Annotated in this window: 52 protein-coding genes and 2 pseudogenes (2 of these 54 cut by a window edge); 29 read left to right on the top strand and 25 right to left on the bottom strand. The window is 71.3% G+C overall.

The genetic code is table 11. The annotated features are described in order from the left end of the window. Positions 1–417: the 5' portion of a PucR family transcriptional regulator gene (locus tag ACY34M_RS17085; protein WP_462716903.1), read on the bottom strand. It extends 795 nt beyond the left edge of the window; only the first 417 of its 1,212 coding nucleotides appear in the window; the start codon lies at positions 415–417; the stop codon falls past the left edge of the window. A gap of 111 nt (positions 418–528) precedes the next feature. Here ACY34M_RS17085 and ACY34M_RS17080 point away from each other — a divergent pair, with 111 nt between their 5' ends. Genes ACY34M_RS17080 through ACY34M_RS17065 form a run of 4 tightly spaced genes read left to right on the top strand, consistent with a single transcriptional unit; the run spans position 529 to position 6,501 of the window. Next, on the top strand, positions 529–2,580 hold the full coding sequence (locus tag ACY34M_RS17080; protein ID WP_462716904.1) for an acetate--CoA ligase family protein: 2,052 nt from the start codon (positions 529–531) through the stop codon (positions 2,578–2,580). Beyond that, the gene (locus ACY34M_RS17075) at positions 2,570–3,892 is read left to right on the top strand and encodes an alkyl sulfatase dimerization domain-containing protein (RefSeq protein WP_462716905.1); all 1,323 of its coding nucleotides are present in this window, start codon (positions 2,570–2,572) and stop codon (positions 3,890–3,892) included. The genes ACY34M_RS17080 and ACY34M_RS17075 overlap by 11 nt, the downstream gene beginning before the upstream one ends. A gap of 15 nt (positions 3,893–3,907) precedes the next feature. Then, complete coding sequence (locus tag ACY34M_RS17070) at positions 3,908–5,260, top strand: MFS transporter (protein ID WP_462716906.1); 1,353 nt, start codon at positions 3,908–3,910, stop codon at positions 5,258–5,260. Positions 5,261–5,295: 35 nt separating this feature from the next. Beyond that, positions 5,296–6,501 (top strand): alkyl sulfatase dimerization domain-containing protein, encoded by a 1,206-nt coding sequence (locus ACY34M_RS17065; protein ID WP_462716907.1) that lies wholly within the window; start codon positions 5,296–5,298, stop codon positions 6,499–6,501. A 24-nt stretch (positions 6,502–6,525) separates the two neighbouring features. Here ACY34M_RS17065 and ACY34M_RS17060 read toward each other — a convergent pair whose 3' ends face one another. After that, positions 6,526–7,440 (bottom strand): endonuclease/exonuclease/phosphatase family protein, encoded by a 915-nt coding sequence (locus ACY34M_RS17060; protein ID WP_462716908.1) that lies wholly within the window; start codon positions 7,438–7,440, stop codon positions 6,526–6,528. 326 nt (positions 7,441–7,766) lie between these two features. Between ACY34M_RS17060 and ACY34M_RS17055 the strand changes: the two genes are divergently transcribed. Beyond that, positions 7,767–8,852: a branched-chain amino acid aminotransferase gene (locus ACY34M_RS17055; protein ID WP_462716909.1), complete on the top strand. Its 1,086-nt coding sequence runs from the start codon at positions 7,767–7,769 to the stop codon at positions 8,850–8,852. A gap of 83 nt (positions 8,853–8,935) precedes the next feature. On the opposite strand, the gene ACY34M_RS17050 is transcribed toward ACY34M_RS17055, so the two are convergent. From ACY34M_RS17050 to ACY34M_RS17025, 6 genes are all read right to left on the bottom strand, one after another. Further along, a complete protein-coding gene (locus tag ACY34M_RS17050; RefSeq protein WP_462716910.1) occupies positions 8,936–9,934 on the bottom strand; it encodes a nuclear transport factor 2 family protein in 999 nt (332 codons plus the stop codon). Positions 9,935–10,019: 85 nt separating this feature from the next. Further along, on the bottom strand, positions 10,020–11,390 hold the full coding sequence (locus ACY34M_RS17045; protein WP_462716911.1) for an MFS transporter: 1,371 nt from the start codon (positions 11,388–11,390) through the stop codon (positions 10,020–10,022). A 192-nt stretch (positions 11,391–11,582) separates the two neighbouring features. Then, positions 11,583–12,362, bottom strand: a complete 780-nt coding sequence (locus tag ACY34M_RS17040; RefSeq protein WP_462716912.1) for an HpcH/HpaI aldolase family protein — start codon at positions 12,360–12,362, stop codon at positions 11,583–11,585. Continuing rightward, positions 12,359–13,135: an SDR family NAD(P)-dependent oxidoreductase gene (locus ACY34M_RS17035; protein WP_462716913.1), complete on the bottom strand. Its 777-nt coding sequence runs from the start codon at positions 13,133–13,135 to the stop codon at positions 12,359–12,361. The genes ACY34M_RS17040 and ACY34M_RS17035 overlap by 4 nt, the downstream gene beginning before the upstream one ends. Beyond that, complete coding sequence (locus tag ACY34M_RS17030) at positions 13,132–13,971, bottom strand: alpha/beta fold hydrolase (RefSeq protein ID WP_462716914.1); 840 nt, start codon at positions 13,969–13,971, stop codon at positions 13,132–13,134. The genes ACY34M_RS17035 and ACY34M_RS17030 overlap by 4 nt, the downstream gene beginning before the upstream one ends. Positions 13,972–13,976: 5 nt before the next feature. Further along, positions 13,977–15,116, bottom strand: coding sequence for a cupin domain-containing protein (locus ACY34M_RS17025; protein ID WP_462716915.1), 1,140 nt, complete (start codon positions 15,114–15,116; stop codon positions 13,977–13,979). A gap of 192 nt (positions 15,117–15,308) precedes the next feature. Between ACY34M_RS17025 and ACY34M_RS17020 the strand changes: the two genes are divergently transcribed. Further along, a complete protein-coding gene (locus tag ACY34M_RS17020) occupies positions 15,309–16,307 on the top strand; it encodes a LacI family DNA-binding transcriptional regulator (RefSeq protein ID WP_462716916.1) in 999 nt (332 codons plus the stop codon). A gap of 4 nt (positions 16,308–16,311) precedes the next feature. Here the strand turns inward: ACY34M_RS17020 and ACY34M_RS17015 are convergent, their stop codons facing one another. From ACY34M_RS17015 to ACY34M_RS17005, 3 genes are all read right to left on the bottom strand, one after another. Continuing rightward, complete coding sequence (locus tag ACY34M_RS17015; RefSeq protein ID WP_462716917.1) at positions 16,312–17,721, bottom strand: amino acid permease; 1,410 nt, start codon at positions 17,719–17,721, stop codon at positions 16,312–16,314. 121 nt (positions 17,722–17,842) lie between these two features. Continuing rightward, on the bottom strand, positions 17,843–19,204 hold the full coding sequence (gene hisD / locus ACY34M_RS17010; RefSeq protein WP_462716918.1) for a histidinol dehydrogenase: 1,362 nt from the start codon (positions 19,202–19,204) through the stop codon (positions 17,843–17,845). Between the two features lie 118 nt (positions 19,205–19,322). Next, positions 19,323–20,234 carry a LysR family transcriptional regulator gene (locus ACY34M_RS17005; RefSeq protein ID WP_462716919.1) on the bottom strand — a complete coding sequence of 304 codons (912 nt, stop codon included), beginning with the start codon at positions 20,232–20,234 and terminating at the stop codon, positions 19,323–19,325. Between the two features lie 127 nt (positions 20,235–20,361). Here ACY34M_RS17005 and ACY34M_RS17000 point away from each other — a divergent pair, with 127 nt between their 5' ends. Further along, a complete protein-coding gene (locus ACY34M_RS17000; RefSeq protein WP_462716920.1) occupies positions 20,362–21,249 on the top strand; it encodes a carbon-nitrogen hydrolase family protein in 888 nt (295 codons plus the stop codon). Between the two features lie 140 nt (positions 21,250–21,389). Here ACY34M_RS17000 and ACY34M_RS16995 read toward each other — a convergent pair whose 3' ends face one another. Beyond that, on the bottom strand, positions 21,390–22,094 hold the full coding sequence (locus ACY34M_RS16995; RefSeq protein ID WP_462717202.1) for a FadR/GntR family transcriptional regulator: 705 nt from the start codon (positions 22,092–22,094) through the stop codon (positions 21,390–21,392). 393 nt (positions 22,095–22,487) lie between these two features. On the opposite strand from ACY34M_RS16995, the gene ACY34M_RS16990 reads away from it, so the two are divergent. From ACY34M_RS16990 to tkt, 7 genes are all read left to right on the top strand, one after another. Continuing rightward, complete coding sequence (locus tag ACY34M_RS16990; protein WP_462716921.1) at positions 22,488–23,876, top strand: MFS transporter; 1,389 nt, start codon at positions 22,488–22,490, stop codon at positions 23,874–23,876. Then, positions 23,873–25,585 carry a dihydroxyacetone kinase family protein gene (locus ACY34M_RS16985; protein ID WP_462716922.1) on the top strand — a complete coding sequence of 571 codons (1,713 nt, stop codon included), beginning with the start codon at positions 23,873–23,875 and terminating at the stop codon, positions 25,583–25,585. Before ACY34M_RS16990 ends, ACY34M_RS16985 begins: the two co-directional genes overlap by 4 nt. A gap of 46 nt (positions 25,586–25,631) precedes the next feature. Continuing rightward, positions 25,632–26,135 carry a ribose-5-phosphate isomerase gene (locus ACY34M_RS16980; RefSeq protein WP_462716923.1) on the top strand — a complete coding sequence of 168 codons (504 nt, stop codon included), beginning with the start codon at positions 25,632–25,634 and terminating at the stop codon, positions 26,133–26,135. Continuing rightward, positions 26,135–26,905: a triose-phosphate isomerase family protein gene (locus ACY34M_RS16975; RefSeq protein ID WP_462716924.1), complete on the top strand. Its 771-nt coding sequence runs from the start codon at positions 26,135–26,137 to the stop codon at positions 26,903–26,905. Before ACY34M_RS16980 ends, ACY34M_RS16975 begins: the two co-directional genes overlap by 1 nt. Position 26,906: 1 nt before the next feature. After that, positions 26,907–27,716: a sugar phosphate isomerase/epimerase family protein gene (locus ACY34M_RS16970; protein ID WP_462716925.1), complete on the top strand. Its 810-nt coding sequence runs from the start codon at positions 26,907–26,909 to the stop codon at positions 27,714–27,716. After that, entirely contained in the window at positions 27,713–28,579 is an 867-nt protein-coding gene (locus tag ACY34M_RS16965) for a phosphogluconate dehydrogenase C-terminal domain-containing protein (protein ID WP_462716926.1), read from the top strand. Before ACY34M_RS16970 ends, ACY34M_RS16965 begins: the two co-directional genes overlap by 4 nt. A 109-nt stretch (positions 28,580–28,688) precedes the next feature. Next, positions 28,689–30,767, top strand: a complete 2,079-nt coding sequence (tkt, locus tag ACY34M_RS16960) for a transketolase (RefSeq protein WP_462716927.1) — start codon at positions 28,689–28,691, stop codon at positions 30,765–30,767. Positions 30,768–30,803: 36 nt separating this feature from the next. Here tkt and ACY34M_RS16955 read toward each other — a convergent pair whose 3' ends face one another. Together ACY34M_RS16955 and ACY34M_RS16950 are read right to left on the bottom strand one after the other, a co-directional pair. After that, positions 30,804–31,631, bottom strand: coding sequence for an alpha/beta fold hydrolase (locus ACY34M_RS16955; RefSeq protein ID WP_462716928.1), 828 nt, complete (start codon positions 31,629–31,631; stop codon positions 30,804–30,806). Positions 31,632–31,732: 101 nt separating this feature from the next. Then, positions 31,733–32,635: a helix-turn-helix transcriptional regulator gene (locus tag ACY34M_RS16950; RefSeq protein ID WP_462716929.1), complete on the bottom strand. Its 903-nt coding sequence runs from the start codon at positions 32,633–32,635 to the stop codon at positions 31,733–31,735. A gap of 83 nt (positions 32,636–32,718) precedes the next feature. Between ACY34M_RS16950 and ACY34M_RS16945 the strand changes: the two genes are divergently transcribed. The 6 genes and pseudogenes from ACY34M_RS16945 to ACY34M_RS16920 form a co-directional block, all read left to right on the top strand. Continuing rightward, a complete protein-coding gene (locus tag ACY34M_RS16945; protein WP_462716930.1) occupies positions 32,719–33,363 on the top strand; it encodes a non-oxidative hydroxyarylic acid decarboxylases subunit B in 645 nt (214 codons plus the stop codon). After that, positions 33,353–34,780, top strand: coding sequence for a non-oxidative hydroxyarylic acid decarboxylases subunit C (locus tag ACY34M_RS16940; protein ID WP_462716931.1), 1,428 nt, complete (start codon positions 33,353–33,355; stop codon positions 34,778–34,780). The genes ACY34M_RS16945 and ACY34M_RS16940 overlap by 11 nt, the downstream gene beginning before the upstream one ends. Positions 34,781–34,845: 65 nt before the next feature. Further along, complete coding sequence (locus tag ACY34M_RS16935) at positions 34,846–35,094, top strand: non-oxidative hydroxyarylic acid decarboxylases subunit D (RefSeq protein ID WP_462716932.1); 249 nt, start codon at positions 34,846–34,848, stop codon at positions 35,092–35,094. 52 nt (positions 35,095–35,146) lie between these two features. Next, complete coding sequence (locus ACY34M_RS16930) at positions 35,147–35,827, top strand: HEAT repeat domain-containing protein (RefSeq protein ID WP_462716933.1); 681 nt, start codon at positions 35,147–35,149, stop codon at positions 35,825–35,827. Further along, a pseudogene (locus tag ACY34M_RS16925) lies at positions 35,821–36,624 on the top strand (HEAT repeat domain-containing protein); the annotation flags it as partial. The gene ACY34M_RS16930 and the pseudogene ACY34M_RS16925, both read left to right, overlap by 7 nt. Positions 36,625–37,140: 516 nt before the next feature. After that, positions 37,141–37,347 (top strand): annotated as a pseudogene (locus ACY34M_RS16920) (MerR family transcriptional regulator); the annotation flags it as partial. Between the two features lie 9 nt (positions 37,348–37,356). Here ACY34M_RS16920 and ACY34M_RS16915 read toward each other — a convergent pair. Then, positions 37,357–37,785 carry a DUF3592 domain-containing protein gene (locus ACY34M_RS16915; RefSeq protein WP_462716934.1) on the bottom strand — a complete coding sequence of 143 codons (429 nt, stop codon included), beginning with the start codon at positions 37,783–37,785 and terminating at the stop codon, positions 37,357–37,359. A gap of 194 nt (positions 37,786–37,979) precedes the next feature. On the opposite strand from ACY34M_RS16915, the gene ACY34M_RS16910 reads away from it, so the two are divergent. Next, positions 37,980–38,399 carry a TOBE domain-containing protein gene (locus ACY34M_RS16910; RefSeq protein WP_462716935.1) on the top strand — a complete coding sequence of 140 codons (420 nt, stop codon included), beginning with the start codon at positions 37,980–37,982 and terminating at the stop codon, positions 38,397–38,399. 26 nt (positions 38,400–38,425) lie between these two features. Here the strand turns inward: ACY34M_RS16910 and ACY34M_RS16905 are convergent, their stop codons facing one another. The 3 genes from ACY34M_RS16905 to ACY34M_RS16895 are packed head-to-tail and all read right to left on the bottom strand — an operon-like array spanning position 38,426 to position 41,479. Next, on the bottom strand, positions 38,426–39,349 hold the full coding sequence (locus ACY34M_RS16905) for a glycine betaine ABC transporter substrate-binding protein (RefSeq protein ID WP_462716936.1): 924 nt from the start codon (positions 39,347–39,349) through the stop codon (positions 38,426–38,428). A 17-nt stretch (positions 39,350–39,366) separates the two neighbouring features. Next, positions 39,367–40,290, bottom strand: coding sequence for an ABC transporter permease (locus ACY34M_RS16900; RefSeq protein ID WP_462716937.1), 924 nt, complete (start codon positions 40,288–40,290; stop codon positions 39,367–39,369). Continuing rightward, positions 40,274–41,479 carry a quaternary amine ABC transporter ATP-binding protein gene (locus tag ACY34M_RS16895; protein ID WP_462716938.1) on the bottom strand — a complete coding sequence of 402 codons (1,206 nt, stop codon included), beginning with the start codon at positions 41,477–41,479 and terminating at the stop codon, positions 40,274–40,276. The genes ACY34M_RS16900 and ACY34M_RS16895 overlap by 17 nt, the downstream gene beginning before the upstream one ends. Positions 41,480–41,681: 202 nt before the next feature. Here ACY34M_RS16895 and ACY34M_RS16890 point away from each other — a divergent pair, with 202 nt between their 5' ends. From ACY34M_RS16890 to ACY34M_RS16870, 5 genes are all read left to right on the top strand, one after another. Next, positions 41,682–42,485, top strand: coding sequence for an IclR family transcriptional regulator (locus ACY34M_RS16890; protein ID WP_462716939.1), 804 nt, complete (start codon positions 41,682–41,684; stop codon positions 42,483–42,485). A gap of 67 nt (positions 42,486–42,552) precedes the next feature. After that, a complete protein-coding gene (locus ACY34M_RS16885) occupies positions 42,553–43,335 on the top strand; it encodes an IclR family transcriptional regulator (protein ID WP_462716940.1) in 783 nt (260 codons plus the stop codon). A 160-nt stretch (positions 43,336–43,495) separates the two neighbouring features. After that, positions 43,496–45,556: an oxidoreductase gene (locus ACY34M_RS16880; protein ID WP_462716941.1), complete on the top strand. Its 2,061-nt coding sequence runs from the start codon at positions 43,496–43,498 to the stop codon at positions 45,554–45,556. Between the two features lie 19 nt (positions 45,557–45,575). After that, entirely contained in the window at positions 45,576–46,847 is a 1,272-nt protein-coding gene (locus tag ACY34M_RS16875) for an aromatic ring-hydroxylating oxygenase subunit alpha (protein WP_462716942.1), read from the top strand. Next, positions 46,844–47,884: an FAD-binding oxidoreductase gene (locus tag ACY34M_RS16870; RefSeq protein ID WP_462716943.1), complete on the top strand. Its 1,041-nt coding sequence runs from the start codon at positions 46,844–46,846 to the stop codon at positions 47,882–47,884. The genes ACY34M_RS16875 and ACY34M_RS16870 overlap by 4 nt, the downstream gene beginning before the upstream one ends. Before the next feature lie 24 nt (positions 47,885–47,908). Here the strand turns inward: ACY34M_RS16870 and ACY34M_RS16865 are convergent, their stop codons facing one another. Further along, on the bottom strand, positions 47,909–48,283 hold the full coding sequence (locus ACY34M_RS16865; RefSeq protein ID WP_462716944.1) for a cupin domain-containing protein: 375 nt from the start codon (positions 48,281–48,283) through the stop codon (positions 47,909–47,911). Positions 48,284–48,365: 82 nt separating this feature from the next. Here ACY34M_RS16865 and ACY34M_RS16860 point away from each other — a divergent pair, with 82 nt between their 5' ends. After that, positions 48,366–48,839, top strand: coding sequence for a MarR family winged helix-turn-helix transcriptional regulator (locus tag ACY34M_RS16860; RefSeq protein ID WP_462716945.1), 474 nt, complete (start codon positions 48,366–48,368; stop codon positions 48,837–48,839). Between the two features lie 50 nt (positions 48,840–48,889). On the opposite strand, the gene ACY34M_RS16855 is transcribed toward ACY34M_RS16860, so the two are convergent. Genes ACY34M_RS16855 through ACY34M_RS16840 form a run of 4 tightly spaced genes read right to left on the bottom strand, consistent with a single transcriptional unit; the run spans position 48,890 to position 53,038 of the window. Next, entirely contained in the window at positions 48,890–50,365 is a 1,476-nt protein-coding gene (locus ACY34M_RS16855; protein WP_462716946.1) for a sialate:H+ symport family MFS transporter, read from the bottom strand. Between the two features lie 59 nt (positions 50,366–50,424). Continuing rightward, positions 50,425–51,132, bottom strand: a complete 708-nt coding sequence (locus ACY34M_RS16850; protein WP_462716947.1) for an N-acetylmannosamine-6-phosphate 2-epimerase — start codon at positions 51,130–51,132, stop codon at positions 50,425–50,427. After that, entirely contained in the window at positions 51,132–52,082 is a 951-nt protein-coding gene (locus ACY34M_RS16845) for an ROK family protein (protein ID WP_462716948.1), read from the bottom strand. The genes ACY34M_RS16850 and ACY34M_RS16845 overlap by 1 nt, the downstream gene beginning before the upstream one ends. Further along, a complete protein-coding gene (locus ACY34M_RS16840) occupies positions 52,079–53,038 on the bottom strand; it encodes a dihydrodipicolinate synthase family protein (protein ID WP_462716949.1) in 960 nt (319 codons plus the stop codon). Before ACY34M_RS16840 ends, ACY34M_RS16845 begins: the two co-directional genes overlap by 4 nt. Before the next feature lie 221 nt (positions 53,039–53,259). Here ACY34M_RS16840 and ACY34M_RS16835 point away from each other — a divergent pair, with 221 nt between their 5' ends. Together ACY34M_RS16835 and ACY34M_RS16830 are read left to right on the top strand one after the other, a co-directional pair. After that, entirely contained in the window at positions 53,260–53,943 is a 684-nt protein-coding gene (locus ACY34M_RS16835; protein ID WP_462716950.1) for a FadR/GntR family transcriptional regulator, read from the top strand. Positions 53,944–54,062: 119 nt separating this feature from the next. Continuing rightward, positions 54,063–54,764: a DUF4232 domain-containing protein gene (locus ACY34M_RS16830; RefSeq protein ID WP_462716951.1), complete on the top strand. Its 702-nt coding sequence runs from the start codon at positions 54,063–54,065 to the stop codon at positions 54,762–54,764. Here ACY34M_RS16830 and ACY34M_RS16825 read toward each other — a convergent pair. Together ACY34M_RS16825 and ACY34M_RS16820 are read right to left on the bottom strand one after the other, a co-directional pair. Next, positions 54,757–55,518 (bottom strand): alpha/beta fold hydrolase, encoded by a 762-nt coding sequence (locus tag ACY34M_RS16825; RefSeq protein ID WP_462716952.1) that lies wholly within the window; start codon positions 55,516–55,518, stop codon positions 54,757–54,759. The genes ACY34M_RS16830 and ACY34M_RS16825 overlap by 8 nt on opposite strands. A 54-nt stretch (positions 55,519–55,572) precedes the next feature. Continuing rightward, positions 55,573–55,931, bottom strand: the 3' portion of a protein-coding gene (locus ACY34M_RS16820; protein WP_462716953.1) for a sigma-70 family RNA polymerase sigma factor. 349 nt of this gene lie beyond the right edge of the window; only the last 359 of its 708 coding nucleotides appear in the window; the start codon falls outside the window, past its right edge; the stop codon is at positions 55,573–55,575.

Genomic DNA, 55,931 nt, shown 5'->3' with positions numbered 1-55,931 from the left:
GAACTCCTGCTGGTGCGCGTCAAGGGCCGCACCCGTCACGTGGCGCAGCCAGCGCAGCAGCACCGCACCCGCCTCGGGCGGCACTTCACCCTCGGCGACCCGGGTCACCTCGTGCCACAGCTCCTCGGCGTTCAGGTGGTAGGCCTCCATGAAGTGCGCGGCCGGAAGCCCCTCCGCGCCCCGCGCGTGGGCGCGCTCGCGGAACAGCCGCAGTTCGTCGTCGCGGGGCTCGCGCAGCTCCCGTGCCATGCGCACGTAGAGGCGGGCCCCCTCGCGGCAGGTGTGCGCCATGTGACGGTGCAAATGCTCCGTCACGACACCCTGATAGTGCGGAGAACCGTCCACGTACCTGCGCATGGTGCGGTCGGCCACCATCGGTATGCGCCGCTCCAGCCTGTCCCACAGCCCTTGTGACATGTCACAGCACGCTAGCCGAAATCCTGGTGACCAAGCGCTTACTCCCGGTGGTTCGTCTCGGCACAGTGGGAGCCGTCCACGGTGGTCCGAGCCGCAGGGAGTTGTCCGTTGGTGCCCGAAGTCATGCGTTGCGAGCCGCTGTTCCGGCCGAAGTCCATCGCCGTGGTGGGGGTGTCGGCGACCCAGGAGCTGTCCTGGGGGCGCATCACCGTCCAGCGGCTGCTGTCCGGTGGGTACGAGGGAGACGTCTTCGCCGTCACCCGGGGCGAGCTGACGCTGCCCGGCGTACGCACCGTCGGCTCGCTCGGGGAGATCGGGCACGGCCCTGACCTGGTCGTCCTGGCCACGCCTGCGGCGACCGTGCCCGGACTGCTGCGCGAAGCCCGCGAGGCCGGGGCGGGCGCCGCCGTCGTCTACGCATCCGGATTCGCCGAGGAGGGCGACGACGCGCTCCAGGACGAACTGCGCGTCGCGGCCGGCGACATGCCGGTGCTCGGCCCCAACTGCCTCGGCCTGGTGAGCCGCCCCGCCGGGGTCCAGGTGTCGACCACGGTGTTCCTCGACCGCGAACGCGGCGAGCCGGGCCCGGTCGCCATCGTCACACAGAGCGGCGCGGTCGGATTCGTCCTCGCCGACCTCCTGGAGCGGGCAGGACTCGGCTACTCCTACTACGCCAGCGTCGGCAACGAAGCCTGCCTCTCCGTCGGCGAGCTCGGCGGCCACCTGCTCGCACAACCGGACGTCGAGGTGCTCGTCCTGTACTTGGAAGGGGTCCGCGACGCGGCGGGGCTGCGCGAACTCGGCCGCCTGGCGCGGCAGTCCGGAAAGACCGTCGTCGCGCTGACCGTGGGCCGCAGCGCCGCCGGACGCCGAGCCGCCCTCTCGCACACCGCCGCCGTCGCCGGCGACCACCTGCTGCTCGCCTCGCTGTGCCGACAGGAGGGTATCCGGCTGGTGACCGACGACGACCAGCTCGTGGACGCCGTGCTCTGCGCCCGCCGGGGCATCCGGCTCCCGCCCGCGCCACGGCTCGCGGTCCTCACCATGTCCGGCGGCGCGGGCGGCGTGCTCGCCGACAACCTGACGGCGATGGGCGTCCGCATTCCCCCGCTGTCGGCGGAGACCCGGCGCCGCCTCGCCGCGATCGGCGGTGTGGAGGCGACCGACGCCAACCCCGTCGACCTCGGCGGGAACCTCTTCCGCTGGATGGACCGCGTCGAGGACCTCCTGGGCGTGCTCGACGAGGACCCGGAGCTCGACGGCGTCGTCCTGTACCTGACGTTCGGCGACCTGTTCCCCGACGCCTACCACCGCCTCGCGCGGGCGGCGAAGGCGATGCGCACACCGGCCTGGTTCGTGTGGGCGTGCGCGCCGTCCGGCGAACTCGAACGCCTGGGGATGCCGGAGACCGTCCTCGGCAGCATCGGCTCGTTCCTGCGGCGGCTGCGCGTGCTGGTCCCGGACGCCGCGCCGGTCAGGGCGTTGCCGGACGAGCGGCCCGCCGCGGCGCAGTGGGCCTGGTCCGAGTTGCGGTCCGCGCCGCTGATCGAGGCGGCGGGCATCGCCCACGTCCCGACCGTGTCCGCCGACAGCGCGGACCAGCTCCTCGCCGAGGTGCGGCACGCCGGTTGGCGCGGGCCGTACGTCCTCAAGGCAGACGCCGCCGATGTCCCGCACCGGGCCCGCCACGGGCTCGTACGCGTCGGAGTGGCGAAGGAGGAGCTGGGGGAGCGGGCCGCCGAAATGGTCCGGCTGCTCGACGCGGTGTCCACCGACCCCGACCGCCGCCTCGCCGTGCAGCCCCTCCTGGAACACACCACCGAGCTGGCACTCGGTGCGACCCACGACCCGGTCTACGGCACCGCCCTGCTGCTCGGCGCCGGCGGCGACCGGGCCGAGGACCCCACCGCACCCCGCCGGGGCCTGCTGCTGCCGGCCACCGAGGACCAGATCCGCGAACTCGCGGACTGGGCCGCCTTCGTACTCGACGCACCACCGGAGGCGACGGCCGCGGCCGTCACCTCGCTGTCCCGGCTGCTGGGCGACCACCCCGGCATCCGCGAGGTCGACATCAACCCGCTGTGCGTCGTCGGCGACCGGCTGATCGCCGTCGACGCACTGATCACCCACCACGAGGAAGAGGGACCGCACCATGACCGATGACCTGCTCGAATACGCCGACCGCGTGTGGCGCGGCGAGGCCAGCACGAAGGTCTACCACTCCGGCGAACTGCGCCGCGACGGCCTGCGCGAGATCACCGACGGGGTATGGATGTGGCCCGCCTTCGGCAACGTCTACCTGTTCCCCACCTCCGACGGCCTGTTCTGCTACGACACCGGTGAGAAGCGCACGGCCGCCGATCTGCACGCCGCCGTGCGGGCCCGCACCGACGCGCCGCTGCACACCGCGGTGTACTCCCACGGACACATCGACCACGTCTTCGGCGTGGCCCCCTTCGACGCCGAGGCCGCCGGGCGCGGCGCACCCCGCCCGCTGGTCCTCGCCCACGAGAACACCCCGCCGCGCTTCCGCCGCTACGCCGCGACCGCCGGCTACAACGGCGTGATCAACCAACGCCAGTTCCAGCGGCCCGACTTCCGGTGGCCGACCGACTACCGCCACCCCGACCTCACCTACTCCGACCGCACCGACCTGCGCGTGGGAGACCTCGACGTACGGCTGCGGCACGCGCGCGGCGAGACCGACGACGCCACCATCGCGTGGCTGCCCGAGCGCGCCATCCTGTGCTGCGGCGACTTCTTCATCTGGTCCTCGCCGAACCCCGGCAACCCGCAGAAGGTCCAGCGCTACGCCCTGGAATGGGCGCAGGCCCTGCGCTGGATGGCCGGACTGGGCGCCGAGATCCTGCTGCCGGGCCACGGCGTGCCGATCGTCGGAGCCGAGCGCATCCGCACCGCGCTGACGGACACCGCCGAGTTCCTGCAGACCCTGCACGACCAGACGCTGGCGGCCATGAACGCCGGGGCGACCCTGGACGAGGTCGTCCACGAGGTCACCGCCCCCGCCGAACTGCTGCGCAAGCCGTACCTCAAGCCGTCCTACGACGAGCCGGAGTTCGTCGTCCGCAACCTGTGGCGGCTGTACGGGGGCTGGTACGACGGCGACCCCTCCCACCTCAAGCCCGCCCGCCGCGGCGAACTCTCCCGTGAGCTGGCGCAGTTGTCCGGCGGGGCGGACCGGCTCGCCGAACGGGCCCGCGAACTCCTCGCGCGCGGCGAACACCGGCTGGCAGGACACTTCGCCCAGCTCGCCGCCGACGCCGCCCCGGACGACAAGGAAGCGCACGCCGCCCGCGCGGAGGTCTTCACCGCCCTGGAGAAGGCGGCCACCTCGACGATGGCCAAGGGCGTCTACGCCTGGGCAGCCGCCGAGTCCCGCGCCGTCCTCGCGGGCGACGACCTCGAAAGCCAGCTGCGCGCGCAGACCGCGGGCCGTACCCGGTGGGCCATTTGACGAAGGAGAGCTGACGTGGACGTCCCCTCGGTACGACCCGCTTCCGAACGCCCCGACCTGCCACCCGCAGGGCCTCCGCAGCAGAAGGACGCGGCGCCCCGCAGCACCCGGCGCGCCTGGCTGGTGACCTTCCTGCTGCTGGTCTTCATGCTGATCAACTTCCTGGACAAGGCCGTCCTCGGCCTGGCCGCGAAGCCGATCATGCATGATCTGGGGCTCAGCCCCAGCGAGTACGGGCTGCTCTCCAGCGGCTTCTACTTCCTGTTCAGCCTCTCGGCGATCCTCGTCGGCTTCGCCTCCGACCGCGTTCCCACGAAGTGGCTGCTGATGGCGATGGCCGTGGTGTGGGCGCTGACCATGCTGCCGGTCCTCGCGCCCGTGGGGTTCGGCGTGCTGCTCGCCAGCCGCGTCGTCCTGGGCGCGGCCGAGGGGCCCGCCAACCCGGTCGCCATGCACGCCGTGCACAAGTGGTTCCCCAACGAGAAGCGGAGCCTGCCCACCGCGCTGCTCAACGTCGGCCCCGGCATCGGGGTGGCGCTGGCGTCCCCGCTGCTCGTCGCGGTGATCGCGGCGTTCGGCTGGCGGTGGGCTTTCGTGTCGCTGTTCGCGGTCGTTGTGGTGTGGGCGCTGGCGTGGGCCGTCCTCGGCAAGGAGGGAAACGTCTCCGGCGCCGAGTCCCGGCCCAGGAGCGGGGCACCGGCTGCCGTGGCCGACGAGCCCCGGGTCCCGTACCGGCGCATCCTGCTCAGCGGCACCTGGTTGGGCGGCTTCGTGGGGGCCTTCGCCGCCTACTGGGCGCTGGCCCTGCTGATCGCCTGGGTGCCGCCCTACCTGGAGACCGTCCTCGGCTACAGCGCGGCCACCACCGGCACCCTGGTGGTGCTGCCGTGGATCGCCACCGCCGTCTTCAACCTCGGGCAGGGCGTGCTCACGCAGTGGCTGATGCGACGCGGCGTCTCCAGCCGGACGGCCCGCGGGGTACTCGGCGGGGTCGGCATCCTCGTGGCCGGAATCGCGATGCTGCTGTTCCCGGTCGCCCCCGGCGGAGGGCTGCAACTCGCGCTGCTCACCGTCGCGTTCAGCCTCGGCGGGATCCTCTTCGCCATCGGTGTCACCGTCACCAGCGAGATCACTCCCGCCCGTCAGCGCGGCTCGGTCCTGTCGATCACGGTCGGCATCGTCACCACGGCCGGACTGCTCGCCCCGTACGTGACCGGCCTCGTCATCGAGGCCGCACCGGACCCGGCCGCCGGATACGGCCTGGCGTTCGCGACGGCCGGGGTGCTCATGCTGGTCGGCGGGGTACTCGCCGTGATCTTCGTACGTCCCGAGCGCGACGCCCGCCGCCTCGGCCTCGCCCGCCCTTGAAGACCTGTCCGGTCCGCTACGAAGGAGCGTTGCCCGTGCTCACCACGAAGCCCGACGACAATCCCCTGCTCGGCTCCCGCGAGGTCCACGTCGTCGCACCCGGCGTCTACACCATCGGCCTCCAGGGCAACAGCCTCGCCGTGGAGACCGACCAGGGGCTGCTGATCATCGACTCGGGACCCGCCCCGGCCGTCGTCCCCGAGGCCCTGGACCGGCTGCGCGAGCACACGGACAAACCGGTGCGCTGGATCGTCTACAGCCACGGACACCTCGGCTACAACTACGGAGTGCCGGGCTTCCTCGACGTCGCCGCCGAGCGCGGAGAGCCGCGCCCGACCGTCATCGCCCACGAGAACGTTGTCCGCCGCTACCGACGCTACCTGGAGACGGCCGGCCTGCAGAACCACATCAACACCCGCCAGTTCCGCCGCAGGGCCGAGGCCTTTCCCACGGTGCCGCCGCTGACCTTCCCCGACGCGACGTACAGCGAGTCCCTCACGCTGGGCAGCACCGGCCGCACCGTCCGGCTGCTGTGGGCGCCGTCGGAGACCGACGACGTGACGGCCGTGTGGCTGCCGGAGGACCGGATCCTGTACGGCAGCGCCGCCGTCATCAACGGCATCCCGAACATCGGCACACCGATGCGCACCATGCGGGACACCGTCCGTTGGGCCGACACCCTCGACCGCCTCGCCGCGCTCGAACCCGCCGCCATCGTCCCCGAGTTCGGCCCGGTCATCCGCGAGGGCGGCGCCGAACAGCTCACCGCGACCGCGGCCGCACTGCGCTGGCTGCGCGGCGCGGTCGTCGAACGCCTCAACGAGGGAAGGCGCGCGGACGACATCGTGCACGAACTCGACTACCCGGCCGAGCTGTTCGACGTCCCGTGGATGCGGGAGACCTACGGCCACCGCGAGTACATCGTCCGGGACATCGTGCGCTCCGAGACCGGATGGTGGGACGGGAACCCGACGAGCCTGCACCCGGCGCGGCCCGCCGTCGCCGAGGCGGCCCGCGCGGAGGCGATCACGGACAAGCGGGCGGTGCTCGACCACGCGGCCCGGCTGCGGGACGCGGGCCGGGTGCAGGAGGCCCTGCACGTCGTCGACCTCCTGGCCCTGGCCCCCGGCGACGCCCCCGAGCTCGCGGAAGCCCGCGAGCTCAAGAGCCGGCTGTGCGCCCTGCGGGCGAAGGAGGCCACCAGCTACGTGTCCCGCAGCTTCTACCGAACGGCCGACTGAACCGACCGGCGGACGAGGCGCCGCTCAGCCCAGCGTCAGCCTCACCTGGACCGGCAGGTGGTCGCTGGGGAACTGGCCGTCGCGCTCGTACGTGTTGATGGCCGCGGAGTGCACGGTCACGCCCGGTGTGGCCAGGATCCAGTCGATGCGGTGGCCGTCCGGGACGAGCGGCTTGTACCCATGGAACGTGGCGTAGAGCTTGCTGCGCTTCGCGGCCGCGTCCCAGGTGTCCTTGAGGCCCGTGGCGAGCAACTGGTCGTAGACCGGATTGCCGTGCGCCGCCACGTTGAAGTCGCCGGTCATCAGCAGCGGCAGGGACGCGTCGAGGGGCGCGATCCGCGAGGCGATCAGCTCCGCCGACTTCACGCGCGACACCTGGACCTGGTGGTCGAAGTGGGTGTTGAGGACGTAGAACTCCCGGCCGCCGTCGGCGAGATCGGCGAAGCGCACCCACGTGGCCATCCGGATCACCGAGTTGCCCCAGCTCTTCGAGCCGATCAGCTCAGGGGTGTCGGAGAGCCAGAAGTGGTCGTACTCGACAGGGCGCAGCCGCCGCGTGTCGTAGAAGACGGTGGCGAACTCGTCCCGGCTCCCGCCCGCTCTGCCCGTACCGATCCAGGCGTAGTGCTCGCCCAGGTCGGCGTGGATGTCCTGGAGCTGGTGGTACAGCCCCTCCTGGGTGCCGATGACGTGCGGGCGCTCCGCGCGGAGCAGCGTGCGCATCGCGGGGCGGCGGTCGGCCCAGGAGTTGGGCGAGGTGTCGGCGGCGTAGCGGAGGTTGAACGTCATGACGTGCAGACGCCCTCCGCGGTCGTCCGGCGCGGCGCCGGCGGGCGTGACGGTCGCGGCGGTCGTCGCCGTCGCGACGGGGAGCGCGGCGGCCACGGCGAGTGCGGCACGCAGTCCGTGGCGGCGGGTGAGGCGGGGGTGCTCGGTCATGGGTCCTCCCGGTGCGTTGGGCGGTGGACGAGGGACCCACGGTGGCGGGCTCGGGTGAGGTGCGGGTGAACGCTCGGCGGCGGTTGACGTGACGTCTGTGGGTCCTCGACTCCTCTGTGCCCAAGGGGTGTTGGCGTGACGCGCGGACGGTCGCTTATGAGCCAGACGGATCGGCGACGACTGCCCCGTCGGCCGGTCCTGCCGTTGTCGACAGCAAAGATCCAACTCCCTTGCTCCGGTGCGTGATGGGGCGATAGGGTCACGAACCGTCACTTCACGGCATATCGTGCAAGCCGCCCCCGGATCCTGATCGAGAGGTGTCCTCGATGAGTCTGCGGTTCACGCTCCAGCCCAATCGGACCCCCACGAGCCCCGAGCGGCGTGCCGAGATCCTCGCGGATCCCGGATTCGGCCGGTACTTCACGGACCACATGGCCCGCGCGGTGTGGACGCAGGACGGCGGCTGGGGCGAGGCCGCCGTGGTGCCGTTCGCCCCGATCCCGATGCACCCGGCCGCGGCCGTCCTGCACTACGCGCAGGAGATCTTCGAGGGGCTGAAGGCCTACCGGCACCCGGACGGATCCGTGTGGACGTTCCGGCCGGAGGCCAACGCCGAGCGGTTCGTCCGCTCAGCGCAGCGCCTCGCCCTTCCCGAGTTCCCGCTGCCCGCGTTCCTCGACTCGGTGACCGAGCTGGTCCGGGCCGACCAGGCCTGGGTGTCGGGAGAGGGCGAACGGAGCCTGTACGTGCGGCCGTTCATGTTCGCCTCCGAAGCCTTCCTCGGCGTGCGTCCGGCCGCCGAGGTCACGTACCTGGCCATCGCCTGCCCGGTCGGCCCGTACTTCTCCGGCGGGATCAAGCCCGTGTCGATCTGGCTGTCGACGCAGTACACGCGCGCGGGGCGCGGCGGCACCGGCGCGGCCAAGTGCGGCGGCAACTACGCGGCGAGCCTCGCGCCGATGATCGAGGCGTCCGAGCACGGCTGCGACCAGGTGTGCTTCCTGGACGCCACCGAGGGCCGCTACGTCGAGGAACTCGGCGGCATGAACCTCTACTTCGTGACCCGCGACGGCCGCCTGGTCACACCGGAACTCGGCACGATCCTGGCAGGCGTGACCCGCGCCTCGGTCCTCACCCTCGCCAAGGAGCTGGGCCTCGACGTGGAGGAGCGCCCCGTCGCGATCACCGAGTGGCAGGAGGGTGTGCGCTCGGGCGAGATCCGCGAGGTGTTCGCCTGCGGCACCGGCGCCGTGGTGACCCCCGTGGGACGGCTGGTCTGGCACGACGGCGAGGCCGTCGCCCCGGACACCGGCAGCGGGACATCGGTGACGATGCGACTGCGCCGGCGCCTCGTGGACATCCAGTTCGGCCGTACCGAAGACCCCCACGGCTGGATGCGCCGCCTCGTCTGAGGCGAAGGGGGAGGGACGCGAACGGGTCCGGCACCGTGGTGTGCCGGACCCGTTCGTCTCCTGGCCGAGGTGGACCGTGCGGCCTAGTAGATGTTGGCCGCCACGTCCGAGCCGTCCTCCCGCCCCGCGTTGATCTGGGCGCGCAGCGCGATCTCGTCGTACACGCGCACCTCCTTCACGATGCGGCCGTCCTGGATCAGGAACTGCGAGACACCGAGGACCGTGACGGGCTTGCCGGTGAGCGGGCCGAAGGTGGGGGTGCCCCGGTACGTGCCGTTCATCGTCCACGTCACGGCCACGCGCAGTCCCGCGTACCGCTCGGCGTAGTGGGTCTGGACGTCCAGTACGGAGAACCGGGCGTCGGGGAAGGGTCCGACCATCTCGAGCAGGTCCGCCTGGTAGCGATCCGGGCGGATGACGGTGCGGTCGCCGATGGTGTGCAGGAAGAGGTCGCGCGCCATGAAGTCGTTGACCTTGTTGAGCTCGCGCTGCGACCAGACCCGGTCGATGAACTCGAGGACCATCTCGCACTCGGCGCGGTGGTCGTCGGGCCGCGGACCGCTGACGCCCTCGAGGAGCACGTCCTTGGGCGGCTCCTCGGTCATCGACCCGGTGTACCCCTGGAACTGGCGGTCGCGCGCCGCCTCGTCGGGGTCGATGCCGAGCTGCAGGCAGTCCGCGAGGTCGTCGCGCACCACCCACTCCTCGACCATGCGGCCCCGCCGGTAGAGGCAGTTGGCCACGGTGCGCTTGCGGACACGGACGTTGCGGCCGTCCACGAGGTGCTGGTCCGCGGAGAAGACGAGGTGCGAGCTGAGGAAGGCGTCGTCCCCACGGGCCTCCCACACCACGTCCTCGGCCTGCCCGACGTGGCCCGGCACGGCGGCCATCCGCATCGTGCTGCCCTCGATGACACCCTCCCGGCCGACGACCGTGCCGAGGCTGGCGTGGACGATGGAGTCGGGCTCGTAGTTGTCGACGATGTGGGCGATGTCGCGCTCGACCCAGATGCGGTCGGTGACCTCGCGGATGAACTCGTCCGGGTCGTTGTACGGCTGGTACGCGACAGGGTCAAGGGCCATGGTGGATCTTCCGTTCCAATGCGATGTGAATGCGTATGCAGGGTGGCTAATGGGGAGGGCCGGCAAGGGGCGCCGGCCCTCGGAATCAGGAGGGTTGCGGTGTCTTCTCCCGGCGGGGGAACTTGTCGGCGCCCAGCTCGCTCCGGTACGTCTCCGTCATGAAGGTGGTGACGACCACGAGGGCGAGGACGGCGCCGGCGGCCAGGTAGGCCCACACCGCGTAGATGCTGTCGAAGGTGTCGACCAGCAGCGTCGCGACGAACGGCGTGATCCCCATGAAGATGGAGAACGAGCTGTTGTAGGCGATGGCGCTCGCGCTGAACCGGGTGCGCGTGGAGAAGAGTTCGGCCGCGCACACCGTGACGATGCCGGTGAGGAAGAACTCCGGTACGAGATAGATGAGTTGGCTGACGATCGCGGCCTCGAAGGTGGCCGTTTCGCCGACCCGGAAGGCCAGCGGCACCAGGACGATGCAGGCCAGGGCGCCGGTGATGAGCATCGGCTTGCGCCCGATGCGGTCCGAGATCTTGCCGGCCAGTGGCAGGAGCGGAATGAGGACCGCGATCGAGATGGCGTTGGAGGCCAGGCCCATCCAGCGGGGCAGGCCGAGCGTGTTCGTCAGGTACTGCGGATAGAACGTGACCCAGGTGTAGGACAGGATCGCGCACATGATGGAGATGCCGCAGTAGACCAGGATGGGCCGCCACTGCGAGCGAAGGGCCTCGCGCGTCGGCGACTTGACGACATTGGTGCCGTCCTCGGTGGCCCGCACGAACTCCGGGCTCTCCGAGATGCGGCTGCGCATCCACAGGCCGACCAGGCTCAGCGGGATCGCCAGCAGGAACGGCATGCGCCAGCCCCACGAGTCGAGCGCCGGCCCCTCGATCAACCAGCTGGTCAGCGCGGCGACGCCGGCTCCCGCGAGCGTGCCGACGAAGCAGCTGTTGGAGGCGTACGAGGTGTAGTAGGCGCGCCGGTTGGGCTCGGCCCACTCGACGACGAAGGCCACCGCGCCGACGTACTCGCCGCCGGACACCACTCCCTGCACCACGCGCAGCATCAGGAGCAGGATCGGCGCCATAATGCCGACCTGGTGGTACGTGGGGAGGACGGCGACGAGGGCGGTGGCGGCGCCCATGGCCACCAGGGTCCACAGCAGCGTCTTCCTTCGGCCCACGCGGTCGCCCCAGCGGCCCAGGAGAGTGCCGCCGAGCGGACGGACCAGACAGGCGATCGCGATGATCGCGTAAGTGCCCAGCACCGCAACGGTCTTGTCGCTCTCGGGGAAGAACGCAGGGGCCATGATCGGCGCCATGTAGCCGTACAGGCCGTAGTCGAACTGTTCGACGAAATTGCCGATGCTGCCCGCGCCGATGGCTCGGCGGATCGCGCTCCGCTTCTCCGCCGCGTCGGGGGCGGCTGCGGGGGCTGAACGGGGTGGCGCTGCAGAGGACATGGCTGCTCCGATCGCGCGGCGGATGAGGGGATGCATACGTATGAACTAGACGTGAACACTAGAGATCGGTGGGAGGGGCGTCAAGAGGTGTGGCGGGGTGGGTGGAGGCGCTCCGAAAGCGCGCGTGAGCAGGGCGAACCACGGCGGGAACGCCTCCCGGAAACCACCCCGCTGACGGCCCCGCAAAGCCGTTTAGTCGGCCTGCGCGGACTCGGTGGGTGTCGCGAGTGCGGACATGGTGTCCATCAGGACATGTGCCATGTTGAAGACCGTCAGTCGCGCTCCGGCCGCCTCGGCGGACCGGGCCGCCTCCAGACCCGGCACGATCGACATCACCGCCCGCCCGTGCTTGGCGGTCGCCCGGTGCGCCTGCTCCATCAGAGCGTCGACGACGGCCCGGGCGGGGAAGCCGCAGTCCGCCGCCAGATCGGCGGGGCCCACCAGGACGGCGTCCACGCCCTCCGTACCGGCGATCGCCTCGGCGGCCGCGCAGGCGCGCTCCGTCTCGATCATCGCCACGACCAGCGTCTCGCGGGACGCGGCCACATGCTCGGCCGCGGAGACCGTGCCGAACCTTCCCGACCTGCTGTACGTGGCGAAGCCCCGCTCGCCCAGGGGCGGGTAGTGGCTCGCGGCCACGGCCCGCCGGGCGTCCTCGGCGCCGTCCACGTGCGGGTGGACGAGACCGGCCGCGCCCAGGTCGAGGGCGCGCAGCGCCAGCGCGGGTTCATGGGTGCCCACGCGGACCAGGACGTCGAGGTCGTGGGCCTGCGCCGCCGTGATGTGCTGCTGGAGCAGCGCCATGTCCGCGGGGCCGTGCTCGCAGTCGATCACCACGTAGTCGAGGCCCGCGACGCCGGCCATCTCCACCAGCGTCTCCGACGGCAGCCGCAGCAACGCTCCACGCAGCGGCGGTCCGCCGTCCGCCAGGCGCTGTTTGAGGCTGCGGCGCGGGGTGCGTGGAGCCGTCATCGCGCCACCATCCCCGCCGACAGGTCGATGTCGGCGCCGCACATGCCGCGCATCCGCAGCATCGCGCTCACCGCCTCGCCGACCTCTTCTTCGGTCACCATCCGCCCGAGCGCGGCACGGGACACGAACGCCTCCTCGGCCTCGCTGTAGCTGCCGCCCGTGCGCTCGGCCTCAAGGCGGAAGTTGCGCTCCATGCGCGGCCCCGAAACCGGGCCGGGGGACAGGGAGTTGACCGTGACGCCCCGGGGGCCGACCTCGCCCGCAAGCGTCGTCGTCAGACCGATGACCGCCATCTTCGACGCGCAGTACGGGGTGCGCCGCAGCAGCGGCCGCTTGCCCGACACCGAGGCGACGTTGATGACATCGCCGGAGCCACGCCGTGTCATGGCGGGCAGGAACGCCCGGCACATCAGGAACACACCACGCACGTTGATGTCGAACACCTCGTCCCACTCCGCGGCCGAGATCTCGGTCAGCGGTGCCACGGGACCGGCGATGCCCGCGTTGTTGACCAGGATCGAGATCTCTTCGTCGGCGAGTGTGTCGGCGAGCGTGTCGACGTCCTCCGGGCGGGACACGTCGCAGACCCGGGGGGCGACCCCGGGCCCGAGCTCGTCGGCCGTGCGCTTCAGGGTGTCCAGGTCACGCCCCGTGATCACCACACGGGCGCCGTCCGCCAGCAGGGACCGGGTGATGGCCCGGCCGAGGCCGCTGCCGCCCCCGGTGACGAGCGCGGTCCTTCCGGCGAGAGGTGCTTCGGTGCGGCCCGTCATGCGCCCGCCTCCGCATCTCGTACTCGGTCGGCCGGATCCGTACCGGCGACGGTCACCCGTGCGGTCGGATCGGGGGGTTGGGGGAATCCAGGCATGGCGGCTCTTTTCGTCTCGCTTCGATCAGGGGGCAGGCAAGGGGGCTGGGCGGCGGTGACGGCTGTGGCGACGTCCCGCAGCGCCGCACTCACGGCGTCCGGTCGCTGCCACGGCACCAGGTGTCCCGCGTCGGGCAGCTCGTGCAGACGCGACTGCGGCAAGGCCTCGGAAATGGCGTGGTGGAAGGCGGGTGGGCAGAGCGTGTCCCGGCCGCCGCTGAGTACCACAGAGGGGCAGCGTGCCGAGCGCAGTGCCTCGAACGCGTCCTGGCGGGTGGCCTGGGCGGCGAGCTGGCTGCGCGCGGCGTCGGGGCCGACGGCCTCGGCCATGCGGCGGTAGCGCTCGGCGCCCGCCGCGGAGGGCCGTCGGTCGGGGAACATGTCCGGCAGCGTCCGCTCGACGACGTCCGCGAACCGGCCGGCCATGACCAGGTCGTCCAACTCCTGCCACGCCGCGTGCTGTTCGGGTCGCGGCCCGCCGGCGTTCGTCGCCATCAAGCACAGCCCGGCCACTCGCTCCGGCGCCCGGCGCAGCGCCTCGAACCCGACGATGGCGCCGAGGCTGAGTCCGACGAGCACGAACGGTCCGTGCACCGCGTCGAGCACGTCCTCGGCGAGCGCGCCGATGTCCGGGCGTTGCAGCGCGACGTGGTGCACGGCGTGGCCCTCGGGGAAGGCCACGTCCGACCACAGGCTCGCGTCGCAGAGCATGCCGGGGACGACGACCAGGGGGAGCGGCACGCCGGTCACCAGCGCCGCGCGGAGCGGGGGAGCAGCGCGTACGGGGCGACGTACCCGTTGTGGTCGAGGCCGAGGCCCGCGTCGGCGGCGGCCTTGAGGACCTCCTCGTCCCACTCCAGCCGGACCCGTCCGTCGCCGGAGTTGACCACCAGGAGGTCGCCCTCCTCTTCACCCACGTTGCGCAGGGTGCGCCAGGCGTCCTGCGGCACCGAGAGCATGTCGCGCGGGCCGAGGCGCACGGAGACCGGGTCGGTGCGGTTGAGGGTGACCTCCCAGAGGCCGTCCTTGACGATCAGCGTCTGGGTCTCCTGCTGACGGTGCTGCGAGACACCCTGGCCGGGCTCGGCGCGCAGCCAGGCGAGGTTGTGGCCGTGCGGGTTGAAGATGCGCGGATCCTGGTGCGGGTCCTCGGTCATGCCGTACCCGATGACGCAGCTCAGGCGCGCGCCGCCGCCGGGCAGCGTGCTGTCGATGAAGGGGTGCTCGGACCACAGGAGGTCGTCGGTGGCGGCGATCCGGCGCCGCATCTCCTCGGGCGTGTAGTGGCGCAGTCGGTCGATGTGCTCCCGGGCCATGGGCGTGACCCGCTCGGACTCTGGCGGGAGGGTGTCCCCGGCGACCGTGTCGATCAGCTGGTTGTCGGAGCTGAGGTACAGGCCGTGCTGCTCGGCCTCGCGCAGGACCGTGGGGCCCCAGATGATGCCGCCGGTGTGGTCCATGCCGAGGACGGTGAACAGCCAGCCGTCGTCCGGGCCCGTGTTTGTGAAGCCGCGGAAGATCCAGGTGGGCACGGACGCGATGTCCCCGGCCTTCAGCAGCAGCTCGCCCTCGGTGCCGTCGACACCCCAGCGCAGCAGGTACTCGCCCGCCGTGCAGATGAACACCTCGGCGGTGTAGTGCAGATGCAGGTTGTTGGTGATGCCGTGGGGCATGGCGGCGGCGCCGATGTTGTAGCCGTGCGGCAGACGCAGATTGACGTGCTGACCGGCGGCCTGCGAGACGCCCGGCCCGATCATGGCGTAGTTCTCCTTCCGGTCCGAGCCGGGCGTACGGCAGTCGATGAAGGCCTGGTTGCAGGAGACGAAGTCACTGCGGCGAACCGTGCGGTGCTCCAGCTCGGGGGTGGTCACGGTGACATCGGGCATGGGGGCTCCCTGGTCGGGACGGGGCAGTACGGTCAAGCAACGTGGAATACGTATGCATTGCCATGACAGGCTCCGGGAGGGGTGTCTGTCAAGGGTTTGTTTGCAGCCGACTTGCGGAGGGAGTCCACGGCTCCCGCAGAACGGCAGGTAGGCATACGTATACTGGTGGCCGGAGTCGACGAGGGGAGAGTCATGGCGATCACGAGTCACGACGTGGCGAGGCTCGCGGGTGTCTCGCAGCCCACGGTGTCCCGCGCCCTGCGTGACGACCCCCGGGTGTCCGTGGCCACGCGCGAGAAGGTCAAGCAGGCCGCCCGTGCGCTGAACTACGTACCCAGTGAGGCGGGTCGTACTCTGTCGACCCGCGCCACCCGGCGCGTCGGCGTCATCGTGACCGACATGACCAACCCGTTCTACCCGCACGTCGTGGCCCCGCTCCACGACGAGCTGCGGCAGCTGGGCTACCGGATGATGCTCATCACCGAGCACTCCGACGAGGAAGTCGCCGAAGAGAAGCTCCTGGACCAGTCCCTCGACGGTGTCGTCCTCGCGACCGCCACCACCGACTCGCGCCTGCCCGGGCTGCTCGAGCGGCGCGGGATGCCCTACGTCTTCCTCAACCGCGACACCGGCCGGCCCGGCGACTTCGCCTCCGTCGTCGACAACGAGGGCGGTGGCCGCCTCGTCGCGCAGGAGCTGGTCGGGCTCGGCCACCGCCGCATCGCGGGCATCTTCGGCGCGGCCAACACCACGACCGGCCGCGAGCGCGAACTGGGCTTCCGGCTGGCCCTCGCCGACGCCGGTATCGGGCTGCCGGAGGACCGCGTGGTGCGCGGCGCCTTCGAGTTCGACACCGGGTACGCGGCGCTGCCCTCGCTCCTCGCGGCGGCCGAGCCGCCCACCGCCGTGTTCTGCGGCAACGACGTGGTGGCCATCGGTGTGCTCAACGCCGCGCTCGCTGCGGGTGTCAAGGTCCCCGACGACCTCACCGTCATCGGCTTCGACGACCTGCCCATGGCGGCCTGGGAGGTCTTCCGGCTCACCACGGTGCGGCACGATCTGGGCGAACTCGCCTGCCAGGCCGCCCGGTTGCTCTCCCGGCGCATCGCGGGCGAGGTCGACGCGGCGGGCGAGCGCCTCGTCCTGCCGACCGAGTTCGTCCCGCGCGCGACCCACGCCGAGGCCCGCTGACCCGTCAGGATCCCGAGGCGGCGCGTACGGGCTCGGCGGTGGCCGTGACGGGTTCGGATCGGCGCCGCTGGCGCACCACTCCCACCGCGGCCAGGATCGCGGCGAGCCCGAGGGAGAGCCACAGTTCGAGCCGGTGTCCCGGCAGGACGGCCATCAGCACCAGCACCCCGGCGATGAACGCGATGGTGGCGAGCGTCAGCCAGGGAAAGCCCCACATGCGCACGTCGGTCGGCGTCCCGCCCTTGCGGCGCACGGCGTACTGGGTCAGCGCGATGACCATGTACATCATGAGCGCGATCGCCCCGCTGGAGGCGATGAGGTACGAGAAGACGTCCGGCAGCAGATAGTTGGCGATCACCGCGGCGATACCGACGACCGTCGAGGCGAGGACCGCGTTGCGCGGCACGCCCTGTGACGAGGTACGGGCGAAGGCCGCCGGGGCGTCACCCCGCCCGGCCAGCGAGAACAGCATGCGCGAGGCCGTGTAGACGGCCGAGTTGAGGCAGCTGCACACGGCGACGACCAGCACCACGTCCATGATCCGCGAGGCGCCCGGGATGTTCATCCGGTCCAGGACGGCCTGGTACGAACCGGCCGCCAGGTCGTCGGCGTTCCAGGGCACGAGGCAGACCACGACGAGGATCGAGCCGAGGTAGAAGAGCCCCAGGCGCCAGACCACCGCGCGGATCGCCTTCTTGATGTTCTTGCGCGGTTCCTCGGACTCGGCGGCCGCGATGGTGACGATCTCGCTGCCCTGGAAGCTGAACATCGCCGTGAGCAGCCCGGCCAGGATCGCCGTGACACCTTGCGGGGCGAAGCCGCCGTGGCTCCACAGGTTGGAGACACCATGGGTGTCGGAACCGGGCAGCACCCCGAACACGGCGAGCGCCCCGAGCACCAGGAACGCCACGATCGCGACGACCTTGATCAGCGAGAACCAGTACTCGAACTCCCCGTAGTTGCGCACCGCGAGCAGATTGCTCCCGGTCAGCACGAGGATCACGGCGAGCGCCGGTATCCAGCTGGGGATCGAGGTGAGCCCCGAGACGACCTCCCCGGCGGCGATGGCCTCGATGGGGATGACGAGGATGTAGAACCACCAGTACAAGTAGCCGATCGAGAACCCGGCCCAGCGGCCGAGCGCCCGGTCCGCGTACGTGGAGAAGGATCCGGTGTCCGGGTTGGCCACGGCCATCTCGCCCAGCATCTGCATGACCAGCACCACCAGCGCGGCGGCCAGCAGGAACGAGACGATCACGGCCGGACCCGCGGTGGCCACGGCGGCCGACGAGCCGACGAAGAGCCCGGCGCCGATCACACCGCCGATCGAGATCATCGTGATCTGGCGGCCCTTGAGGCCCTGGGTGAGCGTCGCGCCCGTGGCGGCCGACGGCTCTGAGGAGGGGTGTTCCATATGAGGATCCTTGGCTCGCGTACGAGAGGGGAGCCGCGCCGCGCCCGAGGTGTGCGCGGCGTCCCGGACGATGGACGGGCCGGGGGCGGGGACGCCCCCGGCCCGGCGCCGACGGTGACGGTCAGAGCTGCTCGCGCAGCGCGGCGGGGACGGAGTCGAACGCGCCGGAGGTGCGGCCGATCCGGTCGATGCGCACGGTCGCCGTGGCGCCGTGGGCGGCGAGCCCCTCGAAGGCGGAGATCCGCTCGACGGCGGGGGCGAGCGCCGCCGTGCCCTCCTTCGCGGCCCGCTGGTACGTCAGCGGCTTGAGGAACCGGGAGACCGACAGGCCGGCGTTGTAGCGCGCGGTCTTGCCCGTCGGCAGCACGTGGTTGGTGCCGGCGATGCCCTTGTCGGAGTAGGCGACGGTGGACCACGGTCCGATGAAGAGCGAGCCGTAGTTGGAGAGGTTCTCCAGGTAGAAGTCGTCGTCCTCGGTGTGGATCTCCAGGTGCTCGGGGGCGATGACGTCCGCCACGGCGACGGCCGCGTCCCGGTCCGCCACGACGATGACGGAGCCGAAGTCCCGCCACGCCGGACCGGCGATGTCCCGGGTCGCGAGGGTGGCGAGTTGGCGCTCCATCTCCGCGACGACCGCCCGGCCCATCCGCTCGGACGTGGTGACCAGCGCGGCGGGGGAGTTGGGCCCGTGCTCGGCCTGCCCCAGCAGGTCCGCCGCGACCCACACCGGGTCGGCGCTGTCGTCCGCGATGACCGCCACCTCGGAGGGACCGGCGAGCAGGTCGATGCCGACCTGTCCGAACAGCTGCCGCTTGGCCTCGGTGACGAACGCGTTGCCCGCGCCGACCAGCATGTCCACCGGCGCCTCGCCGAGCAGACCGAAGGCCATCGCGCCGAGCGCCTGGACGCCGCCGAGGGCGAACACCCGGTCGGCGCGGGAGAGGTGGGCGCCGTAGAGCACCGCGGGGTGGGCGCCGTGCTCACCGGACGGCGGCGTGCACGCCACCACGGTGGGCACGCCCGCCGTCTTGGCGACGTTGACGGTCATGAACGCGCTGGCGAGCAGCGGGAACCGGCCGGCCGGGAGGTAGGCGCCGACGCGGGAGACCGGCACGTACCGCTGGCCGCCCTTCACGCCGGGGGCGAGCTCGACCTCGAAGTCGGTCAGGTGCTCGCGCTGGGCGGCGGCGAACCGGTGGGTGCGCTCGTAGCCCATCTCCAGGGCGGTGCGGACATCGGCGGGCAGGGCGTCCCCGGACTTCTTCAGCTCGTTCGCCGAGATCTCCAGATCGCCGGACCAGCCGTCCAGCTCCTGGGCGTAGGCGCGGACCGCGTCCATGCCCTTGTGCTCGATCTCCTTGAGCATCTCGGAGACGCGCTCGACCACCTTCGGGTCGCGCTGGGCGGGCGGTCCGTCGACGGACGGCTTCTTGAGCCACTGGAGGGGAGGGAGTGCCTGGGCTTCGTCGTGCGTGATCTGCATGGCGAGGACGCTAGACGGGGTCGTGCCACAGGACCAGAGGGGCGAGTCCTGTCGTATCCACAGGGTTTTCCTGCACATGCTGGCCAGCGCGTGTTTTCCTGCACATGAAGGCGGGCCCTCAGAGGCTGCGCTCGGTGCGGATCTCGCGCAGGGTGTCCTCGGCGATGCGGACCAGCTCGCGGGTGGCACGGGACAGCGGATGTCCCCGGCGCCGCACCAGCGCGATGGTGTCGTAGAGGGGATCGGCGAAGGAGGCGGTGTGCAGGCCCGCGGGGAAGGCCGGGCTGTCGACGACCGCGCGGCTGGCGATGGTGTCGCCGACCCCGGTCGTCACCAACTTCAGGGCGGCTTCGACGTGTTCGAGCTCGATCAGCGGGTCGACGCGCACCCCGGCGTACTGGGCACGCTCGGCGAGCTGACGGCGCGTCGGGTCCTGCCAGCCGTAGTGGGCGTCGTACAGCACCAGGGGCGCCCGCGCGAAGTCCTCGATGGTCACGGGCGTACGGGTGCGCTCCTCGCTCGCGCTGACGTAGTGCACCTCGTCCCGCAGGAGCGGTGTGACCTGCAGCCCCTCGTCGTCGATGGGGAGTACGACCAGGCCCGCCTCTATGCGCCCGGCCGCGACGGCGGCCGCGGTCTCCGCCGAGTTCTGCCCAACGAGCCGTACCCGCACCGACGGATAGCGGGCGTGGAACAGCTGCACCAGGTTCGACAGCAGGTAGTAGTCGGCGTTGCGCAGCACCCCGAAGGTGGCGGTGCCGCCGCCGAGCGAACCGAGGGAGTGCACGGCCCGGGTACCGCTGTCGGCGGCTTCCACGGACTGCTGGGCGTAGGGCAGCAGCTCCTGTCCCGCGGAGGTCAGCGTCAGGGTGCGGCTGCCGCGGACGAACAGCTCGGCGTCCAGCTCCGCCTCCAGCCGGCGCACGAGTTCGGAGGCGGAGGCCTGCGCCATGTCCAGGGCCTGCGCGGCGGCGGTGAACGACCCGAGCCGCTCCGCCTCGACGAAGGCTCTCAGTTGGGTGAGCGTCATGCGGCCACAGGGTAGCCCTGTGCTTCCCGCAGGGAACAAGGGGGTTGTCCCGTGCGTGGCGGGCTGATTGGCTCGTGCGGGCCCCGCACATCGCCTAACGCCCCTGTTCGGAAGGTTCCTCCCGCCGATGACCAGCCCCCTGCCGCTCTGCCTCGTCCAGACGTCCGCGTACCACCACGCGGACGACGACGCCCTGGACGGCTTCGCGGCGGACGTCCGCCGCGTCACCCGCGCGCACCCCGGCGCCCGGCTGCTGGTCCACCCCGAGCTGCACCTGTGCGGCCACCGGCCCGACGAGGACCCGGAAGCGGTGATGACGGCGGCGGCCCAGCCGCTCGACGGCCCCCGGGGCACCCGGCTCGCCGCCCTCGCCCGCGAGACCGGTGTCTGGCTGGTGCCCGGCAGCGTCTACGAGCGCGGTGACGACGGCCGCATCTACAACACGGCCCCCGTGTACTCGCCCAAGGGTGAACGCGTCGCCGCGTACCGGAAGGTCTTTCCCTGGCGGCCCTACGAAACCACCGCCTCCGGCACGGAGTTCGTGGTCTTCGACATGGACGGCCACGGTCGCGTGGGCCTGTCCATCTGCTACGACGCGTGGTTCCCCGAGGTCACCCGCCACCTGGCGTGGCAGGGCGCCGACCTGGTCCTCAATCTGGTGCGCACCCCGACCGTCGACCGCGCCCAGGAACTCGTCCTCGCGCGGGCCAACGCGATCGTGAACCAGGTCGCCATGGCCAGCGTCAACGCCGCACAGCCGGACGGGATCGGCCGCAGTCTCGTCGTCGACCCCGAGGGCCGGGTGCGGGCGGAGGCCGAGTCCGCCACGGACCAGCTCGTCACGGACGTCCTCGACCTCGGCGGGGCCCGCCGGGTACGCACGCACGGCACGGCGGGTCTCACATGTGTCTGGGATCCGTTCACCGCCGGCCAGGAGCCCCTCGAACTGCCCCTGTACGGGGGCCGGATCGACCCCGAGCGGTGGCGCGAGGCACTCCCTGGCGACGAGCGCTAGGGCGCAGACGCAGGGCCTGCGGACGCCCGTCGGCCCGGTGACCCTTCGACGGCCGCCCGCACCGCACCGGACCGAGGCACCAGTCGAGTGTCGGACGCCTGTGCCGGGGCCGGGGTGGTCGGCGCCTTACCGGGCGTCAACTACACCGTGCGCTCCAGTCGTTCGTTCGCCTTGCGCATGTGGTCCGCCATCGCGCGGTCCGCGCCGTCGGGGTCGTGCGAGCGGATCGCCTCGACGACCGCCTCGTGCTCGCACAGGGTCCCGCTGACGGTGCCCTCGAGGTCGTTGACGCGCTCCATCCAGACCTGCAGCAGGGCGCGGATGGAGTGGAGTATGTCGCTCAGCACGGTGTTGCCCGCGATGTGGGCGATCTCCAGGTGGAAGGCGATGTCCGCCTCGACGAACGCCTCCCTGCCGCCGTCCTCGCCCGCCCGGCGCAGCGCCGCGTGCAGCTCGGCCAGGCGCTCGACGTCCTCGGGTCGCGCGCGCTCGGCGGCGAGCCGGGCCGAGACACCCTCCATGTAGCGCCGCACCTCGACCAGGTCCCTGGTGCGCCGCTGCCCCAGCATGAGCCCCCAGTTGATCGCCTGCGGGAGGAAGTCCGACGTGCCCTCGCGGACGTAGGAGCCGGAGCCGGGGCGGATCTCGATGATGCCGAGCACATCCAGTGCCGAGAGGGCGCCGCGCACGCTGGAGCGGGCCACGTTCAGCGCCTCGGCGAGATTGCGCTCGGCGGGCAGCCGGGTGCCGGGCTTGATGTTGCCCGCGGAGAGGTGGTCGAGCAGCCGCTTGGCGACCTCGGTCACGGTCGACTCGCGCACCACGGGGCGCAGGAGCCGGGACAGGTCGGCGGGGTCGCCCCCGGAGTCGGCGGACCGGGGTCCGGGGGACTGCGGGGCGACGGAGCGGGGCTCGGGCGTACTGGTCACCGCGTAAGTACATCAAACACAGCGGCGACCTACGCAAGCACCTGTGGGTCTCCTTGGAAGGCGCGCAGGCGCGGGCGCGTATGAGATCAGTTGCGAAAGTGCAGGTCAAGAGGTTGCCGAGGGGTGAAAACTGTGAGGCTCGACACGGCGGTAAATTGGTTACCAATTAACCAGTCAGGGCTAACGTGAGTCGCACGAAAGGTCATGAGGCCCTCGGGACACCCGTCTCCTGCGTGCGCATCGCCGCGGGGACGAGCAGGGCCGCTGACCCGGCCGGACAGAGCAGTCCGGCACGAGTGAGGAGTCGCCATGGGTGCCCTGCCTTCCCTGGAGGCCGGCCAGTCAGCCGTCGAGAAGTCCGCGATCAGGAAATTCACCGTCCGGATCGTGCCCTTCGTGGCGCTGATGTTCTTCGTGAACTATCTCGACCGCACCGCGGTCTCGTTCGCCGAGTCGAACGGCATGAGTCAGGACCTCGGGCTCACCGCCGCGCAGTACGGATTCGCCTCGGGCGTCTTCTTCATCGGCTACATCATCCTTGAAGTCCCCAGCAACATGGCGCTGCACCGCTTCGGCGCGCGCCGCTGGCTCGCCCGGATCATGGTGACCTGGGGCATCGTCTCCCTGCTGTTCACCTGGGTGCAGTCCACGGAGCAGCTGTACTGGCTGCGCTTCGTCCTGGGTGTGGCGGAGGCCGGATTCTTCCCCGGCGCGATCCTCTTCCTCTCCCAGTGGGTGCCCCAGCGGCACCGCACCAAGGTGCTCGGACTCTTCTACCTGGCCCAGCCGCTCACCACCGTCTTCGGCGCCCCGCTCGCCGGCTGGCTGATCAGCCACCACGGCCTGTTCGGCCTCGAGGGCTGGCGCGTGATGTTCCTCTTCGTCTCGCTGCCCGCGATCGTCCTCGGCCTGGTCGGCTGGTTCTACCTCAAGGACAAGCCCGCCGACGCCGGCTGGCTCACCCGCGAGGAGGCCGACTGGCTGACCCGTGAACTGGAGGCCGAGAACGCCGAGAAGACCGGCCACGACGGCGCCGCCGAGAGCAAGAAGAGCGGGCACGGCAAGGCCGATCTCATCGCCGCGTTCACCAACGGCCGCGTCTGGATCCTGTCCGTCGTCTACTTCGGCTTCGTCTACGGCCTGTACGCCCTCGCGTTCTTCCTGCCCACCATCATCAGCGGCTTCGAGGAGCAGTTCGGCACCTCGTTCTCGGTGATGGACAAGGCGTGGATCACCGCGATCCCATACCTGCCGGCCGCGATAGTCCTCTATTTCTGGTCCCGCGACGCCACCCGGCGCGGCACGAAGACCTGGCATGTCGCCGTCCCGGCCGTCGTCGGCGGTGTCTCCATCCCCGTCGCGCTGTACATGAACTCGCCGACCGCCACCGTCGCCGTGATCACCGTGACCGCCTGCGCGATCTTCGCGGCCCTGCCGGTGTTCTGGGCCGTGCCCTCCCGGTTCCTGACCGGCGCCGCCGCCGCGGCCGGTATCGCCCTCATCAACACGATGGGCAACGTCGCCGGATTCGCCGCCAGTTACGTCACCGGCTGGCTGCACGACTGGACCGGCGCCTACTACGTCCCCCTGTTCCTCGTCGGCGCCCTGATGCTGGTCTCGGCCGCCCTGATGATCGCGCTCGCCTCCCGTGGCCGCCGCACCGGCACGGACCCCGAGCTCGCGGAGGTCTCGAAGTGACCCGCATAGCCAACGACCCGGCCGACTTCGCCCACGAGGCGCTCGACGGTTTCGTCGCCGCCCACCGCCGCTGGGTCCGCTCGGCCCCCGGCGGAGTCGTCAGGGCGGGCGGCACCGCCCCCGGCCAGGTCGCCGTCGTCATCGGAGGCGGCTCCGGCCACTACCCGGCCTTCTCCGGCCTCGTCGGACAGGGCCTCGCGCACGGCGCCGCCGTCGGCAACGTCTTCGCCTCGCCCTCCGCCCGCCAGATCCACGACGTGGCCGCCGAGGCCGACAACGGCGCCGGGGTCCTCCTCGCCTTCGGCAACTACGCGGGCGACGTCCTCCACTTCGGGCAGGCCGCCCAGCGCCTCGAAGCGGGCGGCATCCCCGCCCGCACCCTCCCCGTCACCGACGACATCTCCTCGGCGGCGACGGACGAGGCCCACAAGCGCCGCGGCATCGCGGGCGACCTCCCCGTCTTCAAGATCGCCGCCGCTGCCGCCGAGCGCGGTGCCACCCTCGACGAGGTGCACGCCACGGCCACCCGCGCCAACGGGCGCACCCGCTCCTTCGGCGTCGCGTTCACCGGCTGCACCCTGCCCGGCGCCGAACAGCCGCTGTTCACCGTCCCAGAGGGCCGCATGGCCGTCGGCCTCGGCATCCACGGCGAGCCCGGCATCGGCGAGCAGGACATCCCCGACGCCAAGACCCTCGCCGCCCTCCTCGTCGACAAGCTCCTGGACGAACTCCCGCAGGTGCGCGGCGACCGGGCCGCAGTGATCCTCAACGGCCTCGGCTCCGTCAAGTACGAGGAACTGTTCGTGCTGTACGGGGAGGTGAACCGGCTCCTCGAAGCGGCCGGTGTCGAGGCCGTCGACCCCGAGGTCGGCGAGCTGTGCACCAGCTTCGACATGGCCGGTGTCTCCCTCACCCTGACCTGGCTCGACGACGAACTCGCCGCACTGTGGCAGGCACCCGCCGACGCCCCCGCCTTCCGCAAGGGCGCCGTCGCCGCCACCCCCGTGTACGAGAAGACCACCGCCCGGCAGGCCGTCACCGCCGACACCCCGCCGCCCGCCGACGCGGACTCCCGAGCCACCGCCACCCGCGTGCTCGCGGCCCTCGCCGCCACGCGGTCCACCGTCGACACCCACGCGGACGAGCTGGGCCGCATCGACGCCGTCGCCGGGGACGGCGACCACGGCATCGGCATGCGGCGCGGCTCCCGCGCCGCGCACACCGAGGCCGGGCGCGCGGTCGCCGCGGGCGCCGGCGCCGGAACCACGCTGCGCCTCGCAGGCGACGCCTGGGCCGACGAGGCCGGCGGCACCTCGGGCGCGCTGTGGGGCGCGATGCTCCGCGCGCTCGGCGACGCCATCGGCGACACCGGGCGCCCCACCCCGGCGCGGGTCGCCGAGGGCGTCGCCGCCGCCGACCGGGCCGTACGCGACCTCGGTGGCGCGCAGGTCGGCGACAAGACGATGGTCGACGCGCTCGTCCCGTTCGCCGCCGCTCTCACCGAGGCCGCGTCCGACGACCGGCTCGCCGCCGCCTGGGCCACCGCCGCCTCCGCCGCGGAGGACGCCGCCCGGGCCACCGCCGACCTGCTGCCCCGCATGGGCCGCGCCCGCCCGCACGCGGAGAAGGCGCTCGGCACCCCCGACGCGGGCGCCCACTCCTTCGCCCTGATCACCAGGGCCGTGGCGGGCGTCCTCGCGACCGCCTGAACCACCGCACGAACCCGAACACCCCTCACCGTCAAGGAAGTTGGTCATGACCGACAAGCTCCGCATCGTCATCGGCTGCGACGACGCCGGTTACCAGTACAAGGAGGCCCTCAAGAAGGACCTCCAGGACAGCGAGCTGGTCGACAGCGTCACCGACGTGGGCGTGGACGCCGAAGGCCACACCGCCTACCCGACCATCGCCATCGAGGCCGCCGAGCGCGTCGCCCGCGGCGAGGCCGACCGGGCGCTGCTGATCTGCGGCACCGGCCTCGGCGTCGCCATCGCCGCCAACAAGGTCAAGGGCATCCGGGCCGTCACCGCCCACGACTCCTTCTCCGTCGAGCGCGCGATCCTCTCCAACAACGCGCAGGTGCTGACCTTCGGCCAGCGCGTCGTCGGCCTCGAACTGGCCCGCCGGCTCGCCGCCGAGTGGCTCACCTACCGCTTCGACGAGCAGTCCGGCTCCGCCGCCAAGGTCCAGCTGATGAGCGACTACGAGGCTGTGTCCACTCAGGCCGTGTCCACCGAGGCCGGGGCCGAGGCCGCCTGATGAACGCCCCCGTCCTGCTCGGGGTGAGCCTGAAGATGTACTTCGGCCACCACGAGACCCTCAACTGGTCCCGCCGCATCGTGCGGCTTGCCGACCAGCACCCGGCCGTCACCAGCGGCAAGGCGCGCCTGTTCGTGCTGCCCGCCTTCCCGGCGATCGTGCCGGTGGCCGGGATCCTCGCGCGCAGCGGCGTCGACGTCGGCGCGCAGGACCTCGCCACGGAGGACGTGGGCGCCTACACGGGCGAGGTGTCGGGGCCGTTCCTCAAGGAGATCGGCTGCCGCTACGCCGAGGTCGGCCACGCCGAGCGCCGCCGCCTGTACGGGGAGGGCGACACGGTCGTCGCGGCGAAGACCGCGGCCGCCCTGCGCAGCGGACTCACCCCGGTCCTGTGCGTCGGCGAACTCGACCGGGTGGACCCCGAGGAGGCCGCGCGCCGCACCGTCGCCGAGGCCGCCCGCCTGCTGTACGGCATGCGCGGCACCGTCGTCCTCGCCTACGAGCCCCAGTGGGCCATCGGCGCACCCGAGCCGGCCTCGCCCGAGCACATCACCACGGTGTGCGCGGCGCTGGGGGAGTGGCTGGACGCCCGCCCGCAGCACGCCGGATCCACCGTGATCTACGGCGGCAGCGCGGGCCCCGGCCTGCTCACCCGCCTCGGCGGCTCCGTCGGCGGCCTCTTCCTGGGCCGCTTCGCACACGACCCGGCCGCCGTCGGCCGCATCCTCGACGAGATCACCCCCACCGACTCCCGTACGGAGGTGGCCTGACATGGCGTACGGCATCAGCACCTACGCGTACTTCTGGCGCATCTCGTCGCGGGCGCCCGAGCCGATGACGGCCCTGGACATGCTCCAGGACATCCACCGGCTCGGCGGCCAGGTCTTCCAGATCTGCGACTACGCCCCGATCGAGTCCTACGACGACACGCAGCTCGCCGAACTCAGGGCGGCAGCCGCCGAACTCGGCGTCGCCCTCGAACTCGGCACCCGCGGCATCGCCCCGGACCACCTGGAGCGCTACCTCCGCATCGCGGAGCGGCTCGGCGTGACCTTCGTACGCTCCATGCTGCACACCGCCGACCACAAGCCCGGCACGGCCGAGGCCGTCACCCTCCTCAAGCAGGCCATCGGCCGGTACGAGGAGCAGGGCGTCACGCTCGGCCTGGAGACCTACGAGCAGGTCGCCACCGCCGACCTCGTCGACGTGGTCCGCACCGTCGACAGCCCCCGCCTCGGCATCGTCGTCGACCCGGGCAACTGCGTGGCCCGCCTGGAACACCCGTTCCGGGTCGTCGAGCTCACCGCCCCCTACGTGGTGAACGTGCACGTCAAGGACTTCGCGTTCAGTCGCAGGGACGGCTGGGTGGGCTTCACCTACGCCGGTGCCCCGCTCGGCACCGGCCTCCTCGACTACCAGTCGATGATCGCCGCCGTCCGGGACCACGCCCCGGACCCCGCGTCGGTCAACCAGATCGTGGAGCACTGGCTCCCGTGGCAGGACGGTGGCTTCGACGTCACCGCCGAGCTCGAACACCAGTGGACCAAGCACAGCATCAGCACACTCCTGAAGGGCGAATGAACATGGCCGCCGAGAACAACAAGACCGTTGCCGTCATCGGGGCCGCCGGCAAGATGGGCCAGCGTGTCTCCAACAACCTGGTCGAGAGCGACTTCACCGTCCTCTTCTCCGAGAATTCCCCCAAGGGCCAGGAGCTGATCCGCTCGCTCGGCCGTGAGCTGACCGACTCCGAGGCCGCGGCCCAGCAGGCCGACGTCCTGATCCTGGCCGTGCCGGACATCGTCCTCGGCAAGGTCTCCGAGCAGCTCGTCCCGCTCCTGAAGCCGGGCGCCGTCGTCCTCACCCTCGACCCGGCGGCCGCCTACGCGGGCCTGCTGCACCCCCGCGCCGACGTGCATTACGTCTGCGCCCACCCCTGCCACCCGTCCGTCTTCCTGCAGCGCAAGACGCAGGCCGAGCTGGACGACACCTTCGGTGGCATCGCGGCCCCGCAGGAGGTCGTCGCCGCGTACGAGGGCGGCGACGAGGCCAAGCAGGAGCTCGCCGGGTCCGTCATCCGCGTCATGTATGCGCCGGTCGTCGACGTCCACTGGGTCACCGTCAAGCAGCTCGCCGTCCTGGAGCCGACCCTCGTCGAGACCATCGCCTGCATGGTCGGCGCCCTGCTCAACGAGGCGCTGCACGAGACCGTGCACACCGTCGGCGTCCCGGAGAAGGCCGCCCGCGCCATGCTCCTCGGCCACACCCAGGTCGCCCTCGCCAACACCCTCAAGGGCGACAACCCGTTCTCCGACGCCTGCCTGATCGCCATGGACTACGGCCGTGACTCCATCGTCAAGGACGACTGGAAGAAGGTCTTCGACGACGGCGAGCTCGACAAGGTCATCACGAAGATGCTGAAGATCAAGGAGATCCGCCGCTGAGGCGGTCCTCCACCAGCGCCGGGTGGCCCGCCCACGGGGGACGGGCCACCCGGCGCCGCACACCGTAGACACGTCCTGACCAACCCCTGACAAGGAGCCCTGAGCCAGGGTGAGCACCCAGCCGACCACCACAGACTTCGAGTGGACCGCACGCGACCAGCGTGCCGTCGACACCGCGCGCATCCTGGCGGCGGACGCCGTGCAGAAGGTCGGCAACGGCCATCCGGGGACGGCCATGAGCCTGGCCCCGGCCGCGTACACCCTGTTCCAGAAGGTGATGCGGCACGATCCGGCGGACGCCGGCTGGGTCGGCCGCGACCGCTTCGTGCTGTCCGCCGGTCACTCGTCCCTCACGCTCTACATCCAGCTGTACCTGGCCGGTTTCGGCCTGGAGCTGGACGACCTGAAGGCGTTCCGCACACAGGGTTCCAGGACGCCGGGGCATCCCGAGTACGGGCACACGGTGGGCGTCGAGACGACAACGGGGCCGCTGGGGCAGGGAGTCGCGAACGCGGTGGGCATGGCGATGGCCGCCCGCTACGAGCGCGGTCTGTTCGACCCGGAGGCCCCGGAGGGGGAGTCGCCCTTCGACCACCACGTGTACGTGATCGCGGGCGACGGCTGCCTCCAGGAGGGCATCGCGGCCGAGGCGTCGTCGACGGCCGGCCATCAGCGGCTCGGCAATCTGGTCCTGCTGTGGGACGACAACCACATCTCGATTGAGGGCGACACCGAGACCGCGGTATCCGAGGACACCTGCAAGCGCTACGAGGCGTACGGCTGGCACGTGCAGCGGGTCGAGCCGAGGGCCGACGGAGACCTGGACCCCGAGGCGATCTTTGCGGCGATCCAGGTGGCCAAGGCCGTCACCGACAAGCCGTCGTTCATCGCGCTGCGCTCGATCATCGCCTGGCCGGCCCCGAACGCGCGGAACACCGAGGCCGCACACGGCTCGGCGCTCGGCGACGACGAGGTGGCCGCCACCAAGCGCGTCCTCGGCTTCTACCCGGAGCAGTCCTTCGAGGTCTCCGACGAGGTCATCGGCCACACCCGCAAGGCGCTCGACCGCGGCGCCGAGGCGCACGCGGCCTGGGAGAAGCAGCTCGCGGAGTGGCGGGGTGCCAACCCGGAGCGGGCCGCCGTGTTCGACCGCATCCGGGAGGGCGAGCTGCCCGGTGGCTGGGAGGCCGAGCTCCCGGTCTTCGAGACGGGGACGAAGGTCGCCACGCGCGCCGCGTCCGGCAAGGTCCTCCAGGCGCTCGGCCCGGTGATCCCCGAACTGTGGGGCGGGTCGGCGGACTTGGCGGGCTCGAACAACACGACGATCGACAAGACGTCGTCGTTCCTCCCGGCCGGGAACCCGCTGCCCGAGGCCGACCCGTACGGCCGCACGATCCACTTCGGCATCCGCGAGCACGCGATGGCCGCGGAGATGAACGGGATCGCCCTGCACGGCCACACCCGCATCTACGGCGGCACGTTCCTCGTCTTCTCGGACTACATGCGCAACGCGGTCCGCATGTCCGCGCTGATGTCGCTGCCCGTCACCTACGTGTGGACGCACGACTCCGTCGGCCTCGGCGAGGACGGCCCGACCCACCAGCCGGTCGAGCATCTCGCCTCGCTGCGTGCCATCCCCGGCCTGAACGTGGTCCGCCCGGCCGACGCCAACGAGACGGCGATCGCCTGGCGCGAGATCCTCAAGCGCGGTACCGAGCGGCCCGCGCCGCACGGACTGGCGCTGAGCCGCCAGGGCCTGCCGACGTACGAGGCCCACTCCGATGCGGCCAAGGGTGGTTACGTCCTGGCCGAGGCGTCGTCGGGAACCCCGGACGTCGTCCTGATCGCCACCGGCTCCGAGGTGCACGTCGCCGTCGAGGCCCGTACCCGGCTGGAGGCGGAGGGCATCGCCACCCGCGTCGTCTCGATGCCGTGCGTCGAATGGTTCGAGGAGCAGGACAAGGCGTACAAGGACGCGGTCCTGCCGCCTTCCATCAAGGCGCGCGTCGCGGTCGAGGCCGGAATCGGCCTGACCTGGCACCGTTACGTCGGCGACACCGGCCGCACCGTGTCCCTGGAGCACTTCGGCGCCTCGGCCGACGGCCATGCCCTCTTCCAGGAGTACGGCTTCACCGCCGAGAACGTCGCCGCCACGGCCCGCGAGTCCCTGGCCGCCGCCCGGCGCTGACAGGCCGTGCCCGAGCGCGCCGGGCGGCGAGCCGCTTCACTTCTTGAGGAAGTCCAGCAGGTCCTGGTTGAAGCGTTCCTTGTCGCCCGGCACCAGGGCGATGCCGTGCGAGCCGCCCTCGTAAACCTTCAGCTCCGCGTCCGCGATCAGCTCGGCGGACTTGCGGCCGGTGGCGTCGATCGGTACCACCTGGTCGTCGTCGCCGTGCACGACGAGCGTCGGGACGTCGAACTTCTTGAGGTCGTCGTGGAAGTCCGTCGTGCCGAACGCGTCGACGCAGTCGACACCGCCCTTGATGGTCTGCGCCATGGCCATGTACCAGAAGGCGTCCTTGTTGCCCTGGGTGACCTTGGTGCCCTCGCGGTTGGCCGAGTGGAAGCCGACCGCGGTGTCCTTCCAGAACTGCGAGCGCTCCTTCAGGATGCCCGCCTTGATGTCGTCGAAGACGGACTGCGGGACACCCTCCGGGTTGTCCGGGCCCTGCAGCATCAGCGGAGGGATCGCGGACAGCAGCACGGCGGACTGGATCCGCTCGGTGCCGTGGCGGCCGATGTACCGGGCGAGTTCGCCGCCGCCCATCGAGTGCGCCACGAGCGTCACGTCCCGCAGATCCAGGTGCGTGATCAGGTCGTTCAGGTCGTCGGCGAAGGTGTCGAAGTCGTATCCGTCGTACACCGGCGTCGAGCGGCCGTGACCGCGCCGGTCGTGCGCGATGCCCCGGTATCCGGCGTCGGCGACCGCCTTCAGCTGGTCCTGCCACGCGTCACCGTTGAGCGGCCAGCCGTGGATGAAGACCACGGGACGGCCGCGCCCCCAGTCCTTGTAGAAGATGTCGACACCGTCTCGCGTCGTGCAGATGGGCATGGCGTGTCCTCTCGGTGCGGCGTACATGACCCCCACCCCGGAGCATCACCCGAACAGCCGTCGGCCGCCACTTCAACTGTCACCCAGCGTGCCGTCACCCCTCACGTACCCGTCCGGAACATCCCCGGTGTCACCCCCGTCCGCAGCCGGAAGAACTTCGTGAAGTCGCTGGGGTCGTCGAAGCCGAGGTGGTCCGCCACCTCCTTCGACGGCAGGCCGCTGTGCCACAGGAGGCGTTTGGCCTCCAGGAGGACCCGGTCGTCGATGTACTGCTTCGCGGTGCGGCCCGTCGCGGCGTGGGCGGCGCGGGTCAGGGTGCGGGGGCTGTAGCCGAGAGCCGCCGCGTAGTCCTCCACGCGGCGGGTCACCGCGTGGTCGCGCTCCACGGCCGCGTGGAAGCGGTGGAAGGTGCTGGACGCCACGGCGGGGCCCGGCGCCGGGTCGCGCACCTTCGCCAGGCGCAGCATCAGGACCGAGAGCAGCGCGCGCAGCACCTCGGTGTGCGACCCGAGGGGGAGCGAGGCCATCGCCCCGTACTCGTACGTGAGGTGGTCGAGGGCCCGCCGTACCCCCTCCACGTCCGGTCCGCGCGGTGTCAGCGGCCGCTGCTCGTACGGCGGGTCCATGTGCGCGGCCGAGACGATCGCGGGCGGCAGAAAGCCCGCCTTGAAGACGATGTCCACACCGTCCGCCGACACCAGGTCCGGGCCGAAGCGCTGCACCTGCCCCGGCCGGATCCACAGCCACGAACCGGGCCGCAGCTCGTACTCGACGAAGTCCACGGCCACCTGCAACGGGCGCTCGCGCGCGCCGATCAACTGGTGGAAGGCGGGGCGCAGCGGCGCGTACGGATCGTTGCCGTGGCGCAGCGAGCGGCCGTGCAGATCGGCCAGCTCCTCCACCTCCAGACCGGTCGGCGCGCCGACGTTCGGCGTGTACTCGAGATCCCGGACGTCGGGGCGCGGATCGCGGCCCGCGCTCGTGATGTGTCTGTTTTTCCCCATCGTGAGTCCCGAGCGTACCGCTGCCGCCCCCGTCCCGCCGCCTAGCGTGAAAGCACAGGTCAGCGACGTGTGAGGAGGATCCTGTGCGATTGGTCGTGGGGATGACCGGGGCGACGGGTGCTCCGTTCGGTGTCCGGTTGCTGGAGTGTCTGCGCGAGCTGCCGGACGTGGAGACACATCTTGTGCTCTCCCGCTGGGCGCGCACCACGATCGAGCTGGAGACGGGACTCTCCGTCGCGGAGGTGTCCGCGCTCGCCGATGTCAGCCATCACCCCGACGACCAGGGCGCCACCATCTCCTCCGGCTCGTTCCGCACCGACGGCATGGTCATCGTGCCGTGCTCGATGAAGACCCTCGCCGGCATCAGCGCCGGGTACGCCGACGGTCTCGTGGCCCGGGCCGCCGACGTCGTCCTCAAGGAGCGCCGCAAGCTCGTCCTCGTCCCGCGCGAGACACCGCTGAGCGAGATCCATCTGCGGAACATGCTCGAACTCTCCCGCATGGGCGTGCAGTTGGTGCCGCCCATGCCCGCCTTCTACAACAACCCGCGGACGATCGACGACATCGTCGACCACATCGTGGCCCGCGTCCTCGACCAGTTCGACCTGCCCGCCCCGGCCGCCGAGCGCTGGGCCGGCATGCGCGCCGCCCGTGCCGCCCGCACCGCCCGCGCGGCGGTCGACTCCGCAACGCCCGTACAGAATTCAGGAGTTACCCATGCCCTATGACGACCTGCGCAGCTTCCTCGGCACCCTGGAGAAGGAGGGCCAGCTGCTGCGCATCTCCGACGAGGTGCTGCCCGAGCCGGATCTCGCGGCCGCCGCCAACGCGACGGGCCGCATCGGCGAGAACGCGCCCGCCCTCTGGTTCGACAACGTCAAGGGCTTCACCGACGCCCGGATCGCGCTGAACGTGCACGGCTCCTGGGCCAACCACGCCCTCGCCCTCGGACTCCCGAAGAACACCCCCGTCAAGGAGCAGGTCGAGGAATTCGCACGGCGCTGGGACGCCTTCCCCGTCGCGCCCGAACGCCGCGAGGACGCGCCGTGGCGCGAGAACACCCTGGAGGGCGGTGACGTCGACCTGTTCTCCGTCCTTCCGCTGTTCCGCCTCAACGACGGCGACGGCGGCTTCTACCTCGACAAGGCCGCCGTCGTCTCCCGCGACCCGGAGGACCCGGACAACTTCGGCAAGCAGAACGTCGGCACGTACCGCATCGAGGTCATCGGGCGCGACCGCCTCGCCTTCCAGCCCGTCCCCATGCACGACGTCGCCCAGCACCTGCGCAAGGCCGAGGAGGTCGGCGAGGACCTCCCCATCGCCATCACCCTCGGCAACGACCCCGTGATGGCGATCGTCGCCGGCATGCCGATGGCGTACGACCAGAGCGAGTACGAGATGGCGGGCGCGCTGCGCGGGGCGCCCGCCCCGATCGCCACCGCGCCGCTCACCGGCTTCGACGTGCCGTGGGGCAGCGAGGTCGTCATCGAGGGTGTCATCGAGTCGCGCAAGCGGCAGATCGAGGGCCCCTTCGGTGAGTTCACCGGTCACTACTCGGGCGGCCGCCGGATGCCCGTCATCCGCGTCGACCGCGTCTCGTACCGCACGAACCCGGTCTTCGAGTCCCTCTACCTCGGCATGCCGTGGACCGAGTGCGACTATCTCGTAGGCCCCAACACCTGTGTGCCGCTGCTCAAGCAGCTGCGCGCCGAGTTCCCCGAGGTGCAGGCCGTCAACGCCATGTACACGCACGGCCTGATGGTGGTCATCTCGACGAAGAAGCGGTACGGAGGCTTCGCCAAGGCCGTCGGTATGCGCGCGATGACGACGCCGCACGGACTCGGGTACGTGGCCCAGGTGATCGTCGTCGACGAGGACGTGGACCCGTTCAACCTGCCGCAGGTGATGTGGGCGATGTCGGCGAAGGTCAACCCGAAGGACGACGTCGTCGTCATCCCGAACCTGTCCGTCCTCGAACTCGCGCCCGCCGCCCAGCCCGCGGGCATCACCAGCAAGATGATCATCGACGCGACGACGCCGGTGGCACCCGACGTCCGCGGCAACTTCTCCACGCCGGCCAAGGACCTGCCCGAGACGGCCGCATGGGCGACGCGCCTCCAGGACCTGATCGCCGCCCGCCACTGACCCGTACGCCCCTGCCCCCGTACGTGCCTGCCCCCGTACGTGCCTGCCTAGAAAGGCCAACTCTCATGAACGAAAAGCTGGTTGAGGGCGCCGAGTGCCCTCGCTGCCCCGCCGACACCGTCACCCACCTCGCCACGTCCCCCGTCCCCGGAGTGTGGGACGTCCTCCAGTGCACCGAGTGCCTCTACACCTGGCGCACGATCGAGCCCGACCGCCGCACCCGGCGTGACGCCTACCCCGAGGCCTTCAAGCTCACGGAGGCCGACATCGAGAACGCCATAGAGGTTCCGGCGGTTCCGCCGCTGCGCGTTTGACCTTGACACGGTGACAAGGTCTTCACTGCTTGCCGAGGAGGTGGTCCCGATCATGATCACTGGGCAGGACACGGAGACCTTGCGCGCACTGCGGGGGCTGGCGGACAAGAACGCGTCCGTACGGCTGCGGGCCGCGTTGGAGGTCGGCTCGGCGCCGGACGCACGGTTCGTCGGCACGCTCGTCGAACGGTGCGCGGTCGAGCCCGAGTTCTTCGTGCGCGACATGCTGACCTGGGCGCTCACCCGGCACCCGGCGGCCCTGACGCTCCCCGCACTGCAGGGCGAGGTGCGCTCGGGGCGGCCGCAGGCACGGAGCCAGGCGCTGCACACGCTCTCCAAGATCGGGGACCGCGGTGCCTGGCCGGTGATCACGCGGGAGCTGCTCACGGACCCCGACGACGAGGTGGCCCGCAGTGCCTGGCGGGCCGCCGTCGTGCTCGTACCCGACGAGGAGCGGAAGGGCACCTTGGCCGAGGTACTCGCGACGCAGCTCGGTCGCGGCGGACGCGAGACACAGCTCAGCCTGGGCCGCGCCCTGGTCGACCTCGGCGACGTCGCGACGCCCGCGCTGCGCACCGCGGCGACCGCCCCAGACCCGGACGTACGCGCACACGCGCTCGCCACGCAACGGGTGCTGCGCGACCCGGACACCGGGTTCGGCTTCGCGATCGAGGAGGCCAAGCGCGTCGTGGCGCTGGGCGGTGCTCCCGTGGTGGACGATGAAGTGTGCTGATCGGTGAGGTGGCGCGGAGGTCCGGGGTCAGTGCCCGCATGCTCCGGCATTACGAGTCGCTGGGCCTGGTGCGGCCTTCGGAACGCACGGGCTCCGGCTATCGGGAGTACTCGGGCGACGACATCCGGCGGATCTTCCACATCGAGAGCCTGCGTTCGCTGGGGCTCTCGCTGCGCGAGATCGGGCGGGCGCTCGACGAACCGGGCTTCACGCCCGCGGCGCTCGTCGGCGATCTGATCCGGCAGACGCGCGAACGCATCGCGGCCGAGACCGAGTTGCTGACGCGGCTGAACCGGATCGACGCCGCGGACCCCGCCGGCTGGGAGGACGTCCTCCAGGTGGTCGCGCTGCTGCAGGCGCTGAGCTCGAAGAGCGCGGACGCCCGCCAACGCGCGGCCCTCTCCCCGCCCGATCAGGGCCCGGTACCGGTGGAGGCACTGGTGGAGGCGGTGCTGTCCGAGACGGACACGAACGTGGCCGGAGCCCTCCGCTGGGCGCTGGTGCGCTCGGGCGACGACAGCGTTCCCCTGCTGACGCGGGCGCTGGACTCGCCGGAAGCCCCCGTCCGCGAACGCGCCGCCCAATGCCTCGCCGAACTTCCCGGCCCCGACGCCACCGCAGAACTCCGCCACGCCCTGGACCACCCCGACCCCGCGGTCCGTGCCAGGGCCGCCGTGGCCCTCGGAAACCGCGGAGCACCCGACGCGGTACCGGAGTTGATCGACATGATCGCGTCCGGCCACAACGACACGGACGCGGCGGACGCGTTGAGCGCGCTGGCGAACGGGTCCGCCTCCGAGAGTGATCCGATGTCGGCGAACGGGTCCGCCTCCGAGAGTGATCCGATGTCGGCGAACGGGTCCGCCTTCGCGAATGCTTCGATGTCGGCGAACGGGTCCGCCTTCGCGAGTGACCCGATGTCGGCGAGCGGCTCCGAGACGGCGAGCGAGCCCGCCTCCGCTGGCGGGCCCCGGTCCGCCGGCGGGCCCCGGTCCGCGGGTGATGCCGTGTACGCGGGGGAGCCCCTGTCCGTGAGCGGCTCTGCGTCTGCGGGGGAGCCCGGTCCCGACAGCGACTCTTCGTCTGCGAGTGGTTCCGCGTCAGCGGGCCTCGCCGCTTCCGCGCGTGAGCCCCGTTCGGCTCGAGACCCCGCGTCCGCGAGCCGCTCCTCGTCCGGGAGGGACTCGGCCTCCACAGGCGGATCCGCGTCCGGGAGGGGAGCCGTGTCAGCGAGTGATTCCGCTTCGGCGGCCGACTGCCCGTCGGCGGGCCACTCCGCGCCCGCAAGCGACTCCCCCTCCGCCGACGGCCCCGCGGCTGCGGAGCGCATTGCCGCAGGGATCGTCGAACGGCTCGCCCGCCCCACGACCGAAGCCCCCGCCCGTGGGCGGCTTACTCAGGCGCTTGCGGGGATTCCGGGGGTGACGGCGGAGCGGGCGCTTGTCCAGTTGGTGGGGGATGAGGATCGCGCGGTGGCGTTGACGGCCACGTATCTGCTTCGGCTGCGCGAGGGGCGCTGACCCGGGCGGTCAACGGCCCGTGGCGAGCAGCCAGATTCCGATGCCCGTGAACAGGGCGCCGCCCACGAGCAGCGACGTGAACTCCGCGACCCGTCGTGCGGCGAGGTCGATGCGTGCGTCCTTGGGGCTGTCGGGCAGGTAGCGGACCGGGGCCGCGCCGCCCACGGGCAGCCCCTTGACCCCGGACGAACCGGCCTGGAACGTGTGCCGGCCGCCCCGCGTGTCGACGAATTCGACCACTGCGAAGTGGACGGGCCCGCCACCCTGTCTTCCGGCGTCGCTCCTGTGGTGACGGACCACCAGGCCCTTGGTACGTATCCCGTCGCGCTGGATCCGGTACTGGACCACGGCCTCACGGACGCCGAACCCGAAGACGGCGACACCCGCCACGAGACACATCGCCACCCACACCGTCGTCTCCCTCGCCGTGCCGTGCACGCCCCCTTGGGCATCGCCTGTCCCAGGGGGGACGAAAGATCAAGCAGGCGTGGTTCCGCTTACGGTCACCCCGTTGCCGCGCCACCCCTGGTACCTGCGACACGCTCGGAACCGGCAACGCCGATCAAGACTACGGTGAGCCGTACAGAATGCCGGAGAACCGGCATTTCGGCCCATCCCAGTGAGGCGTTCCCATGAGCCTGAGTATTCGCAACCAGATCCCCGGCACCGTCACCGCGGTCACCGCCGGCGAGGCCATGGCATCGGTCAAGGTCCGTCTCGACGGCGGTCAGCACCTCACATCGGCCATCACGGTGGACGCCGTGAAGGAACTCGGCATCGCCGAGGGCTCCGCCGTGAACGCGCTGGTCAAGTCCACGGAGGTGTCGCTCGCGACGGGCGCGGTGGACGGTCTTTCCATCCGCAACCGGCTGCCCGGCACCGTACGCGACATCGCCGAGGGCGCCGCGATGGCCTCGGTGAAGGTCACGGTCGAGGGTGGCGAACTGACCGCCGCCATCACCAAGGAGGCCGTCGCCGACCTCGGACTGACGGCCGGCACCCCGGTCACCGCGCTGATCAAGGCGACCGAGGTGTCACTCGCCACCGGCTGAACCCGATTCCCCGAAAGACTCCGAGGTCACTTCAGCCAGCTGTCCACCAACTGCTTGTTGCCCGCGATCCACTCCTTCGCCGCGGCCTGCTCGTTCCCTGTGCCCTTCTTCTGGAGGAGGAGTTCGAGGCTGCCCAGCTGCTGGCTCGTCAGATGGAAGTTCTTGAGCCAGCCCGCGACCTTCGGGTTCGCCTTCGAGTAGCCCTTGGAGGCGACGATCTGCACCTGGTCGGGCTTGCCGTAGGCCTTCTTGGTGTCCTTGAGGACCTTCAGCGGCATCTTGGTGTACGCCCAGTGCGGCCGCCACAGCGTGACCACGACCGGCTTCTTGTTGTTGATCGACTTCTGCAGCGCGGAGAGCATGGCGGACGTGCTGGACTCGGCCAGCTCGTACTCGTTCTTGAGGCCGTAGTCCGGGAGCACGTTGGACCGGGTCAGGCGCATCAGGCCGGAGCCCGCCTCGATGCCGACGATCTTGCCGCCGAACTCACCGGACTTCCCCTTGAGGTCCTCGATGGTGTTGACGTCCTTGACGTACTTGGGAACGGTCAGGTTGAGGTCGGCGGGCTCGTACCAGGTGCCGACCTTCTCCATCTTGGGGCCGAGCTTCTTCCAGTAGTTCGCGTGGGTGACCGGCAGCCAGGCGTCCAGATAGACGTCGACCTGCTTGTTGGCGATACCGGTGTAGGTGCTGGCGACGTCGAGGTCGCGGGTCTCGACCTTGTACCCCTTGTCCTCCAGGATCTGCTTCCACAGGAAGGTCGCCGAGACCCCCTCGTCCCACCCGGCGACGTAGGCCAGCTTGACCGTCTTCGAGCCGCTGCTGTCGTCGTCCGAGCCTCCCTCGACCGACGAGGTGTTTCCACTGCACGCGGCGGTGGCGAGCAGGGTGAGCGCGGCGGCGGTACTGCCGAAGAGGTAGGTGGTACGGCGGCGTCGATTGCGGATCATGGCTGGTTCTCCTGTCGTCACGCGGAAACCGGAGTGGTGGAGGGGGCGGGGGAGGGCGACTTCTCCGCGTCGGCGCCCGCGGGCGTGCCCGTACGCCTGCGGAGCGAGCGGCGCCGGCCGCGGGGCGCCGCGAGGGCGCTCGTGACGCGGTCGAGGAAGATCGCGAGGAAGACCACGGCGAGTCCGCCCTGGAAGCCGATCCCGATGTCGAGCTGGCTGATGCCGCGTACGACGACGGTGCCCAGGCCTGCCGCGCCGACCATGCCGGCGATGACGACCATGGACAGTGCGAGCATGATGACCTGGTTGATGCCGGCCATGATCGAGGGCAGGGCCAGCGGGAGTTGGACGCCGCGCAGGATCTGGCCCGGCCGTGCGCCGAAGGCGTGCGCGGCTTCGACGACTTCTTTGTCGACCTGCCGGATGCCCAGTTCGGTGAGGCGTACGGCGGGTGCGACGGCGAAGGCGATGGTGGCGACGACGCCGGGGACGAGCCCGATGCCGAAGAAGAAGACGGCCGGGATCAGGTAGACGAACACCGGCAGCGTCTGCAGGAAGTCCAGAACCGGCCGGACCAGGGCGCTGGTCAGCGGGCTGCGGGCCGCCCAGATGCCGATCGGCACCCCGATGACCACCGCGAAGACCGACGCGACCACGACGACGGCGAGCGTCTGCATCGCCGCGGTCCACAGCCCCATGCCCTGGATCAGCAGGAACGAGGCCAGGGTGAACGCGGCGAAGAGCCAGCCGCGGGCGAAGTACGCGAGGACCGTGAACACCACGATGATGACGAGCATGTGCGGCGCGGTCAGCACGAACAGGACCGCGTTGACGAGGGACGTCATCACGGACGTGACGGCGTCGAAGAGACCGCCGAGATTCTCGGTCAGCCAGTCCACGGCCTTGCTGACCGGGGTGCCGAGGTCAACGCTGAACAGCATCGGCCACCTCCTCCTGTGCGCTGCCTGGATCTTCAGAACGTCCCTGTCCCTGAGCCGAGTTGGGCGACTTCGGGACGGACAGGGCGGTGAGCAGGGCCGCGCGGGGGAGTACGCCGAGCAGCCGCCCGTCGTCGTCGGTCACGGCCAGCGGCACGGAGTACCGGCCGGCATCCGCGAACAGGTCGACGAGCAGCGTGTCGGGACCGGCCCGCCCGTACGTGTCCATCAGGCATTCGGGGCTGTCGCCCAGGGAGGCGTGCCCCGCGTCGGCGGCCCGTGCGATCGCGTCGTCGTGGGCCACGCCGACGATGAGCCCGGCGTCGTCGAGGACATAGACGGCGCCGGCCTCGATGTCCGCCAGGGTGCGCAGGACGTCGCGCGGATCGTCGCCGACGCGGGCCGTCGTCAGCGGTTGACGCATCACGGTACGGGCGGTCAGGACGCGGGAGCGGTCGACGTCGGAGACGAAGTCGCGGACGTAGGCGTCGGCGGGGGAGTCGAGGATGTCGCCCGCGGTGCCGAGCTGGACGACGCCGCCGTCGCGCATGACCATGATCCGGTCGCCGAGCCGCATCGCCTCGTTGAGGTCGTGCGTGACGAAGACGATGGTGCGGCGCAGGTCCCTCTGAAGGCCAAGAAGCAGGTCCTGCATGTCCCGACGGATCAGCGGGTCCAGCGCGCTGAACGGCTCGTCCATGAGCATGACTTCGGCGTCCGTGGCGAGCGCGCGGGCCAGGCCGACGCGCTGGCGCATGCCGCCGGAGAGCGCGCTGGGGTAGGAGTCGGCCCACTCGGCGAGGCCGACGGTGCGCAGCGCCCAGTCGGACCGCTCCTGCCGCTCGGCGGCGGTGCCGCCGCGCAGCCGGATGCCGTACGCGGCGTTCTCGCGGACCGTACGGTGCGGGAAGAGCGCGAAGTGCTGAAAGATCATGTTGACCTTGCGGTTGCGCAGCTCGCGCAGTTCCGCGTGGTCCATCGCCAGCAAGTCCCGCCCGTCCACGCTCAGTTCGCCCGACGTCGGCTCGACGAGCCGGTTGAGCATCCGGAGCAAGGTCGACTTCCCGGACCCGGACAGGCCCATGACGACGAAGAGTTCGCCGGGTTCCACGGTGAAGGACACGTCGCGCACCGCGTGCACCGTGTTGTCGTCGGTCTCGAAGACCTTGTTGAGTCGTGCAGCTTCTATCACCGTGCCCCACCTCCAGGGGTCCGCGCGGGGCGGTTGGAACAAGTCCGGGCTGGTGTTTCGCATTGCGCAACAGATGTGCAGTACGGTGTGACGATGCCGTTGGTCGCGACGGCACGTCAAGGCTCTTGCATCCGGGCAATCGCGAATTAACGTCTACGGTCGGCGAGTTGGGCCGCCGAGGCGGAGAGCTGGGGGTGCTGTGGTGACGACCGGCAGCCGGGGGCGAGAGCGTGACCGTGCCGTCCAGTCCGTCGACCGCGCGGTGTCGGTGCTGCAGATCCTGGCCGTCCGAGGACCGTGCGGCGTCACCGAGATCGCCGCTCAGCTCGGTGTGCACAAGACGACCGTCTTCCGGTTGCTCGCCACCCTGGAGGGGCGCGGCCTGGTCGAACAGGGCGCGGGCCGGGGCCGGTACCGCATCGGCCACCCGCTCACCGAACTCGCCGCGGCGGCCGCGAAGAACACCGACCTGTTCCTCGTCGGCCGCCCCGTCTGTCAGGAGCTGGCGCTGTCCGCCGGCGAGTCCGTGAGCGTCTCCGTCCGCGAGGGCCGCGACGTGGTCACCGTCGGACAGGTCGCCGGGGAGGCGTCGATCGCCAGCGTCGACTGGGTCGGCAGGCGCTGCCCGCTGCACGCCACCGCCGCGGGCAAGATCTTCCTCGCCCACCCGGCCCCCGACCGGCACGGCCGGCTGCCCGCGGAGCTGCCGCGCGGGAAACGCCTGGAGCGGTACACCGCCCGGACCATCACCCGCAGGGCGCATCTCGCGAAGGATCTCGCCACGGTGCGCGAGCGGGGCTACGCCGTCTCGTCGGAGGAGTACGAGATCGGTCTGGTCGCCCTCGCCGCACCCGTCCGCGCCCTCGACGACACGGTCGTCGCCGCCGTGACCCTCGCCGGGCCCGCCTTCCGGATCCGCGAGGACACCGCCCCCGCCCTGGCCGGGCAGCTCGTGGCGGCGGCCGCGCGGATCTCCTGGCGGCGGGGTCAGGTCAAGCGGGGCTGAGCCCGCGGAGCCGCCCCGCCGCGACGGCGACCGGTGTGCGCAGGCACTTCCTGGATAGGCTCCCCGTATGAGCAGCAAAGGTCGTGCGCGGGACACGTCGGTCCAGTCGGTGGACCGTGCGGTGTCGATCCTCCAAGTTCTGGCCGTGCAGGGGCCGTCCGGCGTCACCGAGATCGCCGAGTCCCTCGGGATCCACAAGTCGACCGTCTTCCGGCTGCTGGCGACGCTCGAGTCGCGCGGCCTCGTCGAGCAGGACAGCGAGCGCGGCCGCTACCGCATCGGCTACACGGTGGTCGAGCTGGCGGGCGGGGCGACCAAGGGCAACGACCTCTCGCTGCTGAGCCGCCCGGTCTGCCAGGAGCTGGCCGCGGCCGTCGGCGAGACCGTGAACGTGGCGGTCTACGACGGCGAGGCCGTCATCAGCATCGACCAGGTGCTCGGCAATGCGGCGATCACCAGCATCGACTGGGTCGGCAAGCGCACGCCCCTGCACGCCACGTCGGCGGGCAAGGTCTTCCTCGCCCACATGCCGCAGGCGGAGGCGGCTGAGATCCTCGAGCAGCCGCTGGAGGAGTACACGCCGCACACGATCACGGACTCGGCGCTGCTGAAGGAGCAGCTGCAGAACGTCCGGGAGCTGGGGTACGGCGCCATCAGCGAGGAGCTGGAGATCGGGCTCGCCTCGCTGTCCGCCCCCATCAGGTCGCTGAACGGCGAGGTCGTCGCCACCGTGACCGTGTCCGGTCCGACGTTCCGGATCAACGACCACACCATCTCCGGGCTGGCCGAACAGCTGGTGGCGGCGGGCGAGAAGATCTCCTGGCGCAAGGGCTACATCCGGCGCGGCTGATTACGCAGCGGTAGGGGTTGACGCCGCAGCCACGCGCGCCGCACATTTGTCTCGCATCGCGTATGAGTTTCGTATCGCGAAACAGGGCGTGTCGACGTCGTCGTCACGTGGATCTCACACGTACGGGCCACAGAGCTTCCCTGCCTTCCTTGGAGCTGTCGTGCGCGCACCGAACACGAACCTGGACCCCCTGCTCCAGCCCTTCCGGTTGAAGCACCTCACCTTGCGCAACCGAGTGGTCAGCACGTCCCACGAGCCCGCCTTCGGCGAGGACGGACTGCCCAAGGACCGCTACCGCGCCTACCACTTGGAGAAGGCCCGCGGCGGCGTCGGCCTCACGATGATCGGCGGTTCGGCGGTCGTCTCCCCGGACAGCCCGCCCTCGTTCGGCAATCTGCTGCTCTACCGCGACGAGATCGTGCCGTGGCTGCGCCGCCTCGCCGACGACGTGCACGAGGCGGGCGCGGCCGTCATGTGCCAGGTCACCCATCTCGGGCGCCGCACCAGCAACTACACGGGGGACTGGCTGCCGGTCGTGGCCGCCTCCCCGCTGCGCGAGCCGGCCCACCGCGCGTTCCCCAAGACCGCGGAGGACTGGGACCTGGACCGCATCGTCGCCGACTACGCGGCCGCGGCGGCGCGCTGCAAGGAGGGCGGCCTGGACGGCATCGAGCTGCAGTCCTACGGCCACTTCTTCGACGGCTTCCTCTCCCCGGCGACCAACCATCGCGACGACGCGTACGGCGGCGACCTGGAGCACCGTACGGCCTTCCCGCGCCGGGTGATCCGCGCGGTGCGCGAGGCCGTCGGACCCGAGTTCGTCGTCGGCATCCGCATGGCCCTGGACGAGGCCCTCCCCGGCGGCCTCACCTTCGACGAAGGACTCGCCGCCGCCGAGCAGTTCAGCGCCGACGGCATCGACTTCGTCAGCGCCATCCGCGGCACCATCGAGTCCGACGCCTCGCTCTCCCGGACCATCCCCTCCATGGGGACCCCGCTCGGCCCGTTCCTCGACTTCACCGGCGAGATACGCCGCCGACTCGACATCCCCGTCATGCACGCCGCCCGCATCGCCGACCCCGCCACCGCCCGGCATGCCCTGCGCGAAGGGCTCCTCGACCTCGTCGGCATGACCCGGGCGCAGATCGCCGACCCGCACCTCGTCGCCAAGATCACCGCAGGGGACGAGGACCGCATCCGCCCCTGCGTCGGGGCGAGTTACTGCCTCGACGCGATCTACGACTCCGGGGACACCAAGTGCGTCCACAACCCGGCCACCGGCCGCGAACTCCAGATCCCGCACACCGTTCCGACCTCAACGGGACCACGCCGCAGGGCCGTTGTCGTCGGCGCGGGGCCCGCGGGACTCGAGGCCGCCCGCGTCCTCGGCGAGCGCGGCCACGACGTCGTGCTGTTCGAGGCCGGTGACCAGGCGGGCGGGCAGATCCGGCTCGCCGCGCAGAACCCCCGCCGCCACGACCTGCTCGGCATCGTCGACTGGCGGATCGCCGAGTGCAAGCACCTCGGCGTCGACCTGCGCCTCGGCACGTACGCCGAGGCGGCGGACGTGCTCGCCGAACACCCCGACCTCGTGCTCGTCGCCACCGGCGGACTGCCCAACCGCACCTTCCTCACCGCGGGGGAGGGGCTCGTCGCGGACACCTGGGACGTGATGTCCGGCTCCCTGCGCCCGCGCCCCGGCAGCGAGGTCCTGGTCTACGACGACCACGGCGGCTACCCGGCCATGGACGCCGCCGAACTCCTCGCCACACACGGCGTCCGCCTGGAGTACGTGACACCGGAACGCACCCTCGCGCCCGACGTCGGCAGCATGAACTCACCGGCGTACCTGCGGGCGTTCACGGAGCACGACGTCACCGTCACGCTCGCCCGGCGGCTGCGCTCCGCGCGCCGGAGCGGCGCCGGACGACTCGTGGCGACCCTGTTCAGCGAGTACACCGGCACCGAGACCGAACGCGTCGTGGACCACGTCGTCGTCGAGCACGGCACCCTCCCCAACGACGAGCTGTACACCGACCTGCTGCCCGACTCGCGCAACCTCGGCGAGGTCGACCACCGGGCCCTCCTCGCCCGCGAGCAGCAGACCGTCGTCCGCAACGCGGCGGGCCGCTACCAGCTGTTCCGCATAGGGGACGCGGTCACCAGCCGCAACATTCACGCCGCCGTGTACGACGCGCTGCGCCTGTGCCTGCCCGTCTGACGAGCCTCGGAGAGACACCATGACCGTTCACGCCTCCGACACCGCCCGCTCCGGCACCGACCCCGCCGAACTCGTCGCCCGCCGCTCCCTCGGCCACAGCCTCGAAGCCCCCTTCTACACCAGCGAATTGTTCTACGACCTCGATGTGGACGCCGTCTTCGCCCGCAGCTGGATCTTCGTGGCGGCGGAGGCGGAACTCCCCGAACCGGGCGACTACATCACCGTCACCGTCGGCCGGTACTCCGTCATCGTCGTCCGCGACGACGACGAGGAGGTCCGCGCCTTCCACAACGTGTGCCGCCACCGGGGCGCCCGCATCCTCAACGACGAGCGCGGCTCGGTCGGCAACATCGTCTGCGGCTACCACCACTGGACGTACGGCGTCGACGGCACCTTGCTGCACGCCGAATCGCAGCCACCGGACTTCGACCGCTCCTGCTTCGCCCTGCGCTCCGTCCACGTCCGCGCGGTCGCCGGGCTCGTGTTCCTCTCCCTCGCCGCCGAACCCCCTGCCGACTTCGACGAGTTCGCCTCCCGTGTCGAGCCCTACCTCGCGCCGCACAACCTGGCCCGCGCCAAGGTGGCACGGCAGATCGACCTCGTCGAGCACGGCAACTGGAAGCTCACGATGGAGAACAACCGGGAGTGCTACCACTGCGCGGGCCACCCCGAGCTCCAGCGCTGCTACTTCCCGCTCTACAACTTCACCGAGGACGAGGTGCCGCCGGGCATGCGGGCCACCTTCGAGCGCTTCCAGAAGGCCGACGCCGAGGCACGGGCCACATACGAGTCACTGGGCCTGCCCCATGCCACCATCGAGGAACTCGACACACGCCCCACCGGGTTCCGCATCCAGCGCGAACCGCTCGACCTCGCTGGGGAGTCCTTCACCCCCGACGGCAAGGCAGCCGTACGGCGGTTGCTCGCCGACTTCCCGACGGCCCGGCTCGGCCACCTCGGCCTCCACCTGCAGCCCAACGCCTGGTTCCACTTCTCGGCCGACCACGCGGTCCTGTTCTCCGTCGTCCCGCTCGCGGCCGACCGCACCCTGGTGCGCACCACGTGGCTCGTGCACGCGGACGCCGAGGAGGGCATCGACTACGACCTCGACACCCTGACCGGGGTCTGGGCCGCCACCAACGAACAGGACGCGGTCTTCGTCGCCAGGGCCCAACGGGGCATCGGCAGCCCCGCGTACGTACCGGGTCCCTACAGCCCGACCGAATCCCAGGTCGAGGACTTCGTGAACTGGTACATCACCCGGCTCAAGGCGCACCTGGAGGGACCGTGACGACAGCGACACTGACGGCGGCGGGAGCACCGCCCGCCTGGTCCGACGGCCTGCTGGTGTGCCAGCAGGTCCATGATGTGACGGCGGACGTGAAGACCTTCGTCCTCGCCCCCACCGAACCCCGTCTCTTCCGGCACGACCCCGGCCAGTTCCTCACCCTCTGCCTCGACATCGAGGGCGCGCCGGTCGAGCGCTGCTACACCATCTCCTCGGCTCCCACCCGCCCCGACCTCGCCACCATCACGGTCAAACGCGTCCCCGGCGGGACGGTGTCGAACTGGCTCCACGACCACCTGGCGCCCGGCGGCACGGTGTGGGCGCGCGGCCCGCTCGGGCGGTTCACGGTCAACCAGCACCCGGCCGCCAAGTACCTGTTCCTGTCGGCGGGCAGTGGTGTCACCCCGCTGATGTCGATGACCCGCACGCTGTACGACCTGGCCCACCCCGTGGACGTCGTCCTCGTGCACAGCGCCCGCACCTTCGACGACATCATCTTCCGCCAGGAACTCGACTTCATCACGGCCGTCGCCCCCAACTTCCGCGTGCGACACGTCCTCGACGACCACGGCGAGCAGCTCAACGCGCGGGTGCTGCGGGCCGTGGCCCCCGACTTCACGGAACGGGAGGTGTTCACGTGCGGCCCCGCCGGCTACATGGCGGCGGTCCGCGCCATGCTCACCTCGGAGGGCTTCGACCTGGCCCACCACCACGAGGAGAGCTTCACCTTCGAGACGCCGGTGGCGGCCGAGCCGGATTCCGGCACCGGACCCGGCACCGGCTACAAGGTCCAACTGGCCCGCAGCGGGCGCACCATCGAGTGCGACGCCGAGACACCGGTCCTGGCAGCGGCCGCACGCGAGGGCATCACCCTCCCCGCCTCATGCGCCCGGGGCGTGTGCGGCACCTGCAAGACCACGCTCCTGTCCGGCGAGGTCGACATGCGTCACGCGGGCGGTATCCGCCCCCGTGAGATCGCCAACAACAAGATCCTGCTGTGCTGTTCGACTCCGCGAGACGACCTGGTCGTCGACGCCTGACCGGCACTCCGAACGGCCCGCCTCTCACTCGGCCCACGGCAGCGGGATCCTGTCCTCGCTGCCGGGCATCATCGCCTTGCCGCCGACCGGCATGGCGACCAGTGCCTCCGCCGCGCCGCCCACCGCCGTCAACTGCCGCACCGCGCCAGCGGGCAGCACGACGGCCTGACCTGCCCCCGCCCGATCGGTCCTGCCCTCGATCTCGACCCTGAACTCGCCCGAGAGCGGCATCCATACCTGCTCACGGTCGATGATGTGCACCGGCGTACTCGCGCCGGCGCCCAGCTCCACCCGCCACGTGCTGACTTCGGTGCTGCCCTGACTCGGGGCCGCGAGGCCGACCATAGAACCGGCGGGCGTCCTGGTCGTCCGCTGTTCGCTCCCACTGATCACGCTCATGATTCCTCCTGCTCCCGGCATGTAAAGTGACTTTACTCGCCGTGAGTAAAGCCACTTTATTCATGTGTGTCAAGATGAGGACATGGAGACCCCGGACCCGCTCGAGCGCACCGAACTCACCTTCCTGCTCGGCATGGCCTTCCAGTTGGTGCTCACCGAGTTCGTGAGCCGCGTCGACGCCGCCGGATACGCGGACCTGCGCCCCGTGCACGGCCTCGTCTTCCAGGCGCTCAAGAACTCCGGTGCCACCAGCAGCGAACTCGCCGAGACCCTCGGGGTCACCAAACAGGCCGCCGGCCAGATCATCGACGACCTGGAGAAACGGGGGTACGTGGCACGCCAACCGCACCCCGCGGGCGGGCGCCGCAAGCTCGTCGTCCTGACCGACAAGGCCACGAAACACCTCGCCGTCGCCGGCGGGATCCTGCACGACCTGGAGGCGCAGTTGGCCGAGCGGCTCCGCGAGGCGGGCCGCGAGGTGCCGCGGGCCGAACTGGCCGCCATCATCCGCGCGTTCACCGGCGACGCGATTCCCCCGCTGCGCCCGGTGTGGTGACACCGGCCCGCGGGGGCGTCCGGGGCGCACGTCCCTGCGGGCGCTCGCCCTCAGGACCTGCCCGCCCCGTTCGGCTGCGGGGTGTCGGCCACCGGGGCCGGCGGTTCGGGAGCCAGGTGGTCGTGCGTCGCGTCCGGGTCGGTCAGGCGGTTGAGGCGGGCCGGGACGTCGAGGCCGACAAGGGCGACGACGATGATGGTGCCCGCGAAGGTGAGCACTGCGAGGGCCCGGCCCAGCGGCATTCCGTCGGCCAGGGAGGCGCCCAGGACCGGGGCCACGGCGCCGCCCAGCGCACCCACGTTGTACGTGAAGCCGAGCGCCGCCGCGCGGTTCGCCGTCGGGAAGTGGCCGCCGATGTAGCGCGGCAGCAGTCCGGAGATGCCGAAGCTGAGGCCCTGGAGGACGAAGAGGAGGGCGCCAAGGAGGAGCAGGTTGTCCTTGACCGCGAACACCGGGAAGACGAACACCATCGACGCGATCAACGTGAACGCGTATGCCTTCTTCGTGCCGATCCAGTCGCCGACGAAGCCGGCCAGCCAGCAGCCCGCCATCGTGCCGAAGCCCGCGAAGAACATCGCGTTGCTGACCTGGTCGGGGGAGTAGCCGAGGTCCGTCTTGAGGTACGTCGGCAGCAGTGCCTGGATCGGCCAGGTGTAGAGGAACGCGAAGAACACCGTCACGGTCATCGCCACGTACAGCGTCCAGTTGCGCCGCCCGCCGAGCTGCGCCGCCAGTGCGATCAGGCTGACACCCGCGACGACCGAGAGCACGGGCACGTACCCCGCCCCCACCGGGGTGAACACCGCGAACAGGGTGACCGTCGCGGCGACCGTGAGGACGAGGTTGGTGGTCGCCCGGGCCGGCGTCGCGAAGAGCGGGCGGAAGGGGTTGGGCTTCGTCGCCTTCTGCTCGACCGTCTCGCTCCACTCGGCCGCCTCCGGCAGCGCCCGGCGCAGCCACAGGGCGACGACGATCGGGATGATCCCGAGGTAGAACATCCACCGCCAGCCCAGCGCGGGCACCACCCACTTGTACACCTCGGCGGCCAGGACCGAGCCGACCGAGAAACCGGAGATCAGGAAGCCGCTCGCCCGGTTGCGCAGCCGCGCGGGCCAGCTCTCCATCGCGTACGTCGCGCTCGCGCTGTACTCACCGGCCATGCCCATGCCGATGGCGAGCCGGGCGACGAACAGGCTCGTGTAGTCCCAGGCGAAACCGCAGGCGAAGGTGCCGAGCGAGTACAGCAGGATGCTGACCACCATCGACAGCTTGCGCCCGTAGCGGTCGCCGAGGGCACCGAGCACGGCGCCGCCGATCCACCGGGTGATGAACGCGGCGGACACCAGGCTGGCGCCCTGCACCGTGCTCAGCCCGAAGTCGTCACTGATCTCCGTGAGGACGAGAGTGATCAGGACGAAGTCGAAGCCGTCCAGGACATAGCCGACCCAGGCGGCGAAGAACGACTTCCACTGGGTACCGGTCACCTCGCGGTACCAAGGGCGTGAGTCGTGGGTTGTGTTGCGCACGATGTCTCCAGTTTGTCGGACCGCCTCGGCGTTGAGCACGGGCCGCGGGCGGTGGCGTGTCAGCGCTTGGTGAGTCCTGCGACGAATTGACCGGTCAGTGCGGTGGGCGCGGTGATGGCTGTGCCGACGACGACACTGTGGGCGCCGCGGTCGAGCGCCCCGGCGGCCTCCCGCGGGGTGCGGATGCGGCCCTCGGCGACCACGGGGACGTCGAGGGCGGCGGCGAGCTCGGCCACGAGGTCGAGGTCGGGGCCGTCCTGCTTCGTGGAGCCGGGGACGTAGCCGGACAGGGTGGTGGACACCAGGTCGGCGCCCTCGGCCGCCGCGGCCACCCCCTCGGCGAGGGTGGCGACGTCGGCCATCACCCACGCGCCCGCCGCGTGCACGGCCTCGGCCGCCGCCGCGAACGTGCTGCCGTCGGGGCGCGGACGGTCCGTGGCGTCGATGGCGACGACATCGGCGCCGGCCTCGGCGACCGCCACGGCGTGCCGGACGGTCGGCGTGATGTAGACACCGGTGTCGCCGTCCTTCCACAGGCCGACCAGGGGAAGGTCGACGGCCGCGCGGATCGCGGCCACCACCTCGGGTTCGTTGGCGCGGATGCCCGCCGCGCCGCCCGCGACGGCGGACCGCGCGAGACGGACGAGGGTGTCGGTGTCCCGCATCGGGTCGCCGGGCGGGGCCTGGCAGGACACGATCAGCCGGCCGGCAAGGGCCTCGGTGAGGGCGGTGAGCGCCGTGGGGGAGGGGAGGTCGGGGGTGGTCATCAGTGGTTCTGCTTCCGCTTCTGTTGCTGTGTGCGGGGGTGGTGGAGGGGTGCGGTCGTGGTGAGCGCCGCCGCGCCGAGCACCGCTGCGTCGGCTCCGTGCCTGGGCGCCGACGGCCTCAAGTCCTCTAGCAGCGGCAGGAGTTCGCCCGTGAAGGCGCGGTCCAGTGCGTCCCGGTACAGGGGGCCGATCCGGGGCACGCCGCCCGCGACCACGACGCGGTCGGGGCCGAGCGCGTTGGCGAGGCCGCCGAGTGCGCGACCGGTCGCCGTGGCCCCGATGGTGATCGCGCGGATCGCGTCGGTGTCCCCGGCGGCCGCCCGTTCCGCGACGGTCTGCAGCCGGTCGACCCGGCTCCCGGAGAGCCGCTCGTACAGGGCCGTGATGCCGGGCCCCGAGGCGACGGCCTCCAGATGGCCCGTCGCGCCGCAGGTACACGGCAGCCCCGCGGCCTCGGAGCTGGGCAGATGCCCGAGGTGTCCGGCGACGCCCGCCACGCCGTGCAGCATCCGCCCGTTCGCGGCGACGGCGCCCCCGACCCCCGTGCCCACGGCGACGAACAGCAGCGTCGCGTCGTCGCCGAGCGCGGCGAGCTCGGGGCCCGCCGTGGCCCGTACGTCGTTGTCGCAGGCGACCGGGAGCCCGGTGCGCTCCGCGAGGCCGGCGCCGAGTGCGGTGCCCGCCCACCCGAGGATCGTGTCGGTCGAGGCGGTCACCATGCCGGTACGCGGGTCGACGACACCGGCCGCCGCGACACCCACGGCCCGCGCGCCGTGGTCGACGGCCCGCGCGGCCTCGCCGAGGGCGTCGAGCACGGCAACGGGCCCTTCGGTGGCGGGAGTCGGCCTCGTGTGCCGGTCGAGCACGGCCCCGTCCGGGCCCACCAGGGCGGCGTCGATCTTCGTGCCGCCCAGGTCGAGCCCGATGACGGGACCGGACGCGGTGCTCATCGGACCGGCGGGAGTCCGGCGGCCCGCAGGCGCACGGTGATGCGCTCGACGGACGCCTCGCCCAGTTGGATCTGCGGGAACGCGGTGTCGCCGTTGTCGATGACACCCAGCAGCCGCAGGGCGCCCTTGAAGGAACCGAGCGCCGACGAGCTGCGGCCCATGTCGCCCTCGGGCCCGACATCGACGATGCCGAAGAGCTCGACGAGCCGCTCCTGCTCCCTGGCGGCCAGATCCCAGTCACCGGCGCGGGCGGCCTCGTAGAGACGTACGTACGCGGCGGGGTCGACGTTGCCGATGCCCGGTACGACGCCGTCCACGCCTGCCAGCAGGGCGGCGTCCACGGTGAGTTCGGAGCCGGTGAGGACGCTGAAGTCGGGTGCGGGCCCGGACTCCCGGCCGTGCTTGCCGCCCAGCTCGACGATCAGCCGCCGCAGCCCGCCCTCGTCGCCGCTGCTGTCCTTGACGCCCGCCAGCGTGCCGTCCTGCGCCAGCTCAAGCAGCAGCGCGGCGGACAGCTTGCTGTGCACCGACACCGGCAGGTCGTACGCGAACAGCGGCAGGTCGACGCCCGCGCGGATCCGCCGGAAGTGCCGGGCGATCTCCAGCGGGTGGGTGCGCGTGTAGAACGGCGCGGTGGCCACGAGCCCGTCGGCGCCCAGCTCCGCCGCCTTCGCGGCGTGGTCGAGGACGCGCGGCGTGGTGGTGTCGATGACGCCGGCGAGCACCGGCACGCGACCGGCGGCGGCGCGGACGACCGTCGCCAGGGCCGTGGCGCGCTGCGCGTCGGTGAGGTAGGCGACCTCGCTCGTCGAGCCCAGCGCGAACAGTCCGTGCACACCCCCGTCGACAAGGTGCTCGACGAGCCGGGTCAGAGAGGCGGTGTCGACGTCGCCCTGCGCGTCGAGCGGCGTAACGACGGGCGGGACGACCCCGCGGAGGGGGCTGGTGAGAGGCATGGGTGCTGCTCCAGTGCTGCTGCGGAGGCGTGGCCTGCGAACGGCCACGAGGTAAGACGTAAGATGTCTTACGTCATGCGTCACCATAGACTCAGCGAGGCGCCGGAGGTCAAGAGCGTCGTGAGTCACACCCGGGATTCACGCCGGGAAGCAGCACCGGCAGACAGTGCCGGGAAGTACCGCCGGGCCGCCGGGCCCGGACCGATCGGAAGGAGGCGTCGGTGGCCCGCTCCACGCTGACCGCGGACGTGCAGGAACGCATCAAGCAGCTGATCCTGGAGCGTGGTCTCGCGCCGGGCAGTCCGCTGCCGCCCGAGGGTGAGCTGGCGGAGCTCTTCGACGTCAGCCGGGTCTCGCTGCGCGAGGCGCTCAAGGCACTGCAGGCCCTGCACGTCATCGAGATCCGGCGCGGCTCCGGCACCTTCGTCGGCTCGCTCTCCCTCGATCCGTTCGTCAAGGGCCTCGCGTTCCGTGCGGCGGTGCGGCACCGCAACGGGGAGCCGAGTCTGTACGAACTCATGCGGGTGCGCGAGGCGTTGGAGGCCGGACTGATCGAGAGCGTCGCGGCGTCCGTGCCCGCGGAGGACCTGGACACGCTGCGCGGGATCGTCGCGGACATGGAGAAGGAGGCCGAGACGGGGCGCGTCGCGCGGGCCACGGACCGGGCCTTCCATGTGGCGCTCTACCGCTCGCTCGACAACTACCTGCTCAGCGAGGTGCTCGACGCGTTCTGGGCGGCCATGGACCAGGTCCGTGACGACATCGGCGACAGCCATCAGGTGGGCGCGATCACCGCCGCCCACCACAAGGCGATCGTCGACGCCCTGGCCGCGGGCGACGGGCCCCGGGCGGCAACGGCGATGCGCACCCACTTCGACGGCATTCGGGAGCGGTTGGCTCCGTAAGCCGGTGTTACAGAACCCGGACGGTGTCAAGATCGGCCGAGGATGCGCCTCGCTTTAGGGTCAGGGGACAACGACCTGACCAGTCGTCGACCTGACCAGTCATCAACGGGGAGCCCACCATGTCCGCACGTCTGAAGAACCGTTCCAGCCGTATCGTCCTCGCCGCCGTGGCCGCGCTGTCCTTGTCCGCGGCCGCCACCGCGTGCTCCTCCGGAGGCACGGACAGCGCGAGCGCCGACCGGAGCGCGTCGTCCGACGCCAAGGCCGGCGCGAAGTCCGACGCGCAGGCCGCCGACGCGAAGACCGGCACGCAGAGCGCGGACGACGCGGGCAGCGGGGCGGGCGCCGGGACCGAGCAGAAGAACAGCGGCAGTGGCGCCAAGGCCTCCGGCACCGCCGGGAAGAAGAGCGAGGTCGGTCAGTCCTGCGGCACCAATGACCTGGACTTCACCGTCGGCGTCGAGTCGCAGGCGGGCGGCTACTACCTGCTGACCGCGAAGGCCAAGCCGGGCATCACCTGCTACCTGGAGGGCAAGACCGCCGCCGTCGCCTTCGGCTCCGCTGCCGACACGCACGCGTCCCCGGCCGAGCAGTCGGTGAGCGACACGATCAAGCTCTCCGGTTCCACGAAGGCCTACGCCGGGGTGAACCCCAAGACCGGCAACGACGACGGCGGCAAGGAGTTCGAGCAGATCATCGTCTCTGTCGGCGACACCGGTATCGACCCCGTCTCGCTGAAGCTCCCCGACACCGCGGTCGTCGACCAGCCCATCGCCACGAACTGGCACGCTGACGCCGCCGAGGCCGTCCCCTTCAGCTGAGGTCCCGCACGGTCTCGGCTCGGACGCCCACGCGGCGCTCGAGTTCCTCAAGGGACTCGAGCACGGCGGTGGGCGTCTCGTACATAGGGCTGTGCCCCGCGTCGACCACGCGCAGGCGGGCATCGGGAAGCGCGGCGGCCATGCCCCGCGCGACGTCGACGGTCCGTACGGGGTCGTGCCGGCCGTGCACGATCGAGACCGGCATCCGCAGGGACGGCAGCTCCGCGTTGAAGTCGGCGGCGTGCTGACTGCGCAGCATGTCCAGGGCTGCCTGGACGGGTGCCCCGCGCCCGTAGTCCAGCAGCCGTCGGCGGTCGTCGGCTGTCGGAGCCGTGCGGAAGGAACGCTCCAGCACCGCCTGCACCACGTCGGCGGTCCCGTCGCGCTCCATGGTCTCAATGAGCGCCGTGACGTCGCCGTGGGCGTGCATGTCCGGGCCTGTGTTGATCAGCATGAGCCCGCCCACGAGGTCCGGGCGGGTCAGCGCGAGGCGGAGCGCTATCGCGCCGCCGGTGGAATGGCCGATCAGCAGAGTCCGCGGCGGCCGGTCGACCGGGAGCGAGTCGGCGACCCACGCCGCCACGTCGTCGACGGTGCAGGCGGGGGCGTCCGTCATCCAGGAGGGCACGCGTACGTCGAAGCGGCCGTCGAGCAGGCCGCGGACCCGGTCGTAGATCAGCGGCGAGCAGAACGTCCCCGGGAGCGCCACCACGGTGCGTGTGCGGTCGGCGCCGTGACTCGTCTCGGGTTCCATGGCGACACTCTATGTGCGGGTGCGGCCGTTGAACCGGGCGGAAATGAAAGGGATTTACACCTCGTCCGTACCCAGGAGCTGGTCCCGCATCCGGAGCATCCCGCGGCGCGCGTGGCTCTTGACGGTGCCGAGCGGCCATCCCGTGAGTTCGGCGATCTGCGTCTGCGTCAGGTCGTCGTAGAACGTCAGCTCCAGTACGCGGCGCTGCGCCGCGGGCAGTCGCTGCAACTCGTGCGTGACGACCACCTGGTCGAGCACGCGCTGCACGTCCCTCTCCTGTGTCGGACGGCGCACCGAGAGCTGGGCGCCCGCCGCGCCGATCAGCTCGGTCCGCCGCGTCCGCGCGCCAAGGGTGTCGGCCACCTTGCGACGGGTGATCCCGACGAGCCAGCCGGCGAGCCGACCGCGCTGCG

Source organism: Streptomyces sp. EDA2-14, from assembly GCF_054963755.1.
Note: the sequence above shows the minus strand (reverse complement) of the source record. Positions and strands in the feature narration are given on the sequence as shown.

What these genes read in the sequence shown, in the direction of transcription:
- ACY34M_RS17075 (WP_462716905.1), top strand. Translation starts at nt 2,570, where the DNA reads ATGACCGATGACCTGCTCGAATACGCCGACCGCGTGTGGCGCGGCGAG.
- ACY34M_RS17060 (WP_462716908.1), bottom strand. Translation starts at nt 7,440, where the DNA reads ATGACCGAGCACCCCCGCCTCACCCGCCGCCACGGACTGCGTGCCGCA.
- ACY34M_RS17055 (WP_462716909.1), top strand. Translation starts at nt 7,767, where the DNA reads ATGAGTCTGCGGTTCACGCTCCAGCCCAATCGGACCCCCACGAGCCCC.
- ACY34M_RS17050 (WP_462716910.1), bottom strand. Translation starts at nt 9,934, where the DNA reads ATGGCCCTTGACCCTGTCGCGTACCAGCCGTACAACGACCCGGACGAG.
- ACY34M_RS17045 (WP_462716911.1), bottom strand. Translation starts at nt 11,390, where the DNA reads ATGTCCTCTGCAGCGCCACCCCGTTCAGCCCCCGCAGCCGCCCCCGAC.
- ACY34M_RS17040 (WP_462716912.1), bottom strand. Translation starts at nt 12,362, where the DNA reads ATGACGGCTCCACGCACCCCGCGCCGCAGCCTCAAACAGCGCCTGGCG.
- ACY34M_RS17035 (WP_462716913.1), bottom strand. Translation starts at nt 13,135, where the DNA reads ATGACGGGCCGCACCGAAGCACCTCTCGCCGGAAGGACCGCGCTCGTC.
- ACY34M_RS17025 (WP_462716915.1), bottom strand. Translation starts at nt 15,116, where the DNA reads ATGCCCGATGTCACCGTGACCACCCCCGAGCTGGAGCACCGCACGGTT.
- ACY34M_RS17020 (WP_462716916.1), top strand. Translation starts at nt 15,309, where the DNA reads ATGGCGATCACGAGTCACGACGTGGCGAGGCTCGCGGGTGTCTCGCAG.
- ACY34M_RS17015 (WP_462716917.1), bottom strand. Translation starts at nt 17,721, where the DNA reads ATGGAACACCCCTCCTCAGAGCCGTCGGCCGCCACGGGCGCGACGCTC.
- hisD (WP_462716918.1), bottom strand. Translation starts at nt 19,204, where the DNA reads ATGCAGATCACGCACGACGAAGCCCAGGCACTCCCTCCCCTCCAGTGG.
- ACY34M_RS17005 (WP_462716919.1), bottom strand. Translation starts at nt 20,234, where the DNA reads ATGACGCTCACCCAACTGAGAGCCTTCGTCGAGGCGGAGCGGCTCGGG.
- ACY34M_RS17000 (WP_462716920.1), top strand. Translation starts at nt 20,362, where the DNA reads ATGACCAGCCCCCTGCCGCTCTGCCTCGTCCAGACGTCCGCGTACCAC.
- ACY34M_RS16990 (WP_462716921.1), top strand. Translation starts at nt 22,488, where the DNA reads ATGGGTGCCCTGCCTTCCCTGGAGGCCGGCCAGTCAGCCGTCGAGAAG.
- ACY34M_RS16980 (WP_462716923.1), top strand. Translation starts at nt 25,632, where the DNA reads ATGACCGACAAGCTCCGCATCGTCATCGGCTGCGACGACGCCGGTTAC.
- ACY34M_RS16975 (WP_462716924.1), top strand. Translation starts at nt 26,135, where the DNA reads ATGAACGCCCCCGTCCTGCTCGGGGTGAGCCTGAAGATGTACTTCGGC.
- ACY34M_RS16970 (WP_462716925.1), top strand. Translation starts at nt 26,907, where the DNA reads ATGGCGTACGGCATCAGCACCTACGCGTACTTCTGGCGCATCTCGTCG.
- ACY34M_RS16965 (WP_462716926.1), top strand. Translation starts at nt 27,713, where the DNA reads ATGAACATGGCCGCCGAGAACAACAAGACCGTTGCCGTCATCGGGGCC.
- ACY34M_RS16955 (WP_462716928.1), bottom strand. Translation starts at nt 31,631, where the DNA reads ATGCCCATCTGCACGACGCGAGACGGTGTCGACATCTTCTACAAGGAC.
- ACY34M_RS16950 (WP_462716929.1), bottom strand. Translation starts at nt 32,635, where the DNA reads ATGGGGAAAAACAGACACATCACGAGCGCGGGCCGCGATCCGCGCCCC.
- ACY34M_RS16940 (WP_462716931.1), top strand. Translation starts at nt 33,353, where the DNA reads ATGCCCTATGACGACCTGCGCAGCTTCCTCGGCACCCTGGAGAAGGAG.
- ACY34M_RS16935 (WP_462716932.1), top strand. Translation starts at nt 34,846, where the DNA reads ATGAACGAAAAGCTGGTTGAGGGCGCCGAGTGCCCTCGCTGCCCCGCC.
- ACY34M_RS16930 (WP_462716933.1), top strand. Translation starts at nt 35,147, where the DNA reads ATGATCACTGGGCAGGACACGGAGACCTTGCGCGCACTGCGGGGGCTG.
- ACY34M_RS16910 (WP_462716935.1), top strand. Translation starts at nt 37,980, where the DNA reads ATGAGCCTGAGTATTCGCAACCAGATCCCCGGCACCGTCACCGCGGTC.
- ACY34M_RS16905 (WP_462716936.1), bottom strand. Translation starts at nt 39,349, where the DNA reads ATGATCCGCAATCGACGCCGCCGTACCACCTACCTCTTCGGCAGTACC.
- ACY34M_RS16900 (WP_462716937.1), bottom strand. Translation starts at nt 40,290, where the DNA reads ATGCTGTTCAGCGTTGACCTCGGCACCCCGGTCAGCAAGGCCGTGGAC.
- ACY34M_RS16885 (WP_462716940.1), top strand. Translation starts at nt 42,553, where the DNA reads ATGAGCAGCAAAGGTCGTGCGCGGGACACGTCGGTCCAGTCGGTGGAC.
- ACY34M_RS16875 (WP_462716942.1), top strand. Translation starts at nt 45,576, where the DNA reads ATGACCGTTCACGCCTCCGACACCGCCCGCTCCGGCACCGACCCCGCC.
- ACY34M_RS16865 (WP_462716944.1), bottom strand. Translation starts at nt 48,283, where the DNA reads ATGAGCGTGATCAGTGGGAGCGAACAGCGGACGACCAGGACGCCCGCC.
- ACY34M_RS16860 (WP_462716945.1), top strand. Translation starts at nt 48,366, where the DNA reads ATGGAGACCCCGGACCCGCTCGAGCGCACCGAACTCACCTTCCTGCTC.
- ACY34M_RS16850 (WP_462716947.1), bottom strand. Translation starts at nt 51,132, where the DNA reads ATGACCACCCCCGACCTCCCCTCCCCCACGGCGCTCACCGCCCTCACC.
- ACY34M_RS16845 (WP_462716948.1), bottom strand. Translation starts at nt 52,082, where the DNA reads ATGAGCACCGCGTCCGGTCCCGTCATCGGGCTCGACCTGGGCGGCACG.
- ACY34M_RS16840 (WP_462716949.1), bottom strand. Translation starts at nt 53,038, where the DNA reads ATGCCTCTCACCAGCCCCCTCCGCGGGGTCGTCCCGCCCGTCGTTACG.
- ACY34M_RS16830 (WP_462716951.1), top strand. Translation starts at nt 54,063, where the DNA reads ATGTCCGCACGTCTGAAGAACCGTTCCAGCCGTATCGTCCTCGCCGCC.
- ACY34M_RS16825 (WP_462716952.1), bottom strand. Translation starts at nt 55,518, where the DNA reads ATGGAACCCGAGACGAGTCACGGCGCCGACCGCACACGCACCGTGGTG.